48 protein-coding genes are annotated in these 57,671 nt (G+C 53.6%); 42 read left to right on the forward strand and 6 right to left on the reverse strand.

Translation table 11 applies throughout. The features are described from left to right. Positions 1–870 precede the first annotated feature (870 nt). From Pla100_RS13330 to Pla100_RS13485, 32 genes are all read left to right on the forward strand, one after another. Positions 871–1,467: a nucleotidyltransferase family protein gene (locus tag Pla100_RS13330; RefSeq protein WP_146578209.1), complete on the forward strand. Its 597-nt coding sequence runs from the start codon at positions 871–873 to the stop codon at positions 1,465–1,467. Between the two features lie 620 nt (positions 1,468–2,087). Further along, positions 2,088–2,945: an ABC transporter permease gene (locus Pla100_RS13335; protein WP_146578210.1), complete on the forward strand. Its 858-nt coding sequence runs from the start codon at positions 2,088–2,090 to the stop codon at positions 2,943–2,945. Between the two features lie 105 nt (positions 2,946–3,050). Next, complete coding sequence (locus Pla100_RS13340; RefSeq protein WP_261344792.1) at positions 3,051–3,356, forward strand: four helix bundle protein; 306 nt, start codon at positions 3,051–3,053, stop codon at positions 3,354–3,356. Positions 3,357–3,505: 149 nt separating this feature from the next. Then, positions 3,506–4,720: an ABC transporter ATP-binding protein gene (locus Pla100_RS13345; protein ID WP_231603027.1), complete on the forward strand. Its 1,215-nt coding sequence runs from the start codon at positions 3,506–3,508 to the stop codon at positions 4,718–4,720. Next, a complete protein-coding gene (locus tag Pla100_RS31595; RefSeq protein WP_146578212.1) occupies positions 4,704–5,408 on the forward strand; it encodes an acyltransferase in 705 nt (234 codons plus the stop codon). Before Pla100_RS13345 ends, Pla100_RS31595 begins: the two co-directional genes overlap by 17 nt. A gap of 2 nt (positions 5,409–5,410) precedes the next feature. Next, a complete protein-coding gene (locus tag Pla100_RS13355) occupies positions 5,411–6,613 on the forward strand; it encodes an N-acetyl sugar amidotransferase (protein WP_197167909.1) in 1,203 nt (400 codons plus the stop codon). Further along, positions 6,610–7,653: a glycosyltransferase family A protein gene (locus Pla100_RS13360; RefSeq protein ID WP_146578214.1), complete on the forward strand. Its 1,044-nt coding sequence runs from the start codon at positions 6,610–6,612 to the stop codon at positions 7,651–7,653. Before Pla100_RS13355 ends, Pla100_RS13360 begins: the two co-directional genes overlap by 4 nt. Then, positions 7,650–8,861, forward strand: a complete 1,212-nt coding sequence (locus Pla100_RS13365) for a phosphopentomutase (RefSeq protein ID WP_146578215.1) — start codon at positions 7,650–7,652, stop codon at positions 8,859–8,861. Before Pla100_RS13360 ends, Pla100_RS13365 begins: the two co-directional genes overlap by 4 nt. 70 nt (positions 8,862–8,931) lie before the next feature. After that, entirely contained in the window at positions 8,932–9,711 is a 780-nt protein-coding gene (locus tag Pla100_RS13370; protein ID WP_146578216.1) for a nucleotidyltransferase family protein, read from the forward strand. Positions 9,712–9,765: 54 nt separating this feature from the next. Next, a complete protein-coding gene (locus Pla100_RS13375) occupies positions 9,766–10,716 on the forward strand; it encodes a glycosyltransferase family 2 protein (protein ID WP_146578217.1) in 951 nt (316 codons plus the stop codon). A gap of 59 nt (positions 10,717–10,775) precedes the next feature. Further along, the gene (locus Pla100_RS13380) at positions 10,776–11,627 is read left to right on the forward strand and encodes a glycosyltransferase family 2 protein (protein WP_146578218.1); all 852 of its coding nucleotides are present in this window, start codon (positions 10,776–10,778) and stop codon (positions 11,625–11,627) included. A 32-nt stretch (positions 11,628–11,659) separates the two neighbouring features. Continuing rightward, positions 11,660–12,445 (forward strand): class I SAM-dependent methyltransferase, encoded by a 786-nt coding sequence (locus Pla100_RS13385; RefSeq protein WP_197167910.1) that lies wholly within the window; start codon positions 11,660–11,662, stop codon positions 12,443–12,445. 116 nt (positions 12,446–12,561) lie between these two features. Then, positions 12,562–13,785, forward strand: coding sequence for a glycosyltransferase (locus Pla100_RS13390; RefSeq protein WP_231603068.1), 1,224 nt, complete (start codon positions 12,562–12,564; stop codon positions 13,783–13,785). Beyond that, a complete protein-coding gene (locus Pla100_RS13395; RefSeq protein WP_146578485.1) occupies positions 13,778–14,968 on the forward strand; it encodes an N-acetyl sugar amidotransferase in 1,191 nt (396 codons plus the stop codon). Before Pla100_RS13390 ends, Pla100_RS13395 begins: the two co-directional genes overlap by 8 nt. Positions 14,969–15,140: 172 nt before the next feature. Next, positions 15,141–16,334, forward strand: a complete 1,194-nt coding sequence (gene lhgO / locus Pla100_RS13400; protein WP_146578221.1) for an L-2-hydroxyglutarate oxidase — start codon at positions 15,141–15,143, stop codon at positions 16,332–16,334. A gap of 25 nt (positions 16,335–16,359) precedes the next feature. After that, positions 16,360–16,995 carry an imidazole glycerol phosphate synthase subunit HisH gene (hisH, locus tag Pla100_RS13405; RefSeq protein WP_146578222.1) on the forward strand — a complete coding sequence of 212 codons (636 nt, stop codon included), beginning with the start codon at positions 16,360–16,362 and terminating at the stop codon, positions 16,993–16,995. Between the two features lie 33 nt (positions 16,996–17,028). Further along, the gene (locus Pla100_RS13410) at positions 17,029–17,835 is read left to right on the forward strand and encodes an AglZ/HisF2 family acetamidino modification protein (protein WP_146578223.1); all 807 of its coding nucleotides are present in this window, start codon (positions 17,029–17,031) and stop codon (positions 17,833–17,835) included. Positions 17,836–17,846: 11 nt separating this feature from the next. After that, a complete protein-coding gene (locus tag Pla100_RS13415) occupies positions 17,847–18,923 on the forward strand; it encodes a Gfo/Idh/MocA family protein (RefSeq protein ID WP_146578224.1) in 1,077 nt (358 codons plus the stop codon). After that, positions 18,866–19,333: an acyltransferase gene (locus tag Pla100_RS13420; protein ID WP_146578225.1), complete on the forward strand. Its 468-nt coding sequence runs from the start codon at positions 18,866–18,868 to the stop codon at positions 19,331–19,333. Before Pla100_RS13415 ends, Pla100_RS13420 begins: the two co-directional genes overlap by 58 nt. A 44-nt stretch (positions 19,334–19,377) precedes the next feature. Further along, positions 19,378–20,466: a DegT/DnrJ/EryC1/StrS family aminotransferase gene (locus Pla100_RS13425; RefSeq protein ID WP_146578226.1), complete on the forward strand. Its 1,089-nt coding sequence runs from the start codon at positions 19,378–19,380 to the stop codon at positions 20,464–20,466. Positions 20,467–20,619: 153 nt separating this feature from the next. After that, on the forward strand, positions 20,620–21,156 hold the full coding sequence (locus Pla100_RS13430) for a class I SAM-dependent methyltransferase (RefSeq protein ID WP_146578227.1): 537 nt from the start codon (positions 20,620–20,622) through the stop codon (positions 21,154–21,156). Between the two features lie 835 nt (positions 21,157–21,991). After that, a complete protein-coding gene (locus tag Pla100_RS30760; protein ID WP_261344793.1) occupies positions 21,992–22,522 on the forward strand; it encodes a glycosyltransferase family protein in 531 nt (176 codons plus the stop codon). Then, positions 22,519–23,511, forward strand: coding sequence for a glycosyltransferase (locus Pla100_RS13440; protein WP_146578229.1), 993 nt, complete (start codon positions 22,519–22,521; stop codon positions 23,509–23,511). Before Pla100_RS30760 ends, Pla100_RS13440 begins: the two co-directional genes overlap by 4 nt. Beyond that, complete coding sequence (locus tag Pla100_RS13445; protein WP_146578230.1) at positions 23,504–24,097, forward strand: acyltransferase family protein; 594 nt, start codon at positions 23,504–23,506, stop codon at positions 24,095–24,097. The genes Pla100_RS13440 and Pla100_RS13445 overlap by 8 nt, the downstream gene beginning before the upstream one ends. Beyond that, a complete protein-coding gene (locus Pla100_RS13450; protein ID WP_146578231.1) occupies positions 24,076–24,525 on the forward strand; it encodes an acyltransferase family protein in 450 nt (149 codons plus the stop codon). Before Pla100_RS13445 ends, Pla100_RS13450 begins: the two co-directional genes overlap by 22 nt. 51 nt (positions 24,526–24,576) lie before the next feature. After that, positions 24,577–25,422 carry an FkbM family methyltransferase gene (locus Pla100_RS13455; protein ID WP_146578232.1) on the forward strand — a complete coding sequence of 282 codons (846 nt, stop codon included), beginning with the start codon at positions 24,577–24,579 and terminating at the stop codon, positions 25,420–25,422. Between the two features lie 128 nt (positions 25,423–25,550). Continuing rightward, entirely contained in the window at positions 25,551–26,792 is a 1,242-nt protein-coding gene (locus Pla100_RS13460) for a glycosyltransferase family 4 protein (protein WP_146578233.1), read from the forward strand. Between the two features lie 344 nt (positions 26,793–27,136). Beyond that, positions 27,137–28,087 (forward strand): glycosyltransferase family protein, encoded by a 951-nt coding sequence (locus Pla100_RS13465; RefSeq protein WP_146578234.1) that lies wholly within the window; start codon positions 27,137–27,139, stop codon positions 28,085–28,087. After that, positions 28,084–29,238, forward strand: coding sequence for a glycosyltransferase family 4 protein (locus tag Pla100_RS13470; protein ID WP_146578235.1), 1,155 nt, complete (start codon positions 28,084–28,086; stop codon positions 29,236–29,238). Before Pla100_RS13465 ends, Pla100_RS13470 begins: the two co-directional genes overlap by 4 nt. Before the next feature lie 6 nt (positions 29,239–29,244). Beyond that, a complete protein-coding gene (locus Pla100_RS13475; RefSeq protein WP_146578236.1) occupies positions 29,245–30,618 on the forward strand; it encodes a hypothetical protein in 1,374 nt (457 codons plus the stop codon). Beyond that, positions 30,615–31,739: a glycosyltransferase gene (locus Pla100_RS13480; RefSeq protein ID WP_231603030.1), complete on the forward strand. Its 1,125-nt coding sequence runs from the start codon at positions 30,615–30,617 to the stop codon at positions 31,737–31,739. The genes Pla100_RS13475 and Pla100_RS13480 overlap by 4 nt, the downstream gene beginning before the upstream one ends. Positions 31,740–31,895: 156 nt before the next feature. After that, complete coding sequence (locus Pla100_RS13485; protein WP_146578237.1) at positions 31,896–33,671, forward strand: carbamoyltransferase family protein; 1,776 nt, start codon at positions 31,896–31,898, stop codon at positions 33,669–33,671. A 575-nt stretch (positions 33,672–34,246) separates the two neighbouring features. Here Pla100_RS13485 and Pla100_RS13490 read toward each other — a convergent pair. Next, positions 34,247–34,624 (reverse strand): GxxExxY protein, encoded by a 378-nt coding sequence (locus Pla100_RS13490; protein WP_146578238.1) that lies wholly within the window; start codon positions 34,622–34,624, stop codon positions 34,247–34,249. A 649-nt stretch (positions 34,625–35,273) separates the two neighbouring features. On the opposite strand from Pla100_RS13490, the gene Pla100_RS13495 reads away from it, so the two are divergent. The 3 genes from Pla100_RS13495 (at position 35,274) to Pla100_RS13505 (ending at position 41,803) form a co-directional block, all read left to right on the forward strand. Then, complete coding sequence (locus tag Pla100_RS13495; RefSeq protein WP_146578239.1) at positions 35,274–36,269, forward strand: RpnC/YadD family protein; 996 nt, start codon at positions 35,274–35,276, stop codon at positions 36,267–36,269. Between the two features lie 360 nt (positions 36,270–36,629). After that, on the forward strand, positions 36,630–37,496 hold the full coding sequence (locus tag Pla100_RS13500) for a PEP-CTERM sorting domain-containing protein (RefSeq protein ID WP_146578240.1): 867 nt from the start codon (positions 36,630–36,632) through the stop codon (positions 37,494–37,496). A 1,781-nt stretch (positions 37,497–39,277) separates the two neighbouring features. Beyond that, positions 39,278–41,803 carry a polysaccharide biosynthesis tyrosine autokinase gene (locus Pla100_RS13505; protein WP_146578241.1) on the forward strand — a complete coding sequence of 842 codons (2,526 nt, stop codon included), beginning with the start codon at positions 39,278–39,280 and terminating at the stop codon, positions 41,801–41,803. A gap of 380 nt (positions 41,804–42,183) precedes the next feature. Here Pla100_RS13505 and Pla100_RS13510 read toward each other — a convergent pair whose 3' ends face one another. The 5 genes from Pla100_RS13510 to Pla100_RS13530 form a co-directional block, all read right to left on the reverse strand. Next, positions 42,184–43,479 carry a methyltransferase domain-containing protein gene (locus Pla100_RS13510; protein WP_231603031.1) on the reverse strand — a complete coding sequence of 432 codons (1,296 nt, stop codon included), beginning with the start codon at positions 43,477–43,479 and terminating at the stop codon, positions 42,184–42,186. Then, complete coding sequence (locus Pla100_RS13515) at positions 43,419–44,744, reverse strand: GTPase (protein ID WP_146578242.1); 1,326 nt, start codon at positions 44,742–44,744, stop codon at positions 43,419–43,421. The genes Pla100_RS13510 and Pla100_RS13515 overlap by 61 nt, the downstream gene beginning before the upstream one ends. A 524-nt stretch (positions 44,745–45,268) precedes the next feature. After that, positions 45,269–45,934: an HAD family hydrolase gene (locus Pla100_RS13520; protein ID WP_390620606.1), complete on the reverse strand. Its 666-nt coding sequence runs from the start codon at positions 45,932–45,934 to the stop codon at positions 45,269–45,271. A 74-nt stretch (positions 45,935–46,008) separates the two neighbouring features. Continuing rightward, complete coding sequence (locus Pla100_RS13525; RefSeq protein WP_146578243.1) at positions 46,009–47,070, reverse strand: ATP-binding protein; 1,062 nt, start codon at positions 47,068–47,070, stop codon at positions 46,009–46,011. A gap of 75 nt (positions 47,071–47,145) precedes the next feature. Continuing rightward, positions 47,146–48,375, reverse strand: a complete 1,230-nt coding sequence (locus Pla100_RS13530) for an alanine racemase (protein WP_231603032.1) — start codon at positions 48,373–48,375, stop codon at positions 47,146–47,148. Between the two features lie 434 nt (positions 48,376–48,809). Between Pla100_RS13530 and Pla100_RS13535 the strand changes: the two genes are divergently transcribed. From Pla100_RS13535 to Pla100_RS13560, 7 genes are all read left to right on the forward strand, one after another. Beyond that, positions 48,810–50,924 carry an HlyD family efflux transporter periplasmic adaptor subunit gene (locus tag Pla100_RS13535; RefSeq protein ID WP_197167915.1) on the forward strand — a complete coding sequence of 705 codons (2,115 nt, stop codon included), beginning with the start codon at positions 48,810–48,812 and terminating at the stop codon, positions 50,922–50,924. A 717-nt stretch (positions 50,925–51,641) separates the two neighbouring features. Beyond that, on the forward strand, positions 51,642–53,021 hold the full coding sequence (locus Pla100_RS13540; RefSeq protein WP_146578245.1) for a DUF1501 domain-containing protein: 1,380 nt from the start codon (positions 51,642–51,644) through the stop codon (positions 53,019–53,021). A gap of 162 nt (positions 53,022–53,183) precedes the next feature. After that, a complete protein-coding gene (locus tag Pla100_RS13545) occupies positions 53,184–53,885 on the forward strand; it encodes a transposase (protein WP_231603033.1) in 702 nt (233 codons plus the stop codon). 157 nt (positions 53,886–54,042) lie between these two features. After that, positions 54,043–55,791: an alpha/beta hydrolase gene (locus tag Pla100_RS13550; protein WP_197167916.1), complete on the forward strand. Its 1,749-nt coding sequence runs from the start codon at positions 54,043–54,045 to the stop codon at positions 55,789–55,791. Positions 55,792–55,910: 119 nt separating this feature from the next. Further along, positions 55,911–56,258: a hypothetical protein gene (locus Pla100_RS13555; protein ID WP_146578248.1), complete on the forward strand. Its 348-nt coding sequence runs from the start codon at positions 55,911–55,913 to the stop codon at positions 56,256–56,258. A 39-nt stretch (positions 56,259–56,297) separates the two neighbouring features. After that, on the forward strand, positions 56,298–56,474 hold the full coding sequence (locus Pla100_RS30765; RefSeq protein WP_197167917.1) for a hypothetical protein: 177 nt from the start codon (positions 56,298–56,300) through the stop codon (positions 56,472–56,474). A gap of 7 nt (positions 56,475–56,481) precedes the next feature. Then, a complete protein-coding gene (locus Pla100_RS13560) occupies positions 56,482–57,501 on the forward strand; it encodes an ROK family protein (RefSeq protein ID WP_197167918.1) in 1,020 nt (339 codons plus the stop codon). Positions 57,502–57,671: the final 170 nt, after the last annotated feature.

Raw genomic sequence — 57,671 nt, forward strand, 5'->3', positions numbered from 1 at the left:
GGTTTACATCTCGCCACTCGCTTCTCGCTACTCGCAACTTAAAAAAGCCACTCGCTTCTCGCTACTCGCAACTTAAAAAAGCCACTCGCCTCTCGCTACTCGCAACTTAAAAAAGCTACTCGCAACTAAGCGCAGCGATAAAATCCTCACCCATTCCCACAATCCGAACGAATCACCCAAGATCGGGGTAGCGTTTCCTGGGCGGTAGGGCAGACTATTACGATTGACTCGGCAAAGGAACCGCAAGCCGGTTCAAAATAATGGGGTGTGATGTGTCACCCAAGTAGACGAAGTCCGCGCCGACCGCGTCGCGATCGGCGAGCAATTAGCCGTTAGCGATTAGCTTTTAGCCAACAGCCAACTTAAACATAAACATAAACGTAAACATAAACGTAAACGTAAACGTAAACGTAAACTTAATCGTAAACTCCGCTCCCTCCCAAGAGCGAAGATCAACAGAAGCGGCGAGCTGCGAGAAACGAGCAGCGAGTCTGCAAAAGTGGCGAGTAGCGAGCGACGAGCAGCGAGTCCGGAAGATGATTTCTATCTCGCCACTCGCCACTCGCCACTCGCTTCTCGCCACTCGCCTCTCGCAACTCGCCACTTAGAAACGCAACTCGCCACTTAGAAACGCAACTCGCCACTCGCAGCTAAAAAAAGCCACTCGTTGAACTCGCGACCAATCAATAGTGCTTTGGTCCAATTCGATTCTAGGGTGCCTACCATCGTGGCACGGTGGTCCCCACCGTTAAATACGGCGGAGACCGCCGTGCCACGATATGCCAACCCCAATTTTCAATCGGAACAAAGCACTAAGTACCAAGCACCCGCGAAGCGGCCACTAGCAACTCCCGCGAAGCGAGCCACGCCATGTCAATTGAATTCAAATTAACCGGTGACGCGCTTTGGGAAAGGATGAACCGAGCGGTGGACAAGATTCAAGAGCGACTTGAAAAGACAGCGAAAACCTTGGAAGCGGCTGGAATTCCGTATGCCATTATCGGCGGCAACGCCGTTCGCGCGTGGGTTGCTCAAGCCGATGAAGCGGCCGTGCGGACGACTCGAGACGTTGACATTTTACTTCGTCGCGAAGATTTCCCGGCGGCCACCCGAGCGATGGAAGCGGTGGGTTTCGTGTATCGGCACGTTAAAAGCATCGATATGTTCCTGGACGGCCCCGACGCCAAAGCCCGCGATGCCGTTTATGTGTTGTTCGCCGGCGAGAAAGTCCGGCAGGACGACCTGGTCAGTTCCCCTGAACTCAACGAAACAATCATCCTGCAATCCCACAACACACTTTCGCTCGAAGCATTGGTGCGAATGAAGCTCAATTCATTTCGAAGAAAAGATCAAATGCACCTAATTGACATGCTTGACGTCGAACTGATCGACGAAACTTGGCCCAGTCGCTTTCCCTCCGAACTCGCCGATCGACTGCAACAACTGATCGATGACCCAGACGGCTGACACGCGGCAAGCCCTTCGATCGCTTTGCGATCGGAGTAGCGAGAGACGAGAAACGAGCGGCGAGTCGGCAAAAGCGGCGAGCAGCGAGAAACGAGTTCAGCTTATAACTTCTTTCTCGCTTCTCGCCTCTCGCAACTCGCCACTTAAAAAAGCCTCTCGCCACTCGCAGCTCGCCAATTAAAAAAAGCCACTCGCTACTTAAAAGAGCCTCTCGCAGCTTTAAAAACCCCCTCGCCCTAACTCCCCAGCGCTCGCCGAATCACTGAATTCGATGAGAACACCCCACCTCGGCTTAGCGTCTTCTGCCTGAAAAGGCAAACCTCTATCGCTGACCCGGAAAAAGCGACCACTGGCAGGTCAGAAAATGGCGTGTTATGTGCCACCCAAGCAGGCGAAGTTCCCGCCGATCGCGTCGCGATCGGAGTAGCTAGAGACGCCCGGGTTTAAAGAGTCTATGGACGACTCAACACAGTCCAGTTCGTACTACTCGTGAGATATGGATTTGTTACTTCGTGCAGATGAAGTTGAAAAGCTAGTAGCGGACGATGCGAGATTGGTTGAATTTAGTAATCAAGCAGTCTGCGAATTTCGAATCAACTTGTCAGTAACATACCAAATTTATGCAATCTGGTAAAAACTTGCCTGCCACAGTCATTACGATTGAACCACCGTCTGGTTGGTTTAGTCTCAACCTCAGAGACATTTGGCGGTATCGGGACCTTCTGTTGCTGTTGGTCTATCGCGACTTTGTTTCGCTTTATAAGCAGACCATACTGGGGCCGATCTGGTTTCTGATACAGCCGATCATGACGACCTTGGTTTTCACCTTGGTATTCAAAAACATTGCGGGCATTTCTACTGACGGCTTGCCGGGTATTCTGTTTTATTTGGCGGGAATAACTTGCTGGTCTTATTTCTCTGAGTCGTTAACGAAGACGTCGGAGACATTCACTGCCAATGCAAATGTGTTCGGTAAAGTCTACTTTCCGCGAATCATTGTCCCCCTGTCAATCGTTGCGTCAGGACTGCTAAAGTTCGCGGTCCAGTTCATTCTGTTCATTGCCGTGTTGTTTTACTACAAGCTCGTCGGCGAGAAGATTCAGATGAACACCACGGTGTTCTTGTTTCCATTGTTAGTTCTACTCATGGCAATGATCGGTTTGGGCGCAGGGATGATCATCAGCTCGATGACCACGAAGTATCGCGATCTGCGATTTCTACTGCAGTTCGCGATTCAGTTGGCAATGTATGGCACACCAGTGATTTACCCGGCATCAACGTTGCCCGAAAAGTACCAGTGGATCATCAACGCAAACCCACTGACGCCGATCCTGGAAACGTTCCGTCATGCCTTCTTGGGCGTGGGCCAATACAGCCCCCTTCACTTGGCTTACTCCACCGGCTTCGCCACCACGATCCTGCTGGTCGGCACGGTGATCTTCAATCGCGTCGAAAAGACGTTCATGGATACGGTTTAACGACGGAGTTGGCAGAGAACAGTTTTCAGTTGGCAGAAACAATATGATCTGGATCAATTGATGGCTGGATTTGAAGAACTGACGGTGTGGCAGCGGGCGGTGTAATTGAGTTCGCAGGCGTATTTGCAACTTGCTTCCTGTCGAGACTTCGGCTTCAAGGATCAGATCACTCGCTCAGGACTATCGATTCCCTCGAATATTGCGGAAGGCATGGAACGATCCACAACAGCCGACCAATGCAAGTTCCTCGACCATGCACGAGCGTCCTGCGGTGAATTGCGAACACAAACGATCGTTGGCCAGAAAACCAATTTCATTCCCCAAGACATCGCAAAGAAATGGATCGAAGAATCCAAACAACTCTCCGCGATGATCCAAGGCCTCATCCGCTCCATTCGCGATCGACAATAAACTGCAAACGCTTCGCCTGAAAAAATGCCCTACTGTCTCCTGCCAACTGCCAACTGCCAACTCCATTCATGAGCGCAGCGATCACCATCGAAAACGTTTCCAAAATGTACCGACTTGGGCAAGTCGGAACGGGAACGCTTGCGCATGACTTGAATCGGCTATGGGCCAGGGTACGTGGCAAAACGGATCCGTTTTCAAAGGTGGGGCAAGAGAACGATCGAGAGCAGGCTGGCGGCGAATACGTCTGGGCCTTGCAAGACATCAATTTGGAAATCGAACAGGGGCAGATCCTGGGGATCATCGGACGCAATGGTGCGGGCAAGTCCACGTTGCTGAAACTCTTGTCACGCGTCACGGCGCCCACAACGGGGCGCATCGTTGCCAACGGTCGAATGGCTAGCCTGTTGGAGGTTGGCACCGGTTTTCATCCCGAATTGACCGGCCGCGAGAACATCTTTCTCAACGGCGCAATTTTGGGAATGACGCGACCAGAGATCAAAAAGCAATTTGATGACATCGTCGACTTCTCTGGTTGCAACAAGTACATCGACACTCCCGTCAAGCGATACTCATCGGGCATGTATGTTCGCTTGGCGTTCGCCGTGGCCGCTCACTTAGAACCCGAGATTCTGATTGTCGATGAAGTGTTGGCGGTCGGTGATGCCGACTTCCAGTCACGCTGCATTGGTAAGATGGAAGACGTCAGCAAGAACTCTGGCCGGACCATACTGTTTGTTAGCCACAACATGGCGACCGTAAAACAACTTTGCCCTAAATCCGTGCTGATGGAAAAAGGTCGAATCGCCAAAATCGATAATTCTACCGATGTTGTTAGTGCCTATTTGCAGGGTCAGGTAGTGGCGGACCGAATTCGCACATGGGGTGGAGACAATGTGGCCCTATCCGCTGAAATTGAACTTCACGAAATCGCAATACTGGATGAGCGTGGGCTACTTGAGTCAGCTCTTTCAACAGATAGTGAAATTCAGATTCGAATTTCCTACACCGTTCTCCAACCTATTCACAACTTGAGGGTTGCGTTACTTATCACGACTGGCGACGGGACGGAGGTATTTTCATCAAGTGATTTGATGTCGAAGTATCCTAATGTTCCTCGAAAGCCAGGATGCTATTACAGCACCTGCATAATCCCCCCTTTTCTGCTAAATAGGGGTGTATACGTTGCATTTGTCGACTTTGACGTCGCCTGTCAACGAGATATTCTTTCTGGAAACAGTGTCGTGTTTCAAGTTGGCGAACTCGCGATCAACCAGTTGGGTCAAACGCGTGCTCCGGCGCCCTCCGGGGTTGTCCACCCTATCCTCGACTGGGAAATCACCAAGAAGAATGATTCCCCGCAGTAAACTTGCAGAGCATCGGCAGCCAAAGTCAATTTGGAAGCGCGGAGCCGGTTGGGTGAAAAGGAAAGTGATTGTTGGCGGCACTAGCCTAATGTACCAGGCTCTTTTGAGACTGCCATGTTTTCACGCAATCAGAAATACCGCTTGTTCCCAGAATCCCTGTCGTTTTAAGCATTGGATTGCTCAGCGCATCCTGCGAATTAACGGCGACGTCTACTGGCCGGTGCACTTTGCAAGCCGAATCAACGAACCTCGCAATATACACGTTGGAGTTGACTGTGCGCCCGGGTACGAACCTGGCTGCTACATCCAAGGTATCGGCCCAATTGTGATCGGAGACTACACCCAGGTTGCCGCCAATGTTGGAATCATTGGTGCTAACCATAATGTTCATGATCTCCGCGCCCACACCGAACCGAAAGGCGTTTCGATTGGGAAATATTGCTGGTTGGGCATGGGATGCATCATCTTACCAGGTGTGACATTGGGTGATTTCACGATTGTTGGCGCAAATGCAGTAGTAACAAAGTCTTATCCAGATGGATATTGTGTTCTTGCTGGTTCACCCGCAGTGCAAATCAGGAAGCTTGATCCTGAATCCTGTTTGCAGCACAGAGCGGAGAATGAGTATCACGGTTTCATTCGCAAGGAAGACTTCCCTGACTACAGACTTTCAAGTCTCTGGATATGAAGATGAGTACCGCGACCACTTTTTCAGAAGACCGTGTTGCAACAACGCAATGCACGCGTTGCGTACTAACCGATGAAGATATTCCAGATTTTCAAGTTGACGAGGCTGGCGTATGCAGCACGTGCATCGGTTTTGCGGAACGCTGGGGAAGACACCTCAAGACACGGGAGTCACGGGAGGCTAAACTCGAAGAAGCGATTCGCATGGTCAAAGAAGCTGGTCGTGACTCAAGATACGACTGCGTGATCGGAATATCTGGTGGAGTCGACAGCACCTATCTTGCATGGAAGATCAATCAACTGGGCTTGCGTCCGATCGCGGTACATTTTGACAATGGATGGAATTCAGAACTAGCGGTTCAGAACATACAAAGCCTGACTTCGAAGCTGAAGATTGATTTGATGACATTTGTCGTCGACTGGCCTGAGTTTCGGGATCTTCAACGTGCGTATTTTCGTGCATCAGTGGTCGACATCGAAGTACCAACCGACCATGGCATTTATGGAACGCTATTCCAAACTGCCGTCCGCCATAATGTTCGATACGTGCTCGGAGGTAATAACATCGCAACGGAAGGCTTCATGCCGAATGGTTGGCACTACCAGAAATGCGATCACATAAACCTGCTAGACATTCACAGGAAATTTGGAACGCAACCACTAAAGACATACCCCTTGTTTGACTGCAGGATGAAGAAGAGTGTTGCTAAGAGAGGAGTTGAACTCTTAGAAATCCTGGACTTGATTGAATACTCGCGAGAGGAAGCTGTCTCTGTGATTTCAGGTGAGCTGAATTGGCGAGACTATGGGGTTAAGCATGGAGAATCCACATTCACAAAGTTTTATCAGGGTTTCGTTCTCCCTCGCAAATTCGGAATCGACAAACGCAAGGCACACTTATCAACGTTGATCGGAACTGGCGAGCTAACGCGTGAAGGGGCATTGGAGATCCTAGCAAAGCCTGTTTACTCTCCGAGTGAGCTTCGAGTTGAACGTGAATATGTTCTAAAGAAACTCGGTTTCACTGACGCCGAATTTGACACAATCATGGCAACTCCTCCTCGTCCGCATCGTGATTACGAAACTGAGGGCTCATTATTTTACGAGCATCGTTGGCTATTGCCAGCGCGCCCAATCTGGGAAAAAACACGAGACCTGCTGGGCCTTAGGCGAAGACCTCGTCCAAATCATTTCGAGATCCGGTGACCACCGTCGCATTCTTAACGCCCAACTTCAATCGCCAGGACTTGTTCCCGACGACATTGGCGTCCATGCAAGCGCAGACGCTGGAAGATTGGGAGTGTTGGCTAGTCGATGATGGCTCTGATCCAGAGAACTACGATGCCATGGTTGCGATGTGCGTTGACGAACCTCGGGTCCGGGTTTCACGTCGCAACCGCGAGCCCAAGGGCGCCTGCACATGCCGCAACATCGGTGCCGCCCAAACGGAAGCCAAGTATGTGATCTCGCTGGACACGGACGACATCATCGAACCGTTTTGCCTGCAGCAACGTGTCGACAAAATGGAGCAACATCCTGAGCTGGATTTCGCCATCTTCCCCTCGCTGATGTTCGAAGATGAACCGAACGATCTAGGCCTGTGGTGGAACATTGACACCGGGGAAGACCTGCTGGAAAGACAGTTCCGTCAAGACGCCATCTGCCAAGGCACCGGTAGCATCTGGACGACAGAAGCGTTTCGCCGAATCGGAATGTGGAGTGAGTCTTTGGCTCTTTGGCAAGACATCGACCTCTATTTCCGAGCCTACATTCAAGGCTATCGCTACGAAAAGTTTTTCGACTTACCACCAGATCTACACAACCGCTGCAATCACGCCAGTCTAAGTCGCGCGAGCTTTTACAATCGAGCCAAACAAGAGAGCCGCATTCAAGTGGTGACCGATGCCATCGAATTGCTCGAGCGGAGCGGGAAATCGGACCTGCGGCCTTGGGCCCGATACATGGTTGCTGAAATCTCCAATGGTAACGCCAGCGCAAGACACTTTGACCTGAGCAGTAAAATCACTGACTTCGCGCGCACACATAAAGTCATCAATGATACCGAGTACGCGACCTTGAAGCGTGTACGACAGGTATACGAATATCGCTTGTACCGCTTGCCGGGCATAAAGAGCTGGCTGCGATCAGCATCCCAGAATTTTACTTGCCGATCCCTATTGGGAAGAGTCCGTGTTGGAGATGAGTCGAAGCATTTGCAAGCGAACCAGGAAGCTTTGACAGCATGAAACGCGCCATCGTGATTGTGATTGACGCTTTAGGAATCGGAGCACTGCCCGACGCGCCGCAATACGGAGATTCGATGCAGTGCAACACCTTCGGAAACGTGTACCGACACGCCGGTGAACTGAAGATTCCGAATCTCCTGTCACTGGGTCTTGGTAACATCGAGTCCGTCGACTGCGTCCCCCCGTATCCCAATCCCATCGCAAGCTTCGGGCGCATGATGGAGGTCTCGCAAGGCAAGGACACCACAACCGGCCACTGGGAGATCGCGGGCTTGATTCTGGATAAGCCATTTGATGTCTTTCCCAATGGCTTTCCCGATGACTTCATGGACAAGTTTGTCGATATCAGTGGCTGTGGAGGTTTCTTTGGTAACTGCCCCGCGTCCGGAACAGCCATTGTCGAACAGTATAATGAATCCCACGTGCGTACAGGGCACCCAATTGTCTACACGAGCGCGGACAGCGTTTTTCAGATCGCATGCAACACCGATGTGGTCCCGCTCGAGAAACTATACCAGTGGTGTCAGCAAGCACGGGATCTGTTGGATCAAGATGAAGCGTTCAACGTTAGTCGCGTGATCGCTCGTCCCTACCACGAAGTCAACGGGCAATTGCAAAGACGAAGTGGAGACCGTCATGACTACGCCGTCCCGCCCCACAAGCCGATGATCATGAACCATCTCCTCGACAACGGCGGAGCCGTGCTGGGAATTGGCAAAATTGTGGACATCTTTCTTTCAAGTGGGATATCACATGCTGTGCATACATCCGGGAATACCGACGGACTAAAGCTGACGACAGATGCGATTGCCGGACGATTGCCTCTTGATAGTCTGCGAACTAATCAGGCGTGCGAGTCTCACCCTACGAGCCAGTTCATCTTTACAAATCTGGTCGATACCGATGCCCTCTATGGGCACCGCAACGACCCCGCCGGCTATGGGAAAGCGTTGGAAGAGATCGATGCCGCATTGCCCGCAATCTTATCCGCTATGACCGAGGACGACCTGTTAATCATCACCGCTGATCATGGATGCGATCCCACTGCGCCAGGTACTGACCACACGCGTGAATACGTTCCATTGCTTGAATTCAGTCCCGCATTGCCCGCACGTTCAATCGGCACCAAGCGTTCCTTTAGCTACATCGCTGATCGGATAGCCGATTGGTTGGACATCATGAGCTGGACACCCTTAGCTGTGAGTTAACGTTTTTCGCTTCGTTCTTTCACTTTCCTAATTTCCTCTAGCATCTCGCTACTCGTTTCTCGCAGCTCAAATGAAAAATCTTGTTGGCATCATCCCTGCGGCAGGGAAGGGGACTCGTTTAGCTCCATTTCCATGTCCCAAAGAATTGTTCCCCGTTGGATTCCAAGACTTCAAAGTTGGCGACAGAGTTGAGAAGCGTCCCAAGGTGATCAGCCAATACATATTGGAAGCCATGTTGGAAGCTGGGGTCGAACGTGTGCTGTTCATCCTGGGCGAGAGCAAGAGCGACATCATGGAGTTCTATGGTGACGGCAATCGGTTTGGTTGCGAGATCGGATACCTATACCAAGAGCGTTTAAACGGCATGCCAACGGCAATCAATTTGGCCAAGCCTTGGATTGGTGATGCCACTGTCGTGTTTGGCATGCCCGACACCATCATTCAACCAGGCAATGCCCTGAAACAAGTTCTGGATCAGCATCAAGCGTCCGCAGCGGAATTGTCACTGGGATTGTTTCCTACCAACACGCCACAAAAGTTCGGCATGGTCGAGTTCGATGAATCGCACAACGTACTCTCGACGATCGACAAGCCGACGCAAAGCGAGTTGACTCACATGTGGGGCTGCTGCTGTTGGTCCGTCGAATTCACCGACTTGATTAACAGTTACCTAATCGAAAACCAAGACCACCCCAAAGAGATCGTCCTGGGCGATGTCTTCGAACGAGCGTTGGAACTGGGCCGCGCCGTCAAGGCTGTTCCCATCGATGGTAGCTACATCGACATTGGCACCGCCAACGAATTGAACAACGCCCTCGCCCGCTTTGCTCTCGAAGAAACTAGAAACTAGAAACGCTCGCCTACTGCTCCTCCGGACTCCGGACAACTGACAACTGAAATCCCCATGCTCATCTCCATTGTCATTCCCGTGAAGAATGAAGGCCGCCATATCCGCCAATGCATTGCCGGTTGGCTGGGGCAAACCCTACCCGTCCACGAGATCATCGTGATCGACTCGGGTTCGACCGATGACACGTTGTCGATCGTGGCCGAGTTTCCTCAAGTGCGTGTGATCGAGATCGATGGTTCCCAATTCAATCACGGTACCACACGCAACGTGGCAGTCGCGGAAACCACCGGTGGTCTGGTAATGATGACGGTCGGCGACGCGCGACCATTCGACGATCAAGTGCTGGAGCGTCTTTCGGCGTGCTTCGATGACGACGCGGTTGCGGGCGTATGCGGATTGCAAGTTGTACCGCACGACGTCGACAAGAATCCCACCGAGTGGTTTCGCCCCTACAGTGAACCCACCATCACGACCTACCACTATCCCGCTGGCCAATACGACGAATTGCCACCTGAGCAAAAACATCAAGCAACGGGCTGGGATGACGTGGTGGCGATGTACCGTGGCGAAGTACTTCGCAACCAGATTCCGTTTCGTGAAATCACTTACGGAGAAGACGTTCAGTGGGCCCAGGAGGCCTATCGGGCGGGATATGCATTGAAGTTTTGCCCCACGGCGCGCGTCTATCACTATCACTTGGAGGACGCGGACGTGACCTTTAAACGAGCGATTACGATGTACTACCTTCGATATCGAATGTTTGGCGTAGAACCCACGCCGCCGCCACTTTGGCTTCCTCTCCTAACCGCAACCAAGACATTGTTGAAGGAGCGCGGCTTGAGCATCGGTCAGCGGATGCGATGGATGAAACACAACTTAAGCAATCGGCTTGCTCTGCGGAGCGCGTTCCGCCGCTTCCACACCGCACTCAGCGCTGGCAGCGACCACGTCGAAAACCTGCACCAAGAGTTTACCGGCAAACAATTCAAAGTGAAAAGTTCTTAGTACTTGACGTTTGAATCGAAACAAAGAACGAAGAACCAAGAACTCTCCAACTTTTCCTCATGCCCCTCGTCTCGGTTCTAACGACTAGCTACAACCGCGCTGATTTCATCAGCGAGGCGATCGAGAGCGTGTTGGCGTCGACGTTTGAAGACTTCGAGTACATCATCGTCGACGACCGATCGACGGATGACACCTACGAAATCGCCAAAGCTTACCAAACGAGGGATCAGCGCGTCCGTGTCTACCAAAACGAAAAGAACCTGGGCGACTATCCAAATCGAAATCAAGCCGCCTCCTATGCAGCGGGGACGTACCTGAAGTATCTCGACTCTGATGACATCATGTACCCGCACTGCCTGGACGTCATGGTACGTTGCATGCAGAAGTACCCAAATGCGGGCCTGGGATTGTGCGCCTTCAGCGACGTAAATGCCCCATTTCCATCCGTGGAGACGCCACGGAGCGGGTATCTCAAGAACTTTATGGAGATCGATTTATTCGGTCGAGCTCCGGGTTCCGCAATCATTCGGCGAGATGCGTTTGATGCGGTAGGTGGCTTTACTGGAAAGCGACAAATTGGTGATCACGAGCTGTGGCTGATGATTGCGCGACAATACGATGTCGTCCGCATGCCGCGCGACTTGGTCTGGGATCGCCAGCATGAACAGAAAGAATCACTTTACGATGACGCGTTTAAGAAAGCCGCTATGCATCTTGAAATCGTGGTCAACGCGATAATGGCGAACGACTGCCCGCTTACCACGTCTGAAAAACGCGCCGTGGGTGATCAATTACGCTCCAGTTACAACAAGCAATTCATACGCGAACTGATTAGAGGCCGAATTAAAAACGCAATGCTTGCACGGAAGATGGTGAAGATGACACGACCACTGACTAGGAACGCCGAGTAAATTCAATGTGCCACACTGAAGAGAGCGACGTCATGGAAAACGCGTTCGATGCGAAAGACTATTGGGAGTCCCGGCTTACTGAAAACTTCAACTTGCGCGGCGTCGGCGATATAGGACTTCCAAACAGCTACAACAAATGTCTTTATTCCATCAGGAGGTTCGCATTCCGTCTCGCAACCAAGAACTTGAAAGGGCTCGAAAAACCATCCGTTCTTGATGTAGGGTCCGGCACCGGTTTCTACATTCAGCAATGGCTCGAACATGGAGCAGAAGCGTTAAATGGAAGCGATCTCACGTCAACCGCAGTCGAAAACCTGCAAGCTCAGTTTCCAGCAGCGAAGTTTCGGCAGATGGACATCAGCGCCACTTTACCAGAGGGAATTGGTACTTACGATGCGGTCTCCTGCTTTGATGTATTGTTCCACATCGTTGACGATCAAAAATACAATGCAGCAATCGCGAACATCGCTTCCTTGATCAAGAGCGGTGGCTACTTCTTCTATTCAGACAACTTCTTGAAATCGGAAACAAGAATCACGCACCAGTCTGGGCGAACCGAACAGACAATCGTGAACGAACTGGAGAAAAACGGCCTCCAAATTGTACGCCGCTTGCCGATGTTTGTGCTAATGAATGATCCCGTCCGCTCCGACAGTCGCCCACTTCGGAAAGCTTTTTCGTTGACTTATCGCCTGGCCTCACGCGGCGAAGAATGGGGAAAACTGGTAGGCAACGTTTTAATGCCAATCGAGCGTTGCTTGATCCGCTGCAAGACCCGTGGACCATCAACGGAAATCATGGTTTGCCACAAAGCATAAACGATGGCGAAGCGAGTGCAATGGCAATGAACGGAAAAGGTGACGATCATGAATCCAAACACATTCTAGTTTTGCCTTCAGAGCAGTTTCAACCGCCGGATTCGCACCTAGCAGGCATGTTCCAACTGCACCAAGCGAGAATCCTTCGTGAACTGGGCTATCAAGTTGGCGTAATCTCAATCGCTCAACAATATTCGATTCCAATGCTAGTCAAAGCAATTGTTTTGAGAGCGTTCGGACGACAGCATTCGCGAGTGGAAGATTCTTCTCTACCAAACCTGATCCGCTTGTTTTGGAACAAAATGTTCCAACTCCAACGATTCGTTCGCGAAGACATGATCGATGGTTTACCAGTGATTCGAATAGATGGATTCTATTATTGGCCTCCGCATCCGGCCAGGAACCATGTGGGATGGATCAAAGCCGGCTTGATCGCGTTCGAGAGATACCGGCAGCAATACGGGCTGCCCGATCTGGTACACGCACACAATTGTGACGCGGCGGGTCTGCTTGCCAGAGAAATCAAAGTCAAGCATGGCATTCCTTACGTGATCACGGAACATAGCTCGTACCTGCATCGGGGACTCATTCCCCCCAGTTTGTATCCGGCATTATCTAACAGTATCCGAGATGCCGATGCAATGTTGGTCGTCAGCCCAACCCTGAAGAGCACGATGAAAGCAAAACTCGGGGACGTAGCCGACATCGCTGAATACCTACCAAATGTGATCGACCCACAGATTGAATCCATTTCGCTTGCGGTAAATCAACCAAGTCCTCCACCAATCAAGTTTCTAGCAATTGGCGACTTGATTCCCCTAAAAGGACACGCCAATTTAATCTCGGCGTTCGCTAAAGCGTTCCACAAATCGACGGATGCAATTCTGGCCATTGCAGGTGACGGCCCCGAACAAGAGAACCTGAAACGTCTGATTCAAGAGTTTGGTTTGAACCAGCAAGTCACGTTGCTCGGACGAATCTCACGCGACCTAGTGATTTCAGAATTGGACTCTTGCCACTGCTTGGTGCTCCCCAGCCAATTTGAGACTTTTGGTGTTGTCCTTATCGAAGCTTTATCTCGTGGAAAACCTGTCATCGCGACGCAATGTGGTGGGCCACAATCAGTCGTAACCGATCAGGCTGGAATCCTTGTGCCCGTCAACGATGTCACCGCACTTGCCAAAGCATTGAACCAAATCCACTCTGAATTAGATCGATTCGATTCCGTTGTCATTCGAGAATCGGTCATAGATCGATTTGGAAAGAAGGCCTTCTCTGCAAGCATTGAAGAGGTTTATCAAAGAGTGTTTCAGAAAAAGCAGTTACCGACGCATGCCTAGAACAAGTATCTCTACTACTGTTCCAACTGCCGCGATTTCAGCGCAGACCGATTTTCGGCAATGTACCATTTGCGTGCTTGACACCCGTGATGATCCAAATATGCGTTTCGATGATGATGGTTTTTGCCATTACTATCAGGAATACCTGGATACAGCCGCCAAGCACCTGCCTTCTCCCGAGACCCGAGAGGCTGAACTAGAAAGGCAAATCCAACAGATCAAGGGCGACGGCAAAGGACGCGATTACGACTGCATTGTCGGTGTCAGCGGTGGTGTCGACAGCACTTACGTCGCCTGGCTGGCCAAGCAACATGGACTACGCACACTCTGCGTCCACTTTGACAACGGCTGGAACTCGGAACTGGCCGTCGAGAACATTCACAGCATTGTTAGCAAACTTGACTTCGACCTGTTCACTTATGTGGTAGATTGGGAAGAGTTTCGCGATGTCCAACTTGCGTTCATCAAAGCATCCGTTGTCGACATTGAACTGGTCACCGATCACGCCATTTTTGCCACGCTCTATCGGCAAGCTGGCAAGCATGACATTCGCCACATCCTAAGTGGCACTAACGTGATGACCGAAACCACTCTGCCTCCACACTGGATTCACCACAAGACGGACCACGTCAACATCAAGGCCATCCACAAGCGTTTCGGCACACGCCCCATGAAGACGTATCCACTGATGGATTGGAAGGTCAAGAAAGTGTTGCAAATGCACAAAGGGTTGCAGGCATTGTCGATCCTTAATTACGTGCCCTATAACAAAGCGGAAGTCAAGCAGCGGATCATCGACGAACTCGGTTGGCGTGACTACGGCGGCAAACACTATGAGTCCATCTTCACACGCTTTTACCAAGGCCACATCCTGCCCACAAAGTTCGGGATCGACAAACGCAAGGCCCACCTGTCCGACCTGATTTTTGCCGGCCAAATCACAAAAGAAGATGCATTGGCCGAGTTGGCCCAGCCCATCTACGATCCCGCGCAAGAGCGTATTGACCGTGAGTTCGCATTGAAGAAGCTGGGCCTGACTGAAGCTGAATTTGTGAACATCATGAAGCAGCAACCAAAGTCTCATTACGACTTCCCTACCGAACGTCCGCTCCTAGAAACCTATCCCATTCTGAAACCACTTCGATGGCCGATCAGTTTGGTTAGAAGGGTTCTTAGTTCTTAGTTCTTAGTTCTTAGTTCGTAGTTCGTAGTTCTTAGTTCGTAGTTCTTAGTTCTTAGTTCTTAGTTCGTAGTTCGTAGTTCGTAGTTCTTCGTGCTTCGTGCTTAGTGCTTCGTGCTTGCGGTGCAAGCATGCACAACGAAGCACTAAGAACGATGAACAAAGAACGTTAAACATGTCTGAAATCTGTATTATCGGTGGCGGGATCGTGGGATTGGCGACGGCACGTGCGCTCAGCCTGCTCAACCCCGACGCGCGTTTGACTGTGTTGGAGAAAGAAGCCGACACTGCTTTGCATCAGTCGGGACGTAATTCGGGCGTGTTGCATACCGGGGTGTATTACAAGCCAGGCTCGTTGAAAGCGACGACTTGTCGTGCGGGTAAGTTGGCCATGCAAGACTTTTGTCAGCAACACGATGTTCCCTTTGAACTATGTGGAAAAGTGATCGTCGCCACCTCCGATGATGAGTTGGGACGCTTGGAGAACATCCTGAAACGTGGCACGGAAAACGGTGTGACATGCCAACAGATTGACGTTCCCCAACTGAAGGAAATTGAGCCGCACGTCAAAGGAGTAGCCGCGATCCACGTGCCCGAGGCTGGAATCGTGGATTACCCGGCCGTTTGCCGCAAACTGGTGAAACTGCTGCGTGAATCGGGCCATGATGTCAGGTTCAACTTTGAAGTCACTGCGATCGATCGCCAGGCACAGCAAACGAGAATCAGAAGCGAGAAAGACGAAGTCACCGCCAACTACGTCGTCAATTGTGCTGGGCTCTACAGCGACCATGTCGTTCGGCTGGCGGGCGGAAAACCCGAACACCGAATCGTGCCGTTCCGTGGCGAGTATTACGAGCTGCGGAACGAGTTTCGTCATCTTTGTCGACACTTGATCTACCCTGTTCCCGATCCCAGCTTCCCGTTCCTTGGTGTACACTTCACCCGGATGATCGACAACAGTGTGGAGTGCGGCCCCAACGCAGTGCTGGCTCTGGCGCGAGAAGGATACAATTGGAAGACCATCCGAATGGACGAGCTGGCAGAATCACTCGCCTATCGTGGTTTTCAAAAGTTAGCGTTGAAACATTGGAAGATGGGGGCGGGGGAGATGTGGCGGTCGGCATCGAAAGCCGCCTTTGTGAAAGCGCTCCAGAAGTTGATTCCAGATATTCGCCGCGAATACGTTTCTCCTTGCCGTGCCGGTGTAAGGGCGCAAGCCGTGGCTGCGGATGGCAGTCTTGTTGACGATTTTAAGATTCAGTTCGATAACGGTATCGCACACGTCTTGAATGCACCTAGCCCGGCGGCTACCGCGTCCCTTCAAATCGGGGAACATATTGCGGCGAAGATTCTACAGGCTAGCTTCTAGTTTCAAGTAGTTACGTAGAAAAAGAGTGATCGGAATCATTGACTATGGATTGGGGAACCTGGCTTCCATTCGCAACATGTTGAAGCGGTTGGAAATAGAGTCCGTGATTTCGTCCGAGGCCAACGTGTTGGCAAGGGCGGACAAGTTAATTCTGCCAGGTGTTGGGGCATTCGATTCCGGCATGGCCAACTTGACGTCATCGGGATTAATCGACTCGCTAAACGAAATGGTACTTCAAGACAAAAAGCCGATCCTGGGAATTTGCCTGGGCGTGCAGCTCCTTACGGAGGGTAGCGATGAAGGCCGATTACCAGGCTTGGGCTGGATCAAAGGTCGCACCATCGCGTTTGATCGCTCCCGGCTTTCACCAACCGAGCGAGTGCCGAACATGGGGTGGCGGTATGTCGATGCTACCCGTGATTCATCGTTGTCACAGAACTTAGAAATTGATTCGCGTTTTTACTTCGTGCATTCCTTCCACCTCGATTGTTACAACAAGCATGATGTCATTTTCACTGCCACCCACGGATATTCGTTTGCGGTGGGCGTAGAGCATGAAAATATTTCCGGCGTCCAATTCCATCCAGAGAAGAGCCACAAGTTTGGGATGGCGCTCTTGAAGAGTTGGCAGTCGTCAGCTCACAGCCAACAGCAAGATTAACTCTCTAATGCCCACTGATAACTGATAACTGTCTTGTCCCGACCTGAACGAATTCGCGTGATTCCGTGCCTGCTCTTGAAGGGTGATGGACTAGTCAAGACGACCAAGTTCAAACAGCCGGTCTACGTTGGTGATCCAATTAACACCGTTAAAATTTTCAACGAGAAGCAAGTGGACGAGATTGCGGTTTTGGACATTTCGGCATCACACGAGGGTATGGAGCCGCAGTTTGATCGGATCGCGGAGATCGCCAGTGAGGCGTTCATGCCAATGGCCTATGGCGGTGGAATCCGCAGCCTGGATCAAATTAAACGACTGTTTCAATCGGGTGTTGAAAAAATTGTCTTCAATACCTCTGTTCTCACAAACTCGGATCTTATTACTAAGGCAGCGGACCAATTTGGTTCGCAGAGCATCGTGGCTTCCATCGACGCCAAACGCAGTTTGCTAGGTGGTTACCACTGTGTGACTCATGGTGGCCGAGTCAAGCACAAGCGGAAACCCGCCGACTTGGTACGACAGGCAGTTGATTCGGGCGCAGGCGAAGTACTATTGAATTCGGTGGACCGCGACGGTACACAAGCCGGCTATGACATCGAGCTGATTGCGTCAGTCACCAGCAGCGTTTCAGTGCCCGTAATCGCCTGTGGGGGTGCTGGCCAAGTCAGTGACTTTGCCGCCGCCGTGCAAGACGGTGGAGCGGCGGCGGTGGCGGCGGGTAGCATGTTCGTCTTTCACGGAGTCCACCGCGCGGTCCTGGTCAACTTTCCCGACGAAAAAGTCCTGCAAGAACAACTCTTTGATAGGCTTGCAAACAAAACGATAAACACTCGCAGCTAGAACCAAGAACCATGAGACAAGAACAACAAGACCCTTTACAATTCGCCGTTGTCGGTTGCGGCCGAATCGCAGGCCGACATGCCGAGCACATTGGCAACAATGGGACGCTGGTTGCCACCGCAGATGCCGTTTTGGAACGCGCTCAGGCGATGGCCGAACCACATTCGGCTAAAGCTTTCAGCAGCCTGGAAGAAATGTTGGTGATGGCGGACGAGATCGACGTGGTCTCGGTTTGCAGTCCCAACGGTCTTCATGCGGAGCATACGATTGCCGCTCTGCAAGCTGGATGCCACGTGCTGTGCGAAAAACCGATGGCAATCACCTCGTACGATTGTGGTCGAATGATCCAAGCTGCAGAACGTGCTAATCGTCGATTGTTTGTGGTAAAGCAGAATCGATTCAATCCACCAGTCGCTGCCGTCAAGCAGGCCTTGGACGAGGGACGGCTGGGTAAACTATACAGCATCGGCTTGAACTGTTTTTGGAATCGAAATCCAGCCTACTACACTAACGACCCTTGGAAGGGTTCGCTGGGACTGGATGGCGGCACTCTGTATACCCAATTCAGCCACTTCATTGACTTGATGTATTGGATGGCGGGTGACGTGGAAGACGCAGCCGCATTCAGCGACAACTTTTGCCACCAAGAAACGGTCGAGTTCGAGGACTGCGGAGCCGCGGTCTTGCGATTTCGCAGTGGAGCTTTGGGCACGGTGAACTACACCATCAATAGCTACGGCAAAAATATGGAAGGCTCGCTGACGATCTTTGCTGAAAAGGGAACCGTGAAGATTGGTGGGCAGTATCTGAACGAAATGGAGTACCAGAACATCGAGGACTATGAAATCACCGGACTCGGTGAGGGCAAACCAGCCAATCAGTACGGTCACTACGTTGGTTCCATGTCGAATCACGACGAGGTCTACGCCAATGTGGTGGAGGTCTTGACCAAGGGAGGCGTGATCGCGACCAACGGTTACGAGGGGCTGAAGACCGTCGAAATCATTGAGAAAATATATAAAGGCAACCAGTGGAACCAAGACTTAAACAAATTGGCATCCGTGATGTCAAGTTCGGCAAAGACGTAACCGTCATCCAACCCGCCAACCTGTATGGTTGTGAGATTGGCGACGAATCGTTCATTGGTCCGTTCGTCGAAATCCAAAGCAAGGTTTCGATTGGCGCGCGCACGCGAGTCCAATCACATGCCTTCATTTGTGAACTGGTTACCATTGGTGACGATTGTTTCGTCAGTCACGGAGCAATGTTCGTCAACGATCTTTTTTCCGATGGAGGCCCGGCCGGTGGTGACCAAAGCAAGTGGAAATCGACCAAGATCGGCAACCATGTCTCCATCGGGACGGGAGCGACGATCCTGCCAGTCACCATCTGTGACAACGTCGTCGTCGGAGCTGGCTCAGTGGTCACGAAAGATATCACTGAACCTGGCATCTACGCCGGCAATCCAGCGAGGAAGATGAGAGAAACAATAGGCTAGAGAACGAAGAACGAAGAACCAAGAACCAAGAACCAAGAACCATAATGCAATTCGTCGACCTATACGCTCAATACCTATCCATCAAGGACGAGATCGACACGGCGATCGCCGATACGATCAAGCATTCGTCATTCGTTCGTGGGCCCTCAGTGGAAGCTTTTGAAGAGAACTTTGCGCAACTAATGGACACGAAACATTGTGTTTCGTGTGCCAATGGTACCGACGCGATCTACATCGCCATGAAGGCTCTCGGGTTGGAGACTGGCGACGAAGTGATCACGACGGCTCATTCGTGGATCAGCACCAGTGAAACGATAACGCAAGCCGGTGGGAAAGTGGTTTTCTGTGATACGGAACCAGACTACTTCACAATCGATCCGGCCCAAATCGAAAGCAAGATCACCGATAAGACCAAGGGCATTATCCCTGTTCATTTGTATGGTCAATCCGCAGACATGGACGCGATTTTGGCCATTGCCAAGAAACACAATCTGTGGGTGATTGAAGACTGTGCTCAGGCCCATCTGGCTACCTACAAAGGTCGCAAGGTGGGAACCATGGGTGACGCAGCGACGTTTAGCTTTTATCCAGGGAAGAATTTGGGAGCCATGGGTGACGCGGGTGCCTTGATCACCAACCGCGATGACATCGCAGAGTTCAGTGCTCTGTTCGCGCGGCACGGTGGCAAGAACAACCACTTGATGGAAGGGATCAATAGTCGGCTGGATGGGATGCAGGCAGCGATCTTGAACGTGAAGATCAAGTACATCGAAGGTTGGACGAGATTACGTCAGCAGCACGCAGCAGTTTATTCCCAACGACTGAGCAACGTTGCCGCAGTCACTGTTCCTCAAATTCGCGAAGCATGCGAGCACGTGTTCCACCTTTACGTGATCCGTGTTGATGATCGTGATGGCTTGAGATCACGATTGAGTGAACAGGGGATTCCCACTGTCATCAACTATCCACGTCCCTTGCCGTTGTATGACGCGTATCAGTATCTGGGCGGTACGTCCGCAGATTACCCTGTCGCAACCCAACACGCCAACACCATCTTGTCGATCCCTATGTACGCTGAGCTGACGGAAGCGGAGATATTGCAGGTCGCCAACGCGATCGCGTCGTGCAAGTGAATTTTGCGATCAACTAATCAACTTTCCGGAAGTGAGCTGAAAGTGCGTGTGAATCTTGGATGCGGGGCCTCACCCACTCCTGGTTGGAGTAATTATGACGGCTCACCGTCGGTGAAGTTGGCCAAGCGACCTTTCAGCACGAGAGTTCTTCGAATGTTCGGACTCTTGCGAACGAAGAATCTCGAGTACATCAACTTCATTAAGAATGAGAACATCCAATACGCGAACGTCACCGAACGCTTGCCTTTCGCCGACAATTCGTGCGATGTTGTTTACTCATCACACATGTTGGAGCACATAAACCCTGCAGACGTACCGAGCTTCTTGCAGGAAACACATCGCGTTCTGAAGCCGAACGGAATCGTGCGAATTGCAGTTCCGGACCTCATGCGCAAGACAAAAGACTACCTTGCTTCTGGTGATGCTGACGAATTCATGCGTGACACTTTGCTCGGTGAGTTCTGGTCGCAGGCAACTTCATTTCGCGGGCGAGTTCGATTTGCACTTGTTGGCGATCCAAGTGCACATAAATGGATGTACGACGGAATGTCGTTGGCCAAGCTCTTAGAACAGCACAACTTCACTTCTTGCAAAGTGATGCCAGATGGCGAGACTCAGATAGACGCCCCTGGTGAATTGGACCTTTATGAACGATCACCTGAGAGCGTTTTCGTCGAGGGTAGGAAATGACAGAATTCATGACGCTTCTCGCTGAACGCCACCACGTCCCAATTACAACCTACCCTCTTATTGAAACTTGCGTAGTTTCGAGGCAACTTTCGGTGCAAGGGTCGGGCGTAATGGGCCTGGGCAAGGAAAATCCCCCTCTCCGCTCGCACTACTCGCGACTCTCCCACTGGGAGTGTTCGTTTTTAGTGGCGATCGGCGAGAGAATTCATGAACATTAAGTTAGCGATGATTCGTGACTAGGACATCGTTGCGGTTCATCATTATTTCTCCCCAGCCATGGAACCACATTGCGATCTCCAAGCATCACTATGCGATGGAGCTGGCAAACCGTGGGCATCAAGTTCTGTTCTTGAATCCACCTTCCACGCTGAACGTACCCTTCGTCGTCCACCCAACGGAACATCCCAACATCAGGTCAGTCGAATACCGCCAGCCGTGGTTCTATCGCGCACGCTTTCATTGGCGTGGTTTGTACGACGTTCTCATGAATCGGCACATTCGGAATCTTGTTAGGCAGACCGGCTTTCACCCCGATGTCGCTTGGTGCTTCGACTTCAACCTTTTCTCTGATCTCAAAGCCTTTGGTGGGATCCAGTCGATTTTCAATCCCGTTGACCCATTGTCCGCTCCCCACCATGCATCGTTGGCAAAAACGGCAGACCTCGTGCTGACTGTTTCAAACACGATAGCCGAATCAATTCGACCCGTACGGTCGGATGTACGGGTCATAGGGCACGGTTTATCAGCCGCATTCGCGTCGCATGCCCAACAACGACTGAGCAGACTGGATTTTTCGATCGGGTCGCCCATCCAAGTCGGTTATGCCGGGAACCTGATGCGCAAGCCACTCAATCGCGCAGTCTTGAAACGTATCATGGAGAATCATCCCTCGATCGAGTTTCATTTTTGGGGGCCTTACAACACCGATCATGTCGACACGGAGGCTGGTGCTTTCATTAGGTTTCTGCAGGCTCGTGAAAACGTTCGCCTGCACGGCAGTATTCCACCACAGCAGTTGGCGGATGAAATCCAGTCGATGGATGCCTTTTTGTTAGTTTACGGACTGGACGAGGCCGAATCGGATCGCAGCAATTCACACAAGCTGTTGGAATACTTAAGCACTGGCAAAGTGGTTGTCAGCAGTCGCATTGGCCACTACGAAGGCCGATCCGATCTGCTGCAAATGCCAATCAGCGGCGACGATGATAACATTCCGGATCTATTTCGCGAAGTCATCCAACAACTTGACTGTCACAACGAAGCACAAGCGAGTCGCATTCGAATCGAGTTTGCCTTGCAACACACTTATGCGAACTTGGTCGATCAGATTGAAAGCTGGCTCACGCCAATCGGACCGCAAGGATGAACGTCCGCCTGTTTTTACGCAAACCATTCGCTGCTCAATTCAGTGTTGAACGCTATTTTGACACGATCTTCGAATCGCTGCGTGACCAGATCTACATCGACCGTAAACACTTGCCCTGTCGCAGCAAAGGAATCATCCGCAGAGGCATCAACGTCATTGCCGCGAGACTTTGGCAATCCGATGTCAACCATGTCACCGGCGATGTCAACTACATTGGCTTGATGCTATCGCCTAAACGCACCGTACTGACGGTTCTGGACTGTCAGGTATTGCAGCGATTGACGGGGTGGCGGCGTGCGGTAGTCAAAACACTGTGGTTCAGTTGGCCCATGCGTCGCGCAAGGTTGATCACCGTCATTTCGGACGAGACCAAGCGAACTTTGGTGAAGGAATGTGATTGCGAACCGGATCGAATCGTCGTCGTGCCTGTGGCCGTGCCACCGATGGACTCGTCACCTTCGAGCGATTTTCATACTGACTGCCCTCGGATCCTGCAGATTGGCACCAAAGCAAACAAAAATATCCCAAGACTGATCGACGCATTATGTGGATTACCCTGCATCCTGGACATCGTGGGTCCAGTGAATGATGACTTACGATCCACGCTGTTACAAGCTAACATCAACTTCACGTCTTCATCTGGTCTTTCAGATGACGAATTGGTGCAAAAGTATCGAGACTGTGACATTGTGGCATTCGTTTCGACGTACGAAGGATTCGGAATGCCGATCATCGAAGCACAATGGGTCGAACGCCCCGTGGTTACGTCCAATTGTTCATCGATGCCTGAGGTTGGTGGAGACGGCGCTGTGTACGTCGATCCATTCGATGTGACGTCGATTCGTGACGGATTTCAACGAGTGATCAACGATCCCGATTTAAGGGCCATGGTCATCGAGGCTGGCCGTCAGAACCGAGTTCGATTCTTACCGGAGAAGATCGCCAGCCAATTCGAACAGATCTATCGAGAAGTCGCCGGAAATGCCTGAGCAAAATGCGGAAACCTCGTCCATCCAGGTCACGAATCTCGATTCGGTGGTCCTACTGCGTGGATTGGCGGCGTTGGCGGTTTGCTTCTTTCATTTCGTGAAGGGGTTCTTTCCCGATGACCACACCTTTCGAGCAATCACCAGCTTCGGATGGCTGGGCGTGGAATCTTTTTTTGTTATCTCAGGATTTGTGATTCCGATTGCCATGCATCGTGGCGGCTACACCATCGACTGCTATGGCCGATTCATGCTGAAGCGATGGTTACGTCTTGCACCTCCCTATTTGGTATCGATCCTGGTTGTTATTGTGCTGCATCATCTGTCCGCGATGGTGCCAGGGTTCCAAGGCGAGCCGTTTACTATCAGCTGCCAAAATCTAGGATCACACTTCTTCTACCTGAATGGCTTCCTCAGCTTGACGTGGCTCAATCCAGTGTATTGGACATTGGCCATCGAGTTGCAGTACTACTTCGCAATCGCGTTGTGTTATCCGGTGTTGTTTCATAGAAAGCTTGTTCTGAGGTTGTCAGCGTATGTGATGCTATTCGGGCTTAGCTTTTTGCCATGGAGTCATCCGTTGGCCTGAATTGGACGTTTGTGTTTTGCGCTGGAATTTTCCTAGCACAGCACTTCACTAAGACAACGGACCGCGTCGAATTCGCCATTCTGATCACGTTGGCCACCACGGCAACTTTCCACCAAAACGGACTCCAAATCGCAATTGTCACTGCGTTGACGACGGTAGGCATTGCCCTGATTGGAAAAGTCCACTCCAGTCTGATGTGGTTGGGAATGGTTTCATACTCGCTATACTTATTGCATGTTCCGATCGGTGGTCGAGTGATTAATTTGGCGCGGCGGTTCGCTGATTCCGATACCGAGCGATTTATGGCGGTTGGCTTGGCAATGATTGTTTCCGCCGCGGCAGCTTGGGCGTTTTACCGTTGGGTTGAAGTCCCTTCTCATCAGGTCTCGCGACGCGTTCGGATGCGACCTGTATCCGTTGAGGAATGAGTCGCTTACCTGCCAAGTTGCACCATTTCCCTCTTCATGGATAGTGTTTGAATGATTCGTCGTTTTTTGCAACGCAGCGTCGACCTAGTGCCATGGTCGTTGCGGCACCACATTCGCAATATACCGATCTTGAAGGGTATGCAACAAGCAATCGTCAATCGTGTCTTGAAGGGATCTAAATTTGAGTACACGATCAGCGCTGGGCCTGCCAAAGGTTTACGTTACCCGATCACTTTGCCAGACGACAAAATGATCTGGACGGGCACCTGGGAACGCGACTTTTCCATTGAACTTGCCAAGCTGATTCCAGATGGCGGGATCTGTTATGACATCGGGTCCCATCGGGGATTCATCGCCGGGGTGATGACAATGAACCAGGCATCCGAAGTGCATTGTTTCGAGCCAAACCCGAAGAATGGACAACAGATTCAAGAGGTTATTCGACTGAATCCAGCACAGAGGATCCAGCTTCACACATGTGCCGTTTCGGACTGCGATGGCGAGGCAGCATTCGTATTGATGTCCGAATCCAGCATGGGAAAGCTGGAAGGCAGTTCCTTTCAAGAATCAGTATCGGGGACGAACCAAATCACGGTGAAGACCCGTTCCTTGGATTCCATGATCGCGGCAGGCGACGTGCCACCTCCTCAATTGATCAAGATCGATGTGGAAGGTGCCGAGGAAGGCGTACTGAAGGGCGCGACCAAAACGTTGCAGGATCACCGCCCATTGATCTGTCTCGAGTTTCACTCGCCGGAATTATTGGATAGCTGTTGCGACATACTCCATCAACAAGGCTACGAGACAGAATTGGTAGAGTACAGCGATCGAAGCGAGTTACCCCCGAACGCGGTTGGGCACGTCATTGGCAAGAGAAAAATACAAACTCGAAACTGAGATTCAGCACTTCGTTTAACGGCTAGCCGAAGGCGACGCGAAACGACGACGCCTTCGGCTAGCCGTTAAACGTTTTTCGGTCCAGTCGACGGTGGCGCCTACTGGCAAAAAATCATTTGTCCGCTTTCATGCCCAAAATCATAATCGTCTCTGGTATTCAGTTAGCGAACAATCCGCGTGTTGTGAAGGAAGCGAATGCGTTGTCCGAGGCTGGGTTTGACGTCGAAGTCTTGGGCGCTATTCTGTCACCTGAAGCAGCAGAGCGAGATGAGCAACTGTGCGTCGGAAAGGCATGGCGTTATACACCTGTGGTTGACAACCGCAATACGGATGCATTGTCCCGGCTTCGCTGGATCCGCCTGCGGATGCGATCGCGATTGGCACGTGAGGCTTACCAACGATTTGGTCATTGCAGCGTATCGCAATTGGGTTACGCCGGACCCCAAATGTTGCGAATCTGCCGAGAGCGTTCAGCCGATCTGTACAGCATTCATCTGGAGCAGGCCCTGTGGGTCGGTTGTGAGTTGTTGAAGTTAGGCAAGCGAGTATCGGTGGACTTCGAAGACTACTACTCCGAGGATCTGCTTCCCAAAGATCGGTTGCATCGGCCTGTGGTGATGCTTCAGGCGTGTGAGAGGATGTTGCATCAACAAGCTGAGTTTAAGCTGACGACATCGGAAAGCCTCGCGGATGCGTTGCAGGAGGCATACGGTGGTGATCGCGCTCTAGTGATCCCTAACACGTTCCCATGGAAAGAAAGGCAACACCTGGACGGCAAGCAACTCGACCGCCAACATCCAAATCGGCTGAGTGTCTTTTGGTTCTCGCAAACCTTGGGACCTCAACGCGGACTTGAAGACTTGATGGCGGCGACGCACCATATCCAAGCCGATGCGGAAATTCACCTTCGCGGCAACTGTTCGGCTGGCTTCCGCGAACAATTGCTGTCGTCGGCTGCCACAAATTATCGTGATCGCATTTTCATTCATCGACAATGCTCCCACCGTGAATTGATATCGCGAATTGCGGAGCATGACATTGGATTTGCGGGCGAGACAGCCTATTGTCCTAGCCGGGACCTAACTATCACCAACAAGGTTCTGCAGTACCTTCAAGCCGGCGTCCCATTGGTCGCAAGCAATACGTCGGGCCAACGTGAAGTTCAACGCTGTTGTCCCGATGGCGTGCAGTTGTATGAACCGGGCGATGCCAAGGCGTTAGCAGCAGCCATCGACCGCTGGTCCGATGCGGACGTTCGTACGAATGCGGCGAGAGCCGCATTATCGATCGCGGAGACTGAATTCAATTGGGAACGGACTTCCGCAAAATTGGTCAAAGCCTTCACTTCCGCGTTGGAGTCCGCCGGTTGAGGCACGTTCTGATCGTCAGTCCCCGGTTTCCTCCGATCAATGCGGCCGACCACCAACGCGTCCGCATGGCTCTGCCGTATTTATCACGTTTTGGATGGCGTGCTACTGTTTTGTTTGTCAAACCACAATTTATCGGGACTGGTTTGGATCCGTTGCTAGAGAAATCGATCTCTTGCGACGTGAGCCGCGTGGGAACTGATGCTATCCCGCTTGAGCTAACAAGAAAATTTGGCATTGGCAGTTTAACGCTGCGGTGCCGCGGGCATCTTGCGCGTGCCGGCGATCGAATCCTGGAGAGAGACCCATGTGAGTTGGTATATTTCTCAACCACTGAATTCGGTGTGATGCCGTTAGGGCTGCGTTGGCAACAGCGATTGGGCGTGCCGTACGTGCTAGACATACAGGATCCATGGGTCAATGACCATTACCAACGCACCGGACAAAGTCCACCTGGTGGCAAGATCAAACACGGAATCACGCAATGGTTTGCGGCAAGAACTGAGCCAGCGACCATACGTGGCGCCGCTCATACGACGGTCGTGTCGGAACACTACATCAGCAATTTGATCGCACGCTATCCCGACCTGTCCCCAGACAAGTTCACGACTTTGCCGTTCGCGGCCACACCAAGGGACTACGAGTTGGTCGCCGAAGAGAATGTCGTCCAGGACAAGTTTGATCCAAACGATGGGCTGAACCATTGGGTGTACATCGGTCGTTGCGGTCCCGACATGCAATTCTCATTGACTGCCATGCTGCTGGCGTTTCGCAATGCTCTGCAGTCAGGCCAATTACTCGAAAACGTTCGCATGCATTTCTTAGGCACCGACTATGCCACCAAAGACCAAGCCAAGCACTGGGTGTTGCCGATCGCTCGAGAATTGGGAATTACGGAATATGTAACCGAAGTTCCCGATCGCGTGCCCTACTTCCAGGTTTTGCGATGCCTGCAACAAGCCAGTGCCTTGATTGTTCCCGGCTCTGACGACCCTCGTTACACTGCGTCCAAGCTATATCCCTACATTTCTGCCGCACGCCCTTGCCTGACTGTCTTTCATCAGAACAGCTCCGTCAACCGAATCATGTCCGAAACGAAAGCGGGCGTAGCAGTGACCTTTGATTCGGAAGATTCTGTTGAAACTGTAGCGGGACGGATTCAACGCGATTGGTTCTCGGCTCAGCAATACAAGCAGATGCCGAAAACTGATTGGGTAGCTTTTTCGCCTTACACGGCCGAATCCATGACACATCGCTTGACACGCGTATTCGATGACGTCGTGGACGCCTCGCGATGAAAAAGCGTCTTGCCATCGTTTCGACGCATCCGATCCAGTACAATGCACCTTGGTTTCGGATGTTGGCGCAGCATCCACAAGTGGACTTGCATGCCTTCTATACCTGGCACGGAGGCGACAAATCAATGCACGATCCCGGTTTTGGCCGCATTGTGAAGTGGGACATTCCGCTGACTGAGGGTTACGAGTACACCGTTTGCCCACCGTCGAAGCGAATTGAGCGGCGGTCTTTTTGGAACATGGATTCGCCCGACTTGATTCCCAAACTAATGGCCTGGAATCCGGACTGTGTGCTTGTGATTGGATGGAATTTTCGTAGTCACGTTCGCTGCATGCGACGATTCAGTGGCAAACTACCTGTCTGGTTTCGCGGTGACTCAACGCTGTTGGACAAACGAAGTAGCTTGACAAGTTTCATTCGTTCGGCGCTGTTGAGGAGGATCTACGCCAATGTCGACAAGGCACTTGCAGTTGGTCAGAATAATCGGGATTACTTCATTACTCACGGGTTTAGCAGAGATAATATCTCACTTGTTCCGCACGCAATCGACAATGATCGTTTCTCTGAGTTGGCACATGATGATGATGCGTGTGAACTGAGACATGAACTTGGGTTTTCCGATGATCAAGTCGTCGTCTCGTTCATTGGGAAGATAGAGACCAAGAAAGCTCCGCTGCAACTGGTCCAAACCTTTCTACAGGCGGCTGAGCAACGCGAGGAGTTGCGACTTTTGATGGTCGGAAATGGACCACTTGACTCGGAGTTGTCAAAATTGGTTGGGAACGCTTCAAGCATCGTTTGTCTACCATTTCAAAACCAATCCCAGGTTCCCGTTGTTTATCGAATCGGCGATGTGACCTGCTTGCCCTCACTTTACAACGAAACATGGGGTTTGTGCCTCAACGAATCGATGGCGTCTGGCCGTTGCGTGATCGCCAGTGACCGCGTTGGCGCGGCGCGCGATCTGATCACGCCGGAGAATGGATTTCAATTTCAACCAGGGAATTTCGGTCAACTCAGTGATTTGCTGGTAGATTTACCGTCACGTCATGACCTACTGTTGATGGGAAGGCAATGCCAACAATTCATTCAGGACTGGTCGTTTGAGCGAATAGTTGACGACATCTCAACATTGCTGAAGGACATCTGAGTAGACATGCATGCGAACCCCTTTTTGCTTGTTATCTGTGCGGCGGCCGGCAGTGTGCAGTTGTTACCGAATGCCATTCTCGCAGTCGTTGTGTTCTTCTACGCTGTTGCAAGATATGCTCATGAGATGGATCATCGGCCAGCAATTCTTGAGATGGCTAGTTTGATTGCCGTTATTCAATTGATAGTCGCCCCACTACTAATGTATGTGGCCTTCAACGAGCACTATCGTTATCGAATGTACGTACCCGAGGATGTCTATTTCGCACTAGCGATTCCAGCGGTGTGTTTATTTATCCTTGGAACCGAATGGAAGTATCGAATTGGGCTTGCATACCCTAATATGAAGTTCGCTCACCATAACAACTCGCGTCCAGGTTTGATTCTTGTCGCCTTGGGTATCACAGCGTCATTTGCTAGTCGATATGCACCGGGCCAATTGGGGTTTCTGTTTTATCTACTGTCTCAATTTCGTTACGTCGGCGCGATTTATTTGTATTTCAGTGACTATCGGTACCGATGGCCTGTGATCGCGTTCGCGTGCTCCGCGCTTTATGTGACTGCATCTCGATATGGAATGTTTCACGAGATTTTGCTCTGGTTTTCGATGGCAACGTCATATATCTTTCTACAGAAACCGAGAAGTCTTCAACAGAAACTCGGGTACCTCGCAGTGTTGTTCGCTGCGGTGTCGATTATTCAGCTGGTTAAGAGTCAGTATCGGTCCGAGATCCAATCGGGCGCTCAGTCATCGCTGTTTGTAACAACGGTGGGCGTGATCACAAGTCAAGAGGATGCATTCGGTAGAGACTGGCAGGAATCAATGGTGATTCGGCTTAACCAAGGTTGGCTTGTGTCAAAAGTCATGGATACCGTTCCGAGCAAAGTTGCATTTGCCAACGGAGAGACGCTTTTCGATGCTGCGTTAGCATCTGTCTTACCGCGCGTGCTGAATCCGCGGAAAGCGACGGCATCTGGTAGAGATAATGTCAATAAGTATACCGGCCTGGCCTTAAGTCGCGGAACATCCATGGGGTTGGGGCCCCTTGGAGAAGGCTATGCAAATTTTGGCGTTGCTGGTGCTCTTGTTGTGATGTTCCTTTTCGGATCGGGCTTGAACTTGATCTATCGCTTTTTGTGTCAAGCTAGTTTCAAGAACAGTTTCTTCCTGTTTTCAATTCCAGTTGTCTTTCTGCAGGCGATTAAGATGGAGACGGAGTTCCTGACGATCTTCAATCACCTAACGAAGTCTTCCCTCGTGATTTGTGGCATGTATTTTCTTTGGGTGTCTAGATCGCCTCTGTTTCCAACAGCCGGCGTGCGGAGTCTGGAGCGTCTAAGGCCGGTTAGTACTGATCAACTGAGGCGAGTCGCAGATTGAGACTTTTGCTTTGCAGCGCGAGTTTCGACGCTGGCTATGGCGGGCCTGCTCGAAGTGTTAGCGGTTTGGCAGACGCCTTGATTCATCAGGGCAATCATGTTGGCACTTGGGCACCTGACGGCAGCGCTTTGAGTAATCGCTTTCTTCGTGAAAAAGATTCTGTCCACAGGCTCGGCAATCGCTTTGATAGAGCAATCCTAGAATTCGGCGATGTGGACATTATCCACGACAGTGGCTTATGGCTGCCACACAACCACGCAATCGCTAAGTTTTGCAGGCGTCATGCAATCCCACGAGTGGTTAGCGTTCGCGGAATGCTGGAGCCATGGGCGCGGCGACACAAACGCGTGAAGAAATGGATTGCTTGGCACGCTTACCAACGTGCCGATCTGCGTTCTGCGGATGCCATTCATGTGACTGGAAGTTTGGAGGCCAAGTCGATTGCTAAACTTGGGCTTTCAGATGCATGGGTTCTTCCCAATGGACTCCAGTTTCCTACTTCTGGAATCTCGTCAATCGTTACAACTTCTGGGCAACGTAAGCGGACTGAGGAAACTAGAACTGCACTGTTTCTTGGCCGACTCTACCCGGTTAAGGGACTTCCAATGTTAATCGAAGCATGGTCGTTAATTCGCCCAGAAAACTGGAGGCTGCGGATGATAGGTCCTGACGAAGCGGGCCATCGCCATGAATTAAAAGTCCTCATTGAGAAGCGGGGACTTCAGCACCAGATAACGATTGAAGACGCGGTAGATGACACGCAGAAATGGAAGGCGATGACCGAGGCAGATCTTTTTGTTTGTCCTAGCTACTCTGAGAATTTTGGCATCGCGATCGCAGAGGCGATGGCGAGCGGACTTCCGGTGGTTACGACTACCGGAACTCCGTGGCAGGTAATCAAGGACGAAGGTTTTGGGTGGTGGGTGGATGCAGTGCCCGCGCAAATAGCGAGTGCGCTTCGAGAGGCAATAAACTGCGACGATGCCACATTAAGACGAATGGGAGCCCGAGCGCGTGAATATGTCACGACCAATTTTGGCTGGGATCAAATAGGTGCTGATATGCATCAACATTACTCCCAGTTGATTCGGAATCGGGCCGCCACGCTTTCAACGTCCTAAATTTAGTGACCCTTCAGGCCATCCTATCCACCTGGAGGATGACCTGCCGCTTGGCCTATGTCGGATATGTCCAGAGTTGGGGGAGCGTTCCACACGACTCGATCAGCAGTACGGATTCGATCAAGTCGATAATGGCAATCTACAAAAGTAACAGATATGAATATTCTAGGAATCAACGCGTACCACGGTGACGCCTCGGCGTCGTTGGTGGCCGACGGCAAACTCGTCGCTGCCGTGGAGGAAGAACGGTTTAACAGGATCAAACATTGGGCCGGGTTTCCTGCCCAATCGATTCAGTATTGCCTCGACGTTGCCGGCATCGGCATTGAAGATGTCGATCATGTGGCGATCTCATTTGATCCGCGTGCTAACCTGGGCAAGCGGCTGGCTTTTGTTGCCTCGCATCGGCCTAGTGCGCGGGCGATTTTGGATCGGCTTAGGCGACAAGGTAAAACGCTGGGGCTTGAAGATCAGTTGGCCCAAGGTTTGGGTGTCGATCGCCGCCGAATTCGTGCTGAGTTTCACCGGATCGAACATCACCAAACGCACGTGGCGGCCGGGTTCCTGCTCTCGCCCTATGACGATGCTGCCGTCTTATCGGTCGATGGAATGGGTGATTTCACCAGCACGATGACGGCATTCGCCCACGGTACGTCCTGGAACGAGTTTGATCGCGTCTATTTTCCGCATTCGATCGGATTTCTTTACAGCACGATCACGATGTATCTCGGGTTTCCCTATTATGGGGATGAGTACAAGGTGATGGGGTTGGCTCCTTACGGGGAGCCGGAGTTTGCCGATCAAATTCGCAAGATGATCCGACCCAAAGACGACACGTTTGAATTGAATTTAGATTACTTCACGCACCACAAAACCGGCGTGAAGATGAAGTGGAATGATGGGGCTCCCGTCGTCGAGCCTTTTCATAGCCAACGGTTGATTGAGGAACTTGGGCCGATGCGGTCGAAGGATGAACCGATGACGTCGCGACATGACAACATCGCCAAGAGTTTGCAAGTCGTCACCGAAGAAATTATTTTGCACATGCTCAATCGTTTGTACGATAAAACGAAGACCGACAATCTGTGCATGACCGGTGGCGTCGCGATGAACTCGGTCGCCAATGGCAAGATCACGGCACAAACGCCCTTCAAGAATGTTTACATTCCCGCTGGTGCCGCCGATAACGGAACTTCGTTCGGTGCTGCTTTTTATGTGTGGAATCGAGTACTCGGAAAGCCTCGTAACTTTGTCCAGGATCACGCATATTGGGGCTGTGAGAGCACCGATGCCGAATGCTTCCGTGCCGTCGAAGACGCTGGGTTGCCCTTTGATTCACTGGATCAAGAAACCTTGGTCGACAACACGACCGACTTGATGCTCGATGGAAAGGTCGTTGGATGGTTCCAAGGTCGGATGGAGTTCGGTGCCCGTGCATTAGGGAACCGATCGTTGATCGCCGATCCACGCCGTACCGATATGCGCGACATCATCAACTTGAGGATCAAGTTTCGCGAGAAGTTCCGTCCGTTTGCACCGAGTATCTTGGAAGAACACGTCAGTGAATGGTTCGAGATTGATGAAGCCACTCCCTATATGGAGAAGGTGTTTCCGATTCGCAAAGAGAAGCACTCGCTGATTCCGGCGGTGACCCATGTCGACGGCAGCGGGCGACTGCAAACGGTCTCGAAAAAGACGAATCCGCTTTATCACGCGTTGATCAGTAAGTTTTACGAGAAGACCGGCGTCCCCATTGTGCTCAATACCTCACTCAATGAGAACGAGCCTGTCGTCCGTACGCCGGCCGAGGCAATCTCTTGCTTCCTGAGAACCGACATGGACGTCTTGGTACTTGGCAATTGCCTGATCGATCGACACCGTCCGGATTTTCCTGAGCGACTCCGCAAACGGGTTCCTGCCGAGACAACCTAGAACCAAGGTTGGAAGCACTCCGGTGTTCGAAACCGGGACAGATAGAACCGTTCATGAAGAAGATTCAAGCCGACCAGTTTGTCGGCTTTTTTTATGCGCGGTCGGTGGCGAATCGCGGAACACTCACCTGTGCTGATCGAACACTGATGGGCGCGGAGAGGAAAAAAGGTCGGAGGTGACAGGAGGACAGGAGAACAGGAGAACAGGAGTCGTATCATGGGTGGGGAACGCTAATCGAACAATAATCGGGAGGTTCGGTGGGTTGTGTTGAGTGATCGGATTAGTGTTCGATTAGTGACCATTAGTGTTCCTGCTTTTCTCGATGCGCTGAGTTCAACATTCGGCCGACATTGATGAGAATTGATTGACGAGCGAGAGTGGTGGTTCTCATTTCGTGTCGTTCGTGTATTTCGTGGTTGATGCTCGGTCTGGGTGCTTTTTTGAACCACGAAATACACGAAACACACGAAAGAGCAGCCGACGATCATTCCACGGGGACTGGATTCTTCATTTTCGTGTCGTTCGCGTATTTCGTGGTTGATGATCAGTGTGGGTGGTGTCGCTGGTCCTTTGCATCAGCGAACGATTCGTTCGTACTGAAGTTTTGGGTAGTGGCCAAAGTTGACGATGATTCCAAGACGATAGCCGGTCGCTTTGAGATAGTTGTGGACTTGAGCACGATGTTCGTCGGTGATCTCTTTGGCGGCTTTGAGTTCCAAGACAATTTTTCCGAAACAGATCGCGTCGGGAATGTATTTTGATTTCAGAGCGTGATGTTTGTACGACAGTTCCAACTGGACTTGGGCGACAAATGGGATGCCTTGGTCAGCGAGCTCCAGTTCAACGCATTCCTGGTATACCGGCTCCAAGAAACCACAACCCATTTCCTGGTAAACCTCGAACATTGCTCCCATAATTTGGTAGCTTTCCGCTTTGAATCGCAATTCAGCCATCAGTGGTCATCACATCCTGAGAGAGAAAAAAACGTCTCAGTTTACTGGCATACGTGGCAACCGTGGTGTCTGATGCGATCGGGTGTTCGACTTGAACCACGAAATACACGAAACACACGAAAGAGCAGCCGACGATCATTCCACGGGGACTGGATTCTTCATTTCGTGTCTTTCGTGTATTTCGTGGTTGATGATCAGCGTGGGTGCTGCATTTCAACCACGAAATATACGAAACACACGAAAGAGCAGCCGGCGCTCAATCCGGTGACTGGATTCTTCTTTTCGTGTCGTTCGTGTATTTCGTGGTTCATGATCCTTTTGGGCGGCCGATCAATACTTATTTTCACTGATGGTGGTTTCAGGTTCGGATCCGTGGAAATCGGTGTGATCGGTGGCTGATGGGATTTTGGGAACGCTAATCTGCGCTAATCGAACACTAATCAGGAGGGTTCGTCTCCGGTCTTCCGTTTTAAAATTAGCGTTCGATTGGTGAAAATTAGTGTTCCTGTGCGTTCAGGTGTGGGTTCGTGGTTGCGCGGGGTGTTGAGTTCGTCGTTGAGAAAATGCGCCTGATCGCTGGTTGAATGAATAACAAGACGGTACAACGGGTTGTTCCTGGTTTGATTCGACGACGTTCGCGCTTGAACGAATGAAACTGGAATTGCGACTGCCATGGGAGATCGACGGAATGACGGAGTACGACAGTCCTTGGAAAGACGCGCTTGATCGCTACTTCGAAGCGTTCATGAAGCTGTGTTTTCCGAATCTGCATTCAGTAATCGATTGGTCGGTGCCGCCGACCATGCTCGACAAAGAACTGCAACAAATCGCACCCTTAAGCGAAACTGGGCCGCGAACGGTCGACAAGCTCGTCGAAGTGCGTTTGCTAACCGGCGATATCGAGTGGCTGCTGATCCATTTGGAAGTCCAAAGTCAGCGTAGCCTCGATTTTGCCGAACGCATGTTCGTCTATTTTTACCGAATCCGTGACAAGTACAATCGTCCCATCGTCAGTTTGGCGGTACTGGGCGACGATGATCTCGCGTGGCGACCGCAACGGTTTGAACAGGATTTGCTCGGGTGTCGACTGAATTTCGAGTTTCCGGTGGTAAAGCTACTGGACTTTGCCGACCGATTCGCCGCTTTGGAACAATCGGACAACCCGTTTGCGACCGTCATCATGGCTCATCTGATGGCCAAGCAAACTGCTGGCGATGTTGACCAGCGTTGTCAGTGGAAGCTGCGGCTGCTCAGGCCACTCTATCAGCGGGGGATTTCAGCAGATGATGTGCGGGAGCTGTTCCGTATGGTAGACTGGCTGATGGATTTACCAAGTCCCACCTCGCTTTTCTTTGACAGCGAATTACGCAAAATCGAGCAGGAGTACGAAATGCCTTACGTCACATCCATTGAACGTCGCGCCATCGAAAAGGGAATTGAACAGGGGATCGAACAGGGGATTGAAAAGGGGATTGAACAGGGAATCGAACAGGGAATCGAGCAAGGACTGCTGGCTGGTCAGACTCAGTTGCTTCAACGACTCCTCGGGATCGCTGAGTCTCCTTTGGCTGAACTACGATCCCAGCCGCTGGATGCGTTACGTGCCGAACTCGATCGGTTGCAGAGGCAACTCGCGTCGAGATAGCAGGTCACGGATAGCAGGTCGCAGGTCGCAGGGGACAGGAAACAGGAAAACAGGTCGCAGGTTACACGGGGCCGGTTGATGATTCTTTTGGGCGGCCGATCAATGCGTATTTTCACTGATGGTGGTTTCAGGTTCTGGATCCGTGGAAATCGGTATGATCGGTGGCTGATGGGATTTTGGGAACGCTAATCTGCGCTAATCGAACACTAATGGGGAGGGTTCCGGGTGTCGTGCTGGGTGATTGGCTGAGTGGAGGATCGGGTATTCGGTGGTTTTTTGTGTTTCCTAGGCAGGGATTCTCCTTTGTGGGCGTGCTAACGGCAATTGACTTGCCGCTATCGAAAAAGTCGTGAAGGTTGCGTGAATCTGCGTGCTTTAGGCATTTTCTGGGTGCGTGATCGGTTAAAGTGGGGCAACTGCAACGGACGCATTCACACTGATACGGTTCAAGAAGCTACGAGCGATTTGATGTTTGCTAAAGCATTTGTTTCATTTCTTGGATTACTGTTTGTGCTCTCGGCGGGAACGAGCTGGGGTGCGGTGGTGGCTGGATGGGATGTCGTTGGTGTTGAATTGGACGTCGATGGTGCAGGAACCAATGCAACGGCTCCTTTTTCGTTCTCCGCCATATCTGGAGACTCGAGGGTGACAGCAGCACTGACGCTGGGGGACGGAGTCACTTCCTCAACATCCAGCAACCAATACGGTTTCAAAGTGCCGGGAGTCGATCAGCAGGCCACACTTGCTGGTGCAATCGCCAATAACCATTATTTCCAGTTTTCATTGACCGTTGACCCGGGTTATTACCTGAATCTGAACTCGATTGAAATGAACGGCCAAAGTTCTGGCGATGGAGCCAACTCGGTCGCACTGTTGTCAAGCGTGGGTGGCTTTATTGATTCAAGCGTACTCGCGTCGCGAACTGGAATTGCAGGTGCTACCGGTGGTTTTGATACTGATGGCAGTGGTTTCGGCGGACCTATCAACCTTAACATGGCTGGATTTCAACAACTAACCGGGACGGTGGCATTTAGGCTATATGGGTTCGACACGACTTCCGGCTCTGGAGTCACTTTTCTGCGAAACCTCTCGGGAAACGATTTGGTTGTCAACGGATCAGTCACTGCAGTTCCTGAACCCTCTTCAATCGCCCTTCTGGGAATCGGGTCACTGGCTATGGTTGCTTTTCGTCGTCGTCGGCAACAGGTCGTGGCGGTTGGATGCTGATGTTGGCTATAAAGGGATGGCGAGGCTTTAAGGCGTAGGCATGGGCACTTCGCGGCGATTCAAACTCGATTAGCCGTGTGTTCTGTCTTGACGCTGGTTGTTAACGCTGGGCTGTCCATTCTTGGATATTCCCATGTTGATATTTTTGGAAGTCTCCTGGACCAGCTCATGAACGCTCGGTGGGAACAAGGAATAGGTAAGGGCCGAGCGGAACTACTTTTCGCTTTTGATTGTTTTCAATTAGTCGGGATGGAAGCATCCAACGCCGACGCCCCCTCACCCGAGCTACTCCTGAACGTCGTGCTCGACCTCTCCCCGAACTGCCTCGGGGGCGAGGTGACGGCCAACAAAGAACGACTTCCATCATCCGTGTCTTGATGAGTGTTCGATGAGTGTGGATTCGCGTTCCCGACGGTTGACGTGGTTGGCTCGTGGCGGTTGGGGATTGGATCGCAGCCAAGCAGCCTGCCGGGTCTCCGCTACCGCTGCGACCCAGCCTACTATCTTTCGGAACTCGCTACTCGCCACTCGCTTCTACCCTCGGGTTGCCGCTTGGCCATTCGAGCGTGTTGAATGCGGTTGGGGATTGGATCGCAGCCAAGCAGCCTGCCGGGTCTCCGCTATCGCTGCGACCCAGCCTACTTTCTTTCGAAACTCGCTACTCGCTTCTACCCTCGGGTTGCCGCTTGGCCATTCGAGCGCGTTGAATGCGGTTGGGGATTGGATCGCAGTCAAGCAGCCTGCCGGGTCTCCGCTATCGCTGCGACCCAGCCTACTTTCTTTCGGAACTCGCATCTCGCTTCTACCCTCGGGTTGCCGCTTGGCCATTCGAGCGCGTTGAATGCGATTGGGGAATGGATCGCAGCCAAGCAGACTGCCGGGTCTCCGCTATCGCTGCGACCCAGCCTACTTTCTTTCGGAACTCGCATCTCGCTTCTACCCTCGGGTTGCCGCTTGGCCATTCGAGCGCGTTGAATGCGGTTGGGGATTGGGTCGCAGTCAAGCAGCCTGCCGGGTCTCCGCTATCGCTGCGACCCAGCCTACTTTCTTTCGGAACTCGCTTCTCGCCACTCGCTTCTTCCCTCGGGTTGCCGCTTGGCCATTCGAGCGCGTTGAATGCGGTTGGGGATTGGATCGCAGCCAAGCAGCCTGCCGGGTCTCCGCTATCGCTGCCACCCAGCCTACTTTCTTTCGGAACTCGCTTCTCGCTTCTCGCAACTCGCTACTTCCGTCGCTTCTCCCGTCGCTTTGGACGGGTTATCGGGGCGGTGGCGATCGAATTTGGGTTTCTTGGCTGTCTTTTCCTAGCCCGGCCGGGATCAAATTCGTACACTTGAGCGTCCAACCCTTGATCCCGGAGAATCCTGGGCTGGACGAAGTCCGGAATCGACTGACCTGGACGGTGTCCGTTTTCCCAAGCGAGGGCTTAAGATTTGGATTGAGAGCCTATCCGAAAAGGGGTCTGACCCTTTGGAGGCGAGTCGATTTTGGTTGCATGTTTGGCATCGCCGGAGAGGGTCAGACCCCTTTTCGGATGGGCTCTTAGGTTCGTTTTTTCCCCAAGATTCATTCGGTTGCCAACCCACTTCGCCCAACCCCGCCGCCCCAATCACATCGTCTTCCCTGTCCTCCTGTCCTCCTGTTTTCCTGTCCTCCTGTTTTCCTGTCCTCCTGTTTTCCTGTCGACCTGTTTTCCTTTTCTCCTGCTCTCCTGTCCACCTCTTCCCCCGTTAACCCGTCACCTTCCGACCCGTTAACCTCTCCTCCCCCACAACTATCGCATGCAAGCCAATCCGGATTCCGATTTCGAACGTCCCGTGGTCATGGGGGCCTATCCCGCTCAAAATCCTGGTTGGCAGGGTGACTCTGCCGCCGCGGCCGGCGGCGATTCGGCCGATTTGGTCGCGGCGATCTGGCGATATCGATGGGCGGTGATCGTTCCGGGCATCCTGGGGCTGCTGTTCGGGTTCCTGTTTTACATCAAAACACCCGAAACCTTCCAAGCGTCGACCCGTTTGATGTTCGAATCGGACCGACCGGTGGTCCTGGATTCGATGACCGGTGATGTGATGGGGGGCGTGCCTTCGATCGATATCCTGCGGTCGCAATTATTCAGCGACTCGGTCACCCGAAACGCCTTTCAACACGCGGCCTTCGAAGTCTTTCGGGGACAGTTTGAGAATCAGCCGGGCGTGTTCGGCGGGACGGCGTCGAAGTCGTTGAAGTTCAACACGGATTTACAGGATGTTCGATCGGGCTCGTCGCTGGTCGCCTCGATGTCGTTCGAGCACACCGATCCGGAGTTGTGCGAAGCCGCCGTGAAAGCGTACAGCGCGGCGATCCAGCAGTTGTTCGCTGAAAAGCACAAGAGTTCCCGCAGCGAATTGATGCGGCTGATCTCGGTCGCGACCGATCAATTGCAGCCCAAGATGACCGAGCTGGAACAGCGCTACCGGGACTTCCGCACGACCGCGCCGCTGGTTTGGAACGAGAAGGGCGAAGCGGTCAATCCGCACCGCGAACGCCAGCTGTTCCTGACCGAAAGACGCAGCGAATTGTACGAGTTGATGCGGCAGAAGGCCACCGAATTGGCCGCGATGACGACGATCAGCAAGGAAGCCAAAGACCCCGAGATCGGTCTGTCGATCATCGGCCAGTTGACGGGAAAACAGTTTGACATCTCCAGCTCGGCTCCGTTGACGCAGAACATGCGTGAGGGCGACATGCGGCTTGCCCAGATCGAGCTGGATCAACAACTCGTGCCGTTGATGATCGAACGGAACAAGTACGCGGCGGAATTCGGCGACTCGCACCCGACGGTCAAGCAACTCGATGCCGAGTTGACGATGATGAAATCGGAACTCAAACGGTTGGTCACCGAGCAGACCGAACGGATCGTCGAGCTGATGGAAGAGAACAAGGTCGATGGCGTCGACCCGGCCAAACGGGCCGCCGAAGCGGTCTCGGTGATCCTGACGGCGTCCAATGCCGAGGTGAATTTGCTGAAACAGCAGATCACGGACTTGGAAGAACAGATCGCCGTCGAGAAAGGCGAAGCCATCAAACTGGCCAAGTTCGAACAAGAAAACTCCGCGATTTTGCGCGAGATCGAACGCAATCGCGAGCTGATCAACCAACTCGAAGAACAGATGGCCCGTGTCGAATTAACCGATGAAGAAGGCGGCGTGCGGGTTTCCGAACTGACCGCGCCGTCGTCGGCTTATCGAGTCGGTCCGAACATGGTCAAGATGCTCGGCATCGGAACGTTTTTAGGGCTGGCGCTGGGCTGCGGTTTGGCGTTGTTGCTCGAGAAGAACGCCAACACGTTCCGGGACCCCGAGGAGATCGCGACCGCCGTGGGGGCTCCGATTTTGACCCACGTGCCGTTCTTCAAAGGCAAGGTGCGAAAGGGCAAGCCAGAGAGCCCCAATCCGTTCGAGCAGCTTGATCCACACTTGGCGGTCGTCCACGCACCGTCGTCGGTGCCGGCCGAATCGGTGCGGTCGTGTCGCACATCGTTGTTCTTTGAACTGGCTCGGGTTCCGGGCGGTAAGATCATCCAGGTGACGAGTCCATTACCGGGTGACGGGAAATCGACGATCGCTGGCAATTTGGCGTGCAGTATCGCCCAAAGCGGCAAACGAACGTTGTTGATCGATTGTGACTTGCGACGTCCTCAGATCACGGACAACTTCAACGGTAGCGAGAAGTTAGGCCTGATCGATGTGCTCAGTGGCAAGTGTGACCATATCGAGGCGATCCATGACACACCGTTGGCACCGCTGAAACTAATGCCGTCGGGCCCGATTCCGGCCAACCCGGCCGAAGCATTGTCGTTGCCTGAAATGAGCGAGTTGCTGGAACTGCTGCGTGAGGAATACGACTACATCGTCCTGGACACTCCGCCACTGCTCGTCGTGACCGACCCGAGCATCTTGGCGAGTATGGTTGACGGGGTCGTGATGGCACTGAAGATCCGCCGAAAGAGCAAGCCGAACACGAAAGAAGCGGCGGGAATCTTGCGAACCGTCGGTGCTCGATTGATCGGCGTCGTCGTGAACAACTCCGACGAGTCGGGTAGCAGCGACGGGTACAAGGGCTACGGCTACTACCGCTACGGCCGACACACGAGCCGCTACTACCGCAAAACGGCCGACAACGGTGCCAAGAGCGGACAGTTACGAACGCCCGTGATCGTTTCAGGCCGCGGGATGACGCCCGTGCCGCGCAAAGCCAATTTGGGCGCCACGACTGCGGTCGGCAGCTCGCCGTCGAAGATGAATGGTCGCTCCGCGAGTAGCGAGTAGCGAGAATTTAGTAGCGAGTAGCGAGTGGCGAGTGGCGAGTGGCGAGTGGCGAGAAGCTAGTGCTTGTTCCAATTCGAATTGAGGTACGTCAAGTGAGCCGACGGCGCTAGCGGGCTGTTGATTTAGTTTGCATCGTAACCCGAAGCGTGAGCGAGGGATGAGTCAATATCAATAATCCCTCGCTTACGCAGCGGGTTACGAAAAAAGCGCAACTTCAAAAAGCGTGAGCGAGGGATACCTATAAAGGATTTAATGGCGTTCAATCCCTCGCTGACGCTTCGGGTTACGATGCAATCAACCGCCCGCTAGGGCGAATAGTGGCTATCAACTCGCCTCTCGCCTCTCGCCTCTCGCCTCTCGCTACTCGCCACTCGCTTTTCTCACCGACTTCGTTCGGTGATGGCGGCGAAGACTTGCTTGCCGTTTCGGCCGATCCATAGACCGAGAGGGTGGTCGCCGCAGCTTCGCAGGGTCTTGTGAAGGACCGCCGGGTCTTGGTCGGCGCCTCGTACTTTGATGACTTCCGGATAAGCGTTGCGGGCTCGGAAACAACGACGCAGTTTGCGTTGATCGCATCCGATGACCTCGAGGACTCGGGCGGTCGTCGCCATCGGCCATTCCGATGGTAAATGCTCGACGTCGTCGGCGGTTAAGAATCCGTTGAACTGATCCACCGGTGCCGCGTGAACGTGCTCCGCGAAGGCTTCGGTCAATCCGGCGGCGCGGATCGCTGCATCGGGATCGATCAAGAACTCGCCGACTTGTCGTCGCGAAGGCGCCGTTGTCTCGGCGGATGGCTCGGAGGATGGCTCGGCTCCGGCAAAGACATGTGTCGTGCCACCTCGAAGGCAAACAGCGGATCGTGTTCCGGCGATTAAGTTGAAACGGCGGATCCATGGGTGATCGAGCACATCGCCCTGCAACAACGTTTGTTCTCGAACGCTGCCGCCGGCCCCGATCCACATTCGATGAAACGAGTCGGCTTGTTCGGGATTCAAACTCGTTGCCGGTGCCATCTTGATGACGCCTCCCCGGCATCGGCGGAGGATTGCGTCAAGGCGATCCCAATCGGGCACCAGGTCGTCGCATCGCGTGTGCCGTTTGCCGTCGACGCGTCGGTCGGGATCGACATGAACGAACCGCGCCTCACCGACAAGTTGATCGACGGGCGTCGTCATCACATCGGCATGACGAAGTTCGGCGCTCGCGCCGCCGCCCCGGAGGTTTCCCGCAGCAAACGCGAGGACGTCTTCGTCCAAGTCCACTCCGGTCGTCGGGCCGCGTTTGGCGAGTGCGATCAGGTCACTGCCCAATCCGCAACAAACGTCCAAAACCACTTCGTCGCCGAACCAAGTCGCTTTGAAGTCCGCGACGGCGGCCAGGGTGGATTGTTGCAGACCGCGGCGCGTCACCCACCAAACCTCTGATCGTGACTTGCCGAACGTCCGGGTCGCTTTGACTTGCAAGGACGCGATGTCCTTAAGCACGGCCAGCTGCGCACTTGAATAACCGCCGACGTAGGATTGATGCGTCGCACCGACGGCGATCTTTGCCAAATCGTCGGTCATGTCTCGAGTGATCTCGCCCAAGATCGCGTGACGCAAGATCGTCCCCGTCACGAAACCGCTCCGGCGAGTCGGTTCAAGCACGCCAACGCCGATTCGAGATCGTCGCAACGGAGAACTTCTTGAAGGTGCTCGCGTTGTCGTTGATTGATCGGGATCGCTTGACGTTCTTCTGGATCGGCCGGTCGAAGTCGACCGATGATCGCGTCGGTTAGGTCGGCGATGCCGTCGTCGTGCGCGGATGCGTCGGGTATCTCGATCGCGATCGTGCGGAGTCGAGGGAGTTCGGCGGCACTCCGTGCACTGGCTGTTCGGAGTTCACTGGCCGCTTTTGGTTCACTGGCCGCGCTGGGTTCACAGGCTGCTTTGGGCGGTGGAAGATCCAATCGATCGGCTTGGTTGAGCACTTCCAGAACAGGCACGTTCGGTGCCAACGAGAGGATTCGTTGTCGCATCGTCGGCAACTCATCGAGGCAAGAAGGCGAGACCACCGCGACGACCAGTTCAGCCTGGGTTATCGCGATCGCGCCACGACGAATGCCTTCACGCTCGATCGCATCGCCGTCAACTCGAATGCCGGCGGTATCGGACAGACGGACGTTCAATCCGGCGATGACGGTGTCGCAGGCGATCACGTCACGTGTCGTTCCAGGTGCGTCGTGCGTGATCGCGCGACCGTAGCCCACCAAGCGATTGATCAAACTGCTCTTACCGACGTTGGGTGGTCCGGACAAAACGACCCGGTATGGATCGACCAGATGTTCACCAACGGCCGCGAACTGCATGATCCTTCGCGTGCGATCTTGCAATTCGCCGAGGTCGCCGGGGTTGGCCCACCACGATCTCAACCAATCGGCCAAGCCGAAGCGGACTTGGTTCATGGCGATGGCGGCGTTCCGTGTCGTCGAACAGCGGATCAACACCGACTCGGCTTCGCGAGTAAGCAGATCGGAGTGATGATGGCGTTCGTAATCATCAGCGTCGATCCGACGGACGCCGTTCCGGACGAGTGATTGCATGATCTTGCCGATCGCGGCGACTCCGCCGTGGGCGTGAATTTCAAACTCGTCTTCGCCGATCGGTGTCACGACGATCGATTCGCCGGCCACTTCATCGTTACGGTCGACGTTCAGATCGCCGAGCCCGTCGCCGTCGGATTCATCCGTGTCGTCCGCCCGCCAAATTCCGTAGCGGATTTGGCCGGGCCGGAATTCGCGGGGATGTGCCCGATGGAAGCACGCGTCGAGACAATGACGTGCTCGCGGACCACGCAAGCCGATCACCGCGACGGCCGACCGGCCGACGGCGGTAAGTTGAGACGCGACCGTTGGGGTGGCATCATCGAGCGGAGCATCGGGTTGGTTGTCGGGTGTCATCGTGCCGTCGGTCGCGTGGAATCACTTAGGAGCTGTTCGAGAATAAGAGCCTATCCGAAAAGGGGTCTGACCCTCTCCGGTGAGGCCAAAAACGCAATTAAAATCGACTCGCCTTCAAAAGGGTCAAACCCCTTTTCGGATAGGCTCTTTTCGTAATCCGCAGCCTAACGGCGTGTAGATCTAATCGTAACCCGAAGCGTAAGCGAGGGATCACCGGTATTGACTCATCCCTCGCTGACGCTTCGGGTTACGATGCGAACTAAGCATCGCGTGAACATTAAGTGGTGGCGACTTTCAGTCGCCAAACCCTGAAACGTCGACTGAAAGTCGACGCCACGTTAAGAATCCAGCACTTATTGTTCACGCGATGCTAATTCGACATGCCGGTAAGTGAGGGATCACTGGTACTGACTTATCCCTCGCTCACGCTTCGGGTTACGATAGTCCGGTGCGCCGGTAAAAAACGCAATTTCAAAACGGACGTGTTGGGTTACGAAATCACGAAGTTATTTCCGAACGGTTCTTTACGGTCCATCGCGAGCACTGGGCGGCAGCAGCGACCACAGCCGCTCGTCGGTCAGCGAATCGGCGATCAGGTAGGCGCCTTCGAAAGCCTGATCGCGAGTGTGTTCGTTGGGAATCGCAACGGTGACCGCGCCCGCTGCGATCGCGGCGGCGGCCCCGTTGCCGCTGTCTTCGAGAACCAGCATGTTGGTCGGTTCGATTCCAAGTTCATCGGCCGCTTTGAGATACATCTCCGGGTGCGGTTTTCCGTGAGTCACGTCGTCACCGGTCAGGATGAACTCGAGTTCGGTGTGCCAATCGGTCGTCGGCAAGATCATGTCGACGAACTTTCGTTGGCTGCTCGTCGCTAAACCAAACTTGATGCGACTGGCGATCAACCGATCGACGAACTCGGCCAAGCCCGGCATCGGACGCAACAGTTCGAGCAGCAGTTCGCCGTAGACTTCGTTGGATTCTTCCAACAGGGCGACCGGTTCGTCGCCGAGCTGGTGAAATGCGATCATTTCGGCGATGGCGTGGACGCCGACACGGCCCATCATGCGGGTTTGCAGCGCATTGCAAAAACGCTTGCCACGTCGTTGCAGCACGACATCACCGACTTGAAAATAAATCCGTTCGGTATCGAACAGCAGACCGTCCATGTCCAACGCCACGCCATGAATCAGGGGAGCGTCGGTTGTGTTTGGGTCGGTAGTGTTTGGGTCGGTCGTGTTCGGATCAGTAGTGTTTGGGTTCAACGTTAGAGATCCATTTCATCGAGGGAATCGACGAGTTGATCCAAGGCATCCTTCGGCCCCGCCGATCGCCCGGCTTGCCGTTTCTTGAGTTTCTCGTCGATGCCAACCGCATCACGCCCGGCCAACAAGAGTTGTTCGTCGCGTTCACGAGCGGCGGTGGCGATCGGGTCGTCATTACCAGCCGGTGCACCGAAAAGTTGCGACAGATCGATCTTGAATCCTTCGTCACCGTCGGTTTGGGCACCGGCGATCGCGGGGGCTTTGTGTTGTGGGAATATGATCGCGTTTTCGGGGCACACGCGGCTGCAGGCCGGGCATCCTTTGCGACAATTGTCCGGTTGTTCGACGAGGATGTTCTCGGTACCGTCGACGCCGTAAACGCCGAACAAACAAAAGTCGATGCACTCCATGCAGTTCGTGCAACGACTGAAGTCGATCACGGGATACCATCGCCGCTGAGTCGTTTCGTCGACCGATTCGATCCTGCCGCCGACGATCGGTAGCGACGCCTTGCCGTTGCGATGATCGATCAGCGGGGAGGTCGGTTCCGAATCGAGCCCCAAGATGCGATGAATCTCACCGACGAAGTCCGCCGTCGTTTCGGACACCTTCAAGTCGATGCAATAAATCGAACGGTCCGGTCGTGGGTTCAGGTCGGTGACGCGCTGAACGGCGTCCCCGTTCGGCTCGGGATCTCCGAGTTCGGCCGCCCCGTCGTTTGGAAGATCATCTTTTGAAAGATCATCTTCAGGAAGGTCATCGTCGTTACCAAGGACGACATCACCGACGTGGCCGCCGATGCCATTGCGGTCCAACACCCAGTGGGCCGCCCTCGGGAAAATCCAACTGGCCAAAATCATGTCGCCTTCGACTTCGCGAAGCCGGCGGATCGATTCGCCGTCTTTGGGCAGGTCGTAAAGGTGTGGGACGACCAAGACGTCGAGTTCAGGGATCGACGCAGCGGCCTCGGTGATGGCCTGTTCGAGGGCGCGTTTGGCCGGATTACGGGATTGGCCTTTGGACACGACCAACGTGCATGAAGCGGTCTTCTCGGCAAGAATCATGGGGATGTCCGGAGTCGGTTAGCGATCAAGGGTTCCCCGTCATGGTGACCGGCGAGGTCCGAGGGTTCAAGTCCATCAAAAGCGAATTCGTCGATCTCGGGCGACGACGTTCCAGCGTTCGACGACCCGTCGATCCCGAACAACGCCGACGTCTTGGTGCAATGCCATCGTCGGGCATATGTGGGTGGGCAGTCCGTAGAGCAGCGTACCGACGGGAATCGAACCTGCGGCCGGCGACTGGACCACCAAATGCTCTTCGCTGTGCATCACCTCCACCGCATCTGGCAGATTCAGCCAAGCAACCCGGGGGGCGGGCATTTCCGATGCGACGGCCTTGTGCCCGAGGTCCAAACACAGCAACCCATTGCCCGTTCGGTTGGCGTCGGACGTACTGGGGCGGCTGACAACCCGAGCGACGACGACGGCGGCGGGCGTGAAATCCAGATCAGGTGAGAGCCGGGGTTGCCCGGCATCCCACAGCACGGTCGTTCCGGCCCCGACCTCGACGTCGCCGATCTCGGCGAGATGCCGCGACGTGGGGGTGCCAGCGAGAACCAGTTTCGGCGACGGATGCCCGGCCGCAACGATCCGATCCCGGAGTTGCCACAGCGGAGCGAACGCTTCCTCAATCGTTGAACGCAATGTGTTCGGGTCCGACTCGTGAATGTGCCCGTCGTAAGCGTGCAAACCCAAGGCGTGAATCCCCGGTCGATCGATCATCGACTCGTAGAACCTCAAAGCGCGATCGATGCCGGCGGCACTCGATGAAGAACCCGTGCCGGAGGCACTCGATGAGAAATCCGTGCCGGAGGCACTCGATGAGAAACCCGTGCCGGAGGCACTCAGCGGGAAACCCGTGCGGTGCATGCCGACGTCCAAGTCCAACATCAGCGAAACGCGAACACCCCGGCGTTGGGCGTGTTCGTCGATCCGCCGCAGCGTTTCGTGGTCATCGACCAGAGCCGAGAATTTCGTCGCGGGGAAGGCATCGATCAGATTCAAAAGACGTTCAATATTCGGCCCCACAATCGGGTAGGCGAGCAACACGTCTTCGCCGCCGGCGGTCGCGGTCATTTCAGCTTCGGCGATCGTGGCGGCTTTGAAACGCGTGATCCCGAGACGGCGTTTCATCGTGACGACCTGTGGCAGCTTGTGCGTTTTGACGTGCGGCCGCCATTGATCGACGTTGCCAACCAAAGCGATCATTCGACACAGGTTTTCGTCAATGCGATCGGGGTACACCAGAATCGATGGCGACATGAGTTGTTCGGGCAAGTCGATTTCGTACCAGGGACGATCGGACATCAAAACGCCAATGTGAAGGGAGCATCGTTGAATAAGTGCTGGCAACTTTCAGTCGCCAGTTCCTCGAAAACGTCGCGTAAAAGTTAACGCCACCGATAGCCTATCCGAAAAGGGGTCTGACCCTTCGGAGGCGAGTATTGCTCCCCTGCCAGCTCGTCTGGCAGGAAGCCGAGGTTGGCAAGCCAGACACGAGCCGCAATTCGCCCGACCTTCCAATTTTCGCTTGTGCTCGCCGCTTGAAGCGGCGAGCACAAGTGAAAATCGGAAGGTCGGGAGGGCGTCGTTGTCTAGCTTGCGAACCTTATTTACCCACGAGACGAGCTCGTGGGGGTCAAAAAGGATGTGGGGTATAAAAACGCTGGAAGCCTATGCCACTTTTATAATGCGACAGTTAATACTCGCGTGATTCCATGCGGCAGTTATCCTGGAGCGTTATGGCAACCCCCTCCGCTCGCGAACGCGTCACCGAACTCAATCCGCTCGAATCCGGATCGGATGTGGGGGCGTTCGTTGCTGCATTGTCGGCCGAGGCCAGCGATCGTGACGAGTTTCTGCACAAGCTCGCTAGCCATTTTCAGGTTTGGTTCGCTGCCGGAGTGGTCGCAGTACACGACGACCAGTGGGACCATTCTCGGATGTTGGTCAACGATTCTTCATTGGCGGCGGGGATTGATCGCGATCGATTGCGAGATTTGCTCGTCCGGGCTGGCAAATCCGTGCTCTCGGCTCAGGTTCCGGTGCGGGACGTGAGTGGACTTGTCATGGCGGGGCAACCCGAGATGGTCGCGACGGGGTTGACGATCGAGCTGTTGCCCTCGCCTCAGCGGGTCGCAGCCGTGATCATCCTCCGCGATCCGCCGCCACCTGCCGAATTGATGGCCAAAATGAAGTTGCTCGGATCATGCGGCCGGGCAATTCAAACGACTCGGTCCGGCGTCGACGTTCCATCGAAAGAGATGCAAAGCCCATCGAGAGAGATACAAAGCGTCGACCGATCTCGATCCGTCAACGAATTAGATCGACTCGCATCGGTTCGCCAGTCGCTTCGTAGTTTTCATCAGACGCTCGATCCCACCGCGACGGCGTACCGCATCGCATCGGAATTGCCTCGCCTGTTACCGTGTGAGCGAGCGGTTGTCTTGTTGCCAACCTCAATGGGACGACGACGCAAGTATGTCGTCAATGCCATCAGTGGTTCGTCCGTGGTCGATCGCCGATCACCATTGATCCAAACCATGAATGCGTTGGCCGACAAGGTCGCGGTCATGAATCAAGCGATGATCTTGCCGCGCCAACTTCAGGACGATGCATCCGACATCACGGTGAGTGATCTTCCACCGCAAATCATGGAGCCGTTAGAGAGTTATTTGGACGAGTCGGGCGTGCTTTCTTGCGTGGTAATTCCCGTTCATACAGAAGACGAAGACCAACGGCACGACGAGTCAGGTTCGGATACGAACCTCGATCGCTCGCCAAGACAGTTACCCATCGCGATTTTGTTCTTGGAAACGTTTTCGGGACAACCGAGTCAATCGATCACACCGGCGATGCGCGAGATCACGCTCGAAGCTGCCACTGCGATTACCAACGCCACTCGTTACGACAATGTTTTCGCATTGCCGCTGCGTCGTCCACTTGCCGGTTTATCGCGGCGAGTGATTCGGAATTGGGTTGCTGTGATTAGCTTGGTGCTGATTGGCTTGGCTGCGGCTTCTTGGTTCATTCGGGTCGACCACAACGTCGTGGCAACAGGGATCGCCCGGCCCGTTGAGCGGCGTGCCATGTTTGCCCGTGTCGATGGCATCGTGGAAACGATCGCAGTCCGCGATGGCGAACGCGTGTCGGCGGACGACATTTTGTTGAGACTCGAGAACGCCGAGGTCCAACGCGAAGCTCAATCACTGGCCGGCCAATTAACGACCGCGACGGCGAAGCTGGCATCGCTGCGAGCCATGCAATTGGCAAGCAATGACGATCCCACTCAAACAGCACAAAACGTGATCGAGCAACGCACGTTAGCCAACGAGATCGAGACGCTCGGCCAACGCATCGAGATCAATCGAATGATGCAAGATGAGCTAATCGTTCGTGCTCCGATCGACGGCGTTGTGGTGGGATGGCGGATGGATGAGAAGTTGCAATCCCGCCCGGTCCGACGCGGGGATCGCTTGCTCGCGATCATAGCGCCCGATGGTGATTGGGAACTCGATTTGAAACTCGAAGAAACTAAATCAGGCGAGGTGATGCGTCGTTATCAACTTGGCGAAAAGTTGCCGATCAGTTTCGCCGTACTTTCCCGACCGACTGAGACCATGCGTGCGACGGTGCAGGCGGTCGGCGGGATCGCGCGTCGCCAAGCGGAGGGCAAGATGGTGGTCGACGTGATGGCGTCGATCGACGCCGACTCGATATCCGGATTCCAGTCCGATAATTTGCGTGGTGATATCGACGTAACGGCAAAGATCGTATGCGGTCAACGTCGTTTGATTGATAGCTGGACCGATGAGTTGGTTGCTTGGTTTCATCGGAATATCCTGTTCCGTTTCTAGCGAGGTGTTGATCGTAACCCGCAGCGTAAGCGAGGGATGAGTCAATATCAATAATCCCTCGCTTACCGACGTATTGATTGAGTCCTCATCGAAACCCGAAGCGTTAGCGAGGGATACATACAGAGGCCTTACTGGCGCTGAATCCCTCGCTCACGCTTTTTGAAGTTGCACACTTTGAGGCCTGCTCCAAAAATTGGTCTTGCGTTCGAAAGCGGGTCCACCCCATGACCAGATCATTGCATTCTCACTGTCCACAGGAAGGACCCGCGATGATCATCGTCCAACAATCCAGGTTACGTTGTACTTCACCCATCGCGTGATCCTGCTTTGCGTTTGAGTTGGTTGTAGTGAACCGATAAACGTAGCGTTTCACGCGATGGTTTCTACCCTAAAGGCGCGCTTGGTGAATAAGGCGGGGTCAAGAAAGCCGACGTCGCAAGAATCGTTCCTGCTAAAGCAGTACGTAAATGCGCAAGCCGACGGCGATCCCGGATTAACGAAGCACGACATGTTGAAAGTCTGCCAAGCGATCATCGGCAGCACCCAATTCCAATTCCTAGACTAAGCCCCCCCGTGGCGGCGACTTTCAGTCGCCGTAACAGATTCCCCAAAACACTGGCGACTGAAAGTCGCCATTACGAAAGAGGTGGCGGCGACTTTCAGTCGCCGTTGCAAATTCCCTAGAAACTGGCGACTGAAAGTCGCCACCACGGTGCCATGCAAATTCCAACTCGACGCGACGCCCTGCGATCGGCCGCTTGCGGATTCGGCGGACTCGCCCTCGCCGGACTGACATCGCAACAAGCCCTCGCGGCTCAAACGCATTTTCCCGCCAAGGCCAAACGGGTGATCTTCCTGTTCATGCACGGCGGGGTCAGCCAGATGGATTCGTTTGACCGCAAGCCACTACTGAATCAGCAACACGGCAACGCCCTGCCGTTCGACTTGCCCGGCTTGATCCGCCCCGATCGCCTGGGCAAAGTCTTTGGCGTCAAATGGGATTGGAAACAGTACGGCGAATGCGGCCAGTGGGTTTCCGAATTGTTCCCGCACACCGCCCGCGTCGTCGACAAATTGTGTTTCATCAAGAGCCTGCACACCGAAGGTGAAGCACACGGCCAAGCCGTCTTGCGACTGCACACCGGCGAAGCCGCGTTCGATCGCCCCAGCGTCGGGGCGTGGGTCAGTTACGGTCTGGGCAACGAAAACCAAGACCTGCCCGCGTTCGTCGCTCTGGACCCGCCGACGATGCACGGCGGCGTGCGACTCTACGGAAGTTCGTTCTTACCGGCCAAGCATCAAGCCATGCAGGTTCAACTGGCCAAGTCTCCGAGCAAGCGGGCTAGAATCGCGAATTTGAACAGCGACCTCTTGAGCGACGTGCGACAAAAAGAACAAGTCGACGCGATCACGGCCCTTAGTCGTTTGCATACCCAAGCGGTCGGTCACGATCCGCAACTCGAAGGCGTGATCGAATCTTATGAGATGGCGTATCGCATGCAATCGATCGCACCGGAGGTATTCGATTTGGAACAAGAGACTCAAGAAACGAAAGACTACTATGGCGTCGATCAAAAGCCCACCGACGGTTTTGCCAGGCAATGTTTGTTGGCCCGGCGCATGGCGGAAGCGGGTGTGCGGTTCGTTCAAGTTTCGACCGGATACCACTGGGATCATCACGGCAACATCGAACGGGATCTGCCCGACAGTGCCGCGCAAACGGACAAGCCCGCCGCTGCGCTCATCGAAGACCTCGATCGTCGCGGATTGCTCGAGGACACATTGGTCGTTTGGGCGGGTGAATTCGGACGCACACCGGTCGCGCAGATTGATCGCGGTGCACCCGGACGCGATCACAATCCACACGGCTACACGATTTGGATGGCCGGTGGCGGTGTTAAACCGGGTTACGCCCACGGATCAACCGACGACTTCGGTTACCTAGCGATCGAAGACAAGGTCCACATGCACGATCTGCACGCCACGATCCTGCATCTACTGGGCATGGATCACGAACGCTTGACCTACCGCTACGCCGGCCGCGATTTCCGTCTGACCGATGTGTACGGCCGGGTTGTCGACGAGGTGATTGCATAGCCTCAACCGTGGTGGCGACTTTCAGTCGCCAATTTTTGTGTGCAGGATGGCGACTGAAAGTCGCCACTACGGGGGCTACCTATTATATAATTAGGAATCGGCGACTCAATGTCGTCGCCAAGGCGTGGTGATTAAAACTTGGAGAGGGTAGCGATGTCTGGAATGTTAACAAGTGTTCCATTTCGAGGCTTCGATGAGGCCGGAACCGTACGTTCTTACTACCACGGTTACCTACCACATTGGCGTCAAACAGAATGCACCTACTTTGTCACGTTTCGTCTAGCAGACGCCGTACCCGTCGCGGTCTTGAAGGAGTTCGTGCACGATCGCGACATTTGGCTCAAGGCAAGAGACATTTGCACCAAAGATGCGAATTGGAAATCCGAGTTGCGAAAAATGAGCGACTTGGAACAAAAGATTTTTCATCAATTCCTTGGAGATCGATTTGATAAGTATCTCGATCAAGGGCATGGAAGTTGTCAGTTGAGAGATACCGAGGCACGAAAGATTGTGTGTGATTCGTTGACATTTTTTCAGGATGAGCGGTTGTGGATCAGTGACTTTGTTGTAATGCCAAATCACGTGCATGCCATCGTTCGGCCCATCAACGGATTTGAATTGGAGGTGGTGTTGAAGTCGATCAAAGGCTATACGTCGATGCGCATCAATGAGCGATTTGGGTTGAAGCCGCCGTTCTGGATGAAGGAGAGCTATGACCGAATCGTTCGCAATTTCGATGAGCTTGTTCGCATGAAGCAATACATACGAGGCAATCCCTTGGCTGCCGGCTTAGACTCGCTCCAGTTCACGCTCTTTGAGTTGGACAGTCACCCGGATGACTACCCCCGTAATGTCGACTTTTAGTTGCCTTCCCAAATAATTCAACAAGCGTTCACGAACCATGAATCGATTATATTTCTTTCGTCCTTTAGTGACGTCTGCATGTCAACGGGTTATTGGGGCATTCGCAATTTTTGTTTTTTGCGTGAGCGTTACGTGCTGCGTTGGAGCAGATCAACCCGTGCGTGAAAATCACGTGTATGCGAAGGTAGCAAACGGGAGCTTATCACTTGATTTCTATCCTCCGCTCCGTGGCGGCGACTTTCAGTCGCCGGGTTTCGGGGAACTGGCGACTGAAAGTCGCCACCACGAGGGCGGGAATCCCACGATCGTCTGGGTTCATGGAGGTGCCTGGCGGGCCGGATCGAAGAGCGATGTGCCCGTGCTGCACTGGCTTGAGCGTGGGTTTGCCATCGCGAGTGTTGATTATCGACTCAGTACAGAGGCCAAGTTTCCCGCCCAGGTCCACGACATCAAAGCGGCGATTCGTTACCTGCGCGGTCATGCGTCGGAACTGAACTTGGATCCGAATCGGTTTGTGATCGCTGGCTCGTCGGCAGGCGGCCACTTGGCTGCCTTAGTAGGCGTTTCTGGCGGCGTTGAAGAACTAGAAGGTTCGATCGGTGATCATGTTTCCGAATCGTCGGACGTTCAAGCGATCGTGTCGTTCTATGGTGCCTCGAATCTGCAATCGATCTTGTCGCAGTCCACCGAGCACGGGCTACGTGTTCGTGTTCCGGCGCTTCAACTGTTGCTCGGCGGACAGCCTGACGAAGTGCCCGAATTGGCGAAGCTGGCCAGCCCGGTTGCCCATGTCGACATATCCGATCCGCCACTGTGGTTGATCCATGGTGACGCCGACCCGCAAATGCCACCGCAGCAATCCGAGGAGCTTCGGGCGGCTTACGAGAAATTAAGTTTGCCGGTTGAGCTTGATGTAGTCGCGGGCGGCAAACACGGTGGCGAGGAGTTCTTTTCTAAGGAAAGGCTCGGTCGGCTAGCGACGGTGCTCCGCCAACGTGGCACGGCGGTCCCCGCCGTGAAAGAACAACTCCACGGTGGTGACCACCGTGCCACGTTGAAAATGCTGTTCGCGGGCAGCAGTTCGACCTACTGGAACGACATGCCCAACGAAATCGCCAAGGTCATCTCCGGCAAGGGCGGCTTAATGCAGCGCAAAACGGTCACGGCGGACTTAGTCGGCCGCAGCGGCAGTGACATACGTGTTTATTTGGATCCAGATTGCGACTACCAGTACGGCGTCAAGCCCGGACAAAGTTTTCTCGACAAGGTCCGTGATGAACCGCTGGATTACGTTGTCTTGATGACCGTTTGTCGCTTCATCATGGGCGACGGCGATGGCAATCCGGACGGCCAAGGCCACCGCGACGCGATCACTCAGTATTGCCGCGAGATTCGTGCCTCGGGTGCCGAGCCGGTGTTCTACGAAATGGGATGGGGAACGACCGATCGGGAAGCCGAAGGCCGCAAGCGATTGATGAACCTGGCTCGAGAAAACAACATCAAGATTTACGTCCCCTGTTCCACCGCTTGGGCAAAAGTGCGGTCTGAACGCCCAGACTTGAAACTACAGCACGCCAAAGACAAGAGCCATCCCGGCGACCTTGGCCATTTTCTAAACATGGCGTGTTTCTATGCCGCCTTCGTTCAGCAATCTCCCGTCGCCCAGATCCCGCGAACTTTCCACGTTTGGCCGCACCTGGACAAAGCCGAGAAGGAGTCGCTCGAAGACCAACTCGACGCATCCTTTGAATCTTTTCAGCCGGATGCCTATCAAGCGAGATTGCCCGAATGGATGCGTCGCAACGCGGGGGCCGGTTATGTCGGCAAGGTCAGCGATCAGGACGCCGCCTACTTAGAGAGCGTGGCTTGGGATACATGGCTGGAAACTCAGGAATCGCTTCGTTGAAGGCTCAACGCCACATCCATGATCCCAATTGAGCGACTTTCCGGGCAAGCTGTGCAGGATCGGTTTTGCCGATTACACTCCCTGGAATGAACTGTCCACGGAACTCCAGGAACAAAAGAATGCGATTCTCACTGACTTTGATTTTACTGTGCGTCGTGGCTTTAGGTTGCGATCAATCCGCCCCGAATCCGGGACCTGCCAATGGAGACGGTTTCAACATCGATTGGGGCAGCGGCAGTGTCAAGATTGAACCGGGAAAGGGTGTGAAAGTAGAAACACCGAACGTGAGTGTGGACGTAGAACCGGGCAAGCGAGTCGACGTCAAAGCGCCTGGGGTCAAAGTGACGCAAGAGTCCGGTAAAGGCGTTGACGTGCAAGCGCCGGGGGTCAACGTCAACTATGAGAATGGAAAGGGCGTCGACGTTTCAGCTCCCGGGGTCGACGTCGATGTGAAATCGGCCGAGTAGACAAGTTCGCTGTCGCTGTCGACCTCCGAATCAAGGCGCTTGCAGGCGACGGTCCGCTCACAGGGTTTGGAAGTCACTGCCATCGGTTACGTCAACGACCGACAGCCGCTGTGGTGGGAACGCACCCTATACCTTAGCGATCAATATGAATTCCACAGCCGGATGGGGTCGATCCAATCGGCGACACCCGCCCGCGGCAAACTTCGCAGTCCGTGAACCGGAAATGAATCAACAACAGGAAACGGATCAGTTGTTTGCCGGCGTCGATCTGGGTGGGACCTCCATCAAGGTCGCCTTAGCAGATTGTCTCGGCAATCGAATGTTGACTCGTGCGATTCCGACGCATTCCCATCGCGGCGCGATCGATGTCGTCCAGCGAATCGGCACGCTCATCGGCGATCTGTTGAATCAGTCTGGCAAGGCACCGGAACAGTTGCACGGCATCGGCGTTGGCGCACCGGGATTGGTGGACGTTCACGAAGGCGTCACCAAGTTCTTGCCTAACTTTCCGACTCATTGGCGTGATGTGCCCGTCACGGCGATGTTGCAGGAACACTTTCAAGTTCCCGTGCGGCTACTCAACGATGTCCGCTCGGCGACGCTCGGCGAGTTGCGGTTCGGGCATGGCTGCAATCATCCTCGCTTAACGATGGCGTTCTTTTCCATCGGTACCGGAATCGGTGGCGGACTGGCGCTGCAAGGGAAGCTCTGGCTGGGGCCGCTGGGCGCGGCCGGTGAACTCGGTCATCAAACGATCATTCCTGACGGGCCGCGTTGCGGTTGCGGAAACCGAGGTTGCTTGGAAGCCATTGCAAGTGGTACCGCGATCGCCGCCGAAGGAGTTCGACTGATGCGGTGCGGCCTTGCACCCTCGCTGCATGAATCGATCGACGGAAATGCCGATCGCGTCACGGTTCGAGAAATGACGGCGCACGCCGATCAAGACCCGCCGTTAAAGGAAGCCCTCATCGAAGCCGCCAAATCAATCGGCATCGCGGCGGCCAACGTCGTCACGATTTTACATCCGGACATGATCGTCTTGGGGGGAGGTGTCGCGGAAATGGGGCCGCTACTGACCGACACCGTCCGTCAGGTCATTCGCGAACGCGTGGGCATGATGCCCACCGATAACGTCCGTGTCGAGCGTTCCCTCTTAGGCGAACACGCCGGTCTGCAAGGTGCGATCGCGCTCGCCATGGGGCCTGTTGAACTTTCCGGTCCCATTGTCGAAGGAACCCATTGATGAAACTCCAATACGCCGACTTATCCAAGATGTTTGATATCAAGCCGTATGCCGTCAAGCAGGCGGTCGTATAGTAGCTCAATCCACAAGGCGATGAAAAGTTGCTCACTCGCGTGCCTTCTCATCAACGCCATCAGTTTATGCTGAAGCCAGATTCTCTCCGCTCAAAC

The sequence above is a fragment of the Neorhodopirellula pilleata genome, assembly GCF_007859915.1.
GTDB classification, from domain to species: domain Bacteria; phylum Planctomycetota; class Planctomycetia; order Pirellulales; family Pirellulaceae; genus Rhodopirellula; species Rhodopirellula pilleata.

Excerpts from the sequence above, each read along its gene's own strand:
- Pla100_RS13330 (WP_146578209.1), top strand. The coding sequence starts at position 871 with ATGTCAATTGAATTCAAATTAACCGGTGACGCGCTTTGGGAAAGGATG.
- Pla100_RS13335 (WP_146578210.1), top strand. The coding sequence starts at position 2,088 with ATGCAATCTGGTAAAAACTTGCCTGCCACAGTCATTACGATTGAACCA.
- Pla100_RS31595 (WP_146578212.1), top strand. The coding sequence starts at position 4,704 with ATGATTCCCCGCAGTAAACTTGCAGAGCATCGGCAGCCAAAGTCAATT.
- Pla100_RS13355 (WP_197167909.1), top strand. The coding sequence starts at position 5,411 with ATGAGTACCGCGACCACTTTTTCAGAAGACCGTGTTGCAACAACGCAA.
- Pla100_RS13365 (WP_146578215.1), top strand. The coding sequence starts at position 7,650 with ATGAAACGCGCCATCGTGATTGTGATTGACGCTTTAGGAATCGGAGCA.
- Pla100_RS13370 (WP_146578216.1), top strand. The coding sequence starts at position 8,932 with ATGAAAAATCTTGTTGGCATCATCCCTGCGGCAGGGAAGGGGACTCGT.
- Pla100_RS13375 (WP_146578217.1), top strand. The coding sequence starts at position 9,766 with ATGCTCATCTCCATTGTCATTCCCGTGAAGAATGAAGGCCGCCATATC.
- Pla100_RS13380 (WP_146578218.1), top strand. The coding sequence starts at position 10,776 with ATGCCCCTCGTCTCGGTTCTAACGACTAGCTACAACCGCGCTGATTTC.
- Pla100_RS13385 (WP_197167910.1), top strand. The coding sequence starts at position 11,660 with ATGGAAAACGCGTTCGATGCGAAAGACTATTGGGAGTCCCGGCTTACT.
- Pla100_RS13390 (WP_231603068.1), top strand. The coding sequence starts at position 12,562 with ATGTTCCAACTGCACCAAGCGAGAATCCTTCGTGAACTGGGCTATCAA.
- Pla100_RS13395 (WP_146578485.1), top strand. The coding sequence starts at position 13,778 with ATGCCTAGAACAAGTATCTCTACTACTGTTCCAACTGCCGCGATTTCA.
- lhgO (WP_146578221.1), top strand. The coding sequence starts at position 15,141 with ATGTCTGAAATCTGTATTATCGGTGGCGGGATCGTGGGATTGGCGACG.
- Pla100_RS13415 (WP_146578224.1), top strand. The coding sequence starts at position 17,847 with ATGAGACAAGAACAACAAGACCCTTTACAATTCGCCGTTGTCGGTTGC.
- Pla100_RS13425 (WP_146578226.1), top strand. The coding sequence starts at position 19,378 with ATGCAATTCGTCGACCTATACGCTCAATACCTATCCATCAAGGACGAG.
- Pla100_RS13430 (WP_146578227.1), top strand. The coding sequence starts at position 20,620 with ATGTTCGGACTCTTGCGAACGAAGAATCTCGAGTACATCAACTTCATT.
- Pla100_RS30760 (WP_261344793.1), top strand. The coding sequence starts at position 21,992 with ATGCGCAAGCCACTCAATCGCGCAGTCTTGAAACGTATCATGGAGAAT.
- Pla100_RS13440 (WP_146578229.1), top strand. The coding sequence starts at position 22,519 with ATGAACGTCCGCCTGTTTTTACGCAAACCATTCGCTGCTCAATTCAGT.
- Pla100_RS13445 (WP_146578230.1), top strand. The coding sequence starts at position 23,504 with ATGCCTGAGCAAAATGCGGAAACCTCGTCCATCCAGGTCACGAATCTC.
- Pla100_RS13450 (WP_146578231.1), top strand. The coding sequence starts at position 24,076 with ATGGAGTCATCCGTTGGCCTGAATTGGACGTTTGTGTTTTGCGCTGGA.
- Pla100_RS13455 (WP_146578232.1), top strand. The coding sequence starts at position 24,577 with ATGATTCGTCGTTTTTTGCAACGCAGCGTCGACCTAGTGCCATGGTCG.
- Pla100_RS13460 (WP_146578233.1), top strand. The coding sequence starts at position 25,551 with ATGCCCAAAATCATAATCGTCTCTGGTATTCAGTTAGCGAACAATCCG.
- Pla100_RS13465 (WP_146578234.1), top strand. The coding sequence starts at position 27,137 with ATGCCGTTAGGGCTGCGTTGGCAACAGCGATTGGGCGTGCCGTACGTG.
- Pla100_RS13470 (WP_146578235.1), top strand. The coding sequence starts at position 28,084 with ATGAAAAAGCGTCTTGCCATCGTTTCGACGCATCCGATCCAGTACAAT.
- Pla100_RS13475 (WP_146578236.1), top strand. The coding sequence starts at position 29,245 with ATGCATGCGAACCCCTTTTTGCTTGTTATCTGTGCGGCGGCCGGCAGT.
- Pla100_RS13485 (WP_146578237.1), top strand. The coding sequence starts at position 31,896 with ATGAATATTCTAGGAATCAACGCGTACCACGGTGACGCCTCGGCGTCG.
- Pla100_RS13490 (WP_146578238.1), bottom strand. The coding sequence starts at position 34,624 with ATGGCTGAATTGCGATTCAAAGCGGAAAGCTACCAAATTATGGGAGCA.
- Pla100_RS13495 (WP_146578239.1), top strand. The coding sequence starts at position 35,274 with ATGAAACTGGAATTGCGACTGCCATGGGAGATCGACGGAATGACGGAG.
- Pla100_RS13505 (WP_146578241.1), top strand. The coding sequence starts at position 39,278 with ATGCAAGCCAATCCGGATTCCGATTTCGAACGTCCCGTGGTCATGGGG.
- Pla100_RS13515 (WP_146578242.1), bottom strand. The coding sequence starts at position 44,744 with ATGACACCCGACAACCAACCCGATGCTCCGCTCGATGATGCCACCCCA.
- Pla100_RS13525 (WP_146578243.1), bottom strand. The coding sequence starts at position 47,070 with ATGATTCTTGCCGAGAAGACCGCTTCATGCACGTTGGTCGTGTCCAAA.
- Pla100_RS13530 (WP_231603032.1), bottom strand. The coding sequence starts at position 48,375 with ATGTCCGATCGTCCCTGGTACGAAATCGACTTGCCCGAACAACTCATG.
- Pla100_RS13535 (WP_197167915.1), top strand. The coding sequence starts at position 48,810 with ATGGCAACCCCCTCCGCTCGCGAACGCGTCACCGAACTCAATCCGCTC.
- Pla100_RS13540 (WP_146578245.1), top strand. The coding sequence starts at position 51,642 with ATGCAAATTCCAACTCGACGCGACGCCCTGCGATCGGCCGCTTGCGGA.
- Pla100_RS13545 (WP_231603033.1), top strand. The coding sequence starts at position 53,184 with ATGTTAACAAGTGTTCCATTTCGAGGCTTCGATGAGGCCGGAACCGTA.
- Pla100_RS13555 (WP_146578248.1), top strand. The coding sequence starts at position 55,911 with ATGCGATTCTCACTGACTTTGATTTTACTGTGCGTCGTGGCTTTAGGT.
- Pla100_RS13560 (WP_197167918.1), top strand. The coding sequence starts at position 56,482 with ATGAATCAACAACAGGAAACGGATCAGTTGTTTGCCGGCGTCGATCTG.